The sequence below is a fragment of the Komagataeibacter melaceti genome (assembly GCF_003403295.1).
GTDB lineage: Bacteria > Pseudomonadota > Alphaproteobacteria > Acetobacterales > Acetobacteraceae > Komagataeibacter > Komagataeibacter melaceti.
Map to the genome: position 1 here is coordinate 1 of NZ_QUWV01000036.1, position 57,390 is coordinate 57,390.

The 57,390-nt window shown below is 63.0% G+C and carries 55 protein-coding genes (1 of these 55 only partly in view); 48 read left to right on the forward strand and 7 right to left on the reverse strand.

The window, feature by feature from the left end; all coding sequences use genetic code 11:
• Positions 1-112: 112 nt before the first annotated feature.
• Both DY926_RS04450 and DY926_RS04455 read right to left on the reverse strand, forming a co-directional pair.
• Positions 113-622, reverse strand: a complete 510-nt coding sequence (locus tag DY926_RS04450; RefSeq protein ID WP_116702276.1) for a peroxiredoxin — start codon at positions 620-622, stop codon at positions 113-115.
• A gap of 73 nt (positions 623-695) precedes the next feature.
• A complete protein-coding gene (locus DY926_RS04455; protein WP_186336083.1) occupies positions 696-3,761 on the reverse strand; it encodes a bifunctional [glutamine synthetase] adenylyltransferase/[glutamine synthetase]-adenylyl-L-tyrosine phosphorylase in 3,066 nt (1,021 codons plus the stop codon).
• 65 nt (positions 3,762-3,826) lie between these two features.
• On the opposite strand from DY926_RS04455, the gene DY926_RS04460 reads away from it, so the two are divergent.
• The gene (locus tag DY926_RS04460) at positions 3,827-7,141 is read left to right on the forward strand and encodes an AsmA-like C-terminal region-containing protein (protein WP_116702277.1); all 3,315 of its coding nucleotides are present in this window, start codon (positions 3,827-3,829) and stop codon (positions 7,139-7,141) included.
• A gap of 48 nt (positions 7,142-7,189) precedes the next feature.
• Here DY926_RS04460 and DY926_RS04465 read toward each other — a convergent pair whose 3' ends face one another.
• Together DY926_RS04465 and DY926_RS04470 are read right to left on the reverse strand one after the other, a co-directional pair.
• Complete coding sequence (locus tag DY926_RS04465; protein WP_116702278.1) at positions 7,190-8,491, reverse strand: MFS transporter; 1,302 nt, start codon at positions 8,489-8,491, stop codon at positions 7,190-7,192.
• A gap of 54 nt (positions 8,492-8,545) precedes the next feature.
• Positions 8,546-9,913, reverse strand: a complete 1,368-nt coding sequence (locus DY926_RS04470; protein WP_116702279.1) for a dicarboxylate/amino acid:cation symporter — start codon at positions 9,911-9,913, stop codon at positions 8,546-8,548.
• A gap of 234 nt (positions 9,914-10,147) precedes the next feature.
• Between DY926_RS04470 and DY926_RS04475 the strand changes: the two genes are divergently transcribed.
• From DY926_RS04475 to DY926_RS04705, 47 genes are all read left to right on the forward strand, one after another.
• A complete protein-coding gene (locus DY926_RS04475; RefSeq protein WP_241503061.1) occupies positions 10,148-11,467 on the forward strand; it encodes a DNA recombination protein RmuC in 1,320 nt (439 codons plus the stop codon).
• A 52-nt stretch (positions 11,468-11,519) separates the two neighbouring features.
• Positions 11,520-12,260, forward strand: a complete 741-nt coding sequence (locus DY926_RS04480; protein ID WP_116702314.1) for a response regulator transcription factor — start codon at positions 11,520-11,522, stop codon at positions 12,258-12,260.
• A complete protein-coding gene (locus DY926_RS04485; RefSeq protein ID WP_116702280.1) occupies positions 12,250-13,647 on the forward strand; it encodes a sensor histidine kinase in 1,398 nt (465 codons plus the stop codon). The genes DY926_RS04480 and DY926_RS04485 overlap by 11 nt, the downstream gene beginning before the upstream one ends.
• Positions 13,648-13,809: 162 nt before the next feature.
• Positions 13,810-16,998 carry an efflux RND transporter permease subunit gene (locus tag DY926_RS04490; protein ID WP_116702281.1) on the forward strand — a complete coding sequence of 1,063 codons (3,189 nt, stop codon included), beginning with the start codon at positions 13,810-13,812 and terminating at the stop codon, positions 16,996-16,998.
• A complete protein-coding gene (locus DY926_RS04495; protein WP_116702282.1) occupies positions 16,995-18,281 on the forward strand; it encodes an efflux RND transporter periplasmic adaptor subunit in 1,287 nt (428 codons plus the stop codon). The genes DY926_RS04490 and DY926_RS04495 overlap by 4 nt, the downstream gene beginning before the upstream one ends.
• Positions 18,282-18,325: 44 nt before the next feature.
• Complete coding sequence (locus tag DY926_RS04500; protein ID WP_241503062.1) at positions 18,326-19,900, forward strand: efflux transporter outer membrane subunit; 1,575 nt, start codon at positions 18,326-18,328, stop codon at positions 19,898-19,900.
• 112 nt (positions 19,901-20,012) lie between these two features.
• On the forward strand, positions 20,013-20,447 hold the full coding sequence (rplK, locus tag DY926_RS04505) for a 50S ribosomal protein L11 (RefSeq protein ID WP_102323156.1): 435 nt from the start codon (positions 20,013-20,015) through the stop codon (positions 20,445-20,447).
• Positions 20,448-20,452: 5 nt separating this feature from the next.
• A complete protein-coding gene (rplA, locus tag DY926_RS04510) occupies positions 20,453-21,148 on the forward strand; it encodes a 50S ribosomal protein L1 (protein ID WP_116702284.1) in 696 nt (231 codons plus the stop codon).
• Positions 21,149-21,426: 278 nt separating this feature from the next.
• Positions 21,427-21,945: a 50S ribosomal protein L10 gene (gene rplJ, locus DY926_RS04515; RefSeq protein WP_116702285.1), complete on the forward strand. Its 519-nt coding sequence runs from the start codon at positions 21,427-21,429 to the stop codon at positions 21,943-21,945.
• A 102-nt stretch (positions 21,946-22,047) separates the two neighbouring features.
• Positions 22,048-22,422: a 50S ribosomal protein L7/L12 gene (gene rplL / locus DY926_RS04520; protein WP_116702286.1), complete on the forward strand. Its 375-nt coding sequence runs from the start codon at positions 22,048-22,050 to the stop codon at positions 22,420-22,422.
• Between the two features lie 254 nt (positions 22,423-22,676).
• Positions 22,677-26,849, forward strand: a complete 4,173-nt coding sequence (gene rpoB, locus DY926_RS04525; protein ID WP_116702287.1) for a DNA-directed RNA polymerase subunit beta — start codon at positions 22,677-22,679, stop codon at positions 26,847-26,849.
• Between the two features lie 102 nt (positions 26,850-26,951).
• Positions 26,952-31,148, forward strand: coding sequence for a DNA-directed RNA polymerase subunit beta' (gene rpoC, locus DY926_RS04530; RefSeq protein ID WP_116702288.1), 4,197 nt, complete (start codon positions 26,952-26,954; stop codon positions 31,146-31,148).
• Positions 31,149-31,562: 414 nt separating this feature from the next.
• Positions 31,563-31,934: a 30S ribosomal protein S12 gene (rpsL, locus tag DY926_RS04535; protein ID WP_003621118.1), complete on the forward strand. Its 372-nt coding sequence runs from the start codon at positions 31,563-31,565 to the stop codon at positions 31,932-31,934.
• 15 nt (positions 31,935-31,949) lie between these two features.
• A complete protein-coding gene (gene rpsG / locus DY926_RS04540; RefSeq protein WP_116702289.1) occupies positions 31,950-32,426 on the forward strand; it encodes a 30S ribosomal protein S7 in 477 nt (158 codons plus the stop codon).
• A gap of 93 nt (positions 32,427-32,519) precedes the next feature.
• On the forward strand, positions 32,520-33,710 hold the full coding sequence (gene tuf, locus DY926_RS04545; protein WP_116702290.1) for an elongation factor Tu: 1,191 nt from the start codon (positions 32,520-32,522) through the stop codon (positions 33,708-33,710).
• 104 nt (positions 33,711-33,814) lie between these two features.
• Positions 33,815-34,123 (forward strand): 30S ribosomal protein S10, encoded by a 309-nt coding sequence (gene rpsJ / locus DY926_RS04550; protein WP_007282720.1) that lies wholly within the window; start codon positions 33,815-33,817, stop codon positions 34,121-34,123.
• A 10-nt stretch (positions 34,124-34,133) separates the two neighbouring features.
• Complete coding sequence (gene rplC, locus DY926_RS04555; RefSeq protein ID WP_116702291.1) at positions 34,134-34,817, forward strand: 50S ribosomal protein L3; 684 nt, start codon at positions 34,134-34,136, stop codon at positions 34,815-34,817.
• Positions 34,818-34,829: 12 nt separating this feature from the next.
• Entirely contained in the window at positions 34,830-35,444 is a 615-nt protein-coding gene (gene rplD / locus DY926_RS04560; RefSeq protein WP_116702292.1) for a 50S ribosomal protein L4, read from the forward strand.
• A 35-nt stretch (positions 35,445-35,479) separates the two neighbouring features.
• Positions 35,480-35,776 (forward strand): 50S ribosomal protein L23, encoded by a 297-nt coding sequence (locus tag DY926_RS04565; RefSeq protein WP_186336084.1) that lies wholly within the window; start codon positions 35,480-35,482, stop codon positions 35,774-35,776.
• Between the two features lie 16 nt (positions 35,777-35,792).
• A complete protein-coding gene (gene rplB, locus DY926_RS04570) occupies positions 35,793-36,623 on the forward strand; it encodes a 50S ribosomal protein L2 (protein WP_116702294.1) in 831 nt (276 codons plus the stop codon).
• Between the two features lie 12 nt (positions 36,624-36,635).
• A complete protein-coding gene (rpsS, locus tag DY926_RS04575; protein ID WP_007399623.1) occupies positions 36,636-36,914 on the forward strand; it encodes a 30S ribosomal protein S19 in 279 nt (92 codons plus the stop codon).
• Positions 36,915-36,916: 2 nt separating this feature from the next.
• Positions 36,917-37,318 (forward strand): 50S ribosomal protein L22, encoded by a 402-nt coding sequence (gene rplV, locus DY926_RS04580; protein WP_025811622.1) that lies wholly within the window; start codon positions 36,917-36,919, stop codon positions 37,316-37,318.
• Between the two features lie 3 nt (positions 37,319-37,321).
• Entirely contained in the window at positions 37,322-37,999 is a 678-nt protein-coding gene (rpsC, locus tag DY926_RS04585) for a 30S ribosomal protein S3 (RefSeq protein ID WP_007399625.1), read from the forward strand.
• 54 nt (positions 38,000-38,053) lie between these two features.
• Entirely contained in the window at positions 38,054-38,470 is a 417-nt protein-coding gene (gene rplP / locus DY926_RS04590; RefSeq protein WP_007399626.1) for a 50S ribosomal protein L16, read from the forward strand.
• 1 nt (position 38,471) lies between these two features.
• Positions 38,472-38,708, forward strand: a complete 237-nt coding sequence (rpmC, locus tag DY926_RS04595) for a 50S ribosomal protein L29 (protein WP_025811620.1) — start codon at positions 38,472-38,474, stop codon at positions 38,706-38,708.
• 13 nt (positions 38,709-38,721) lie between these two features.
• Entirely contained in the window at positions 38,722-39,003 is a 282-nt protein-coding gene (gene rpsQ / locus DY926_RS04600) for a 30S ribosomal protein S17 (protein ID WP_116702295.1), read from the forward strand.
• Positions 39,004-39,018: 15 nt separating this feature from the next.
• On the forward strand, positions 39,019-39,387 hold the full coding sequence (gene rplN, locus DY926_RS04605; RefSeq protein ID WP_007399629.1) for a 50S ribosomal protein L14: 369 nt from the start codon (positions 39,019-39,021) through the stop codon (positions 39,385-39,387).
• Complete coding sequence (rplX, locus tag DY926_RS04610; RefSeq protein WP_116702296.1) at positions 39,387-39,707, forward strand: 50S ribosomal protein L24; 321 nt, start codon at positions 39,387-39,389, stop codon at positions 39,705-39,707. The genes rplN and rplX overlap by 1 nt, the downstream gene beginning before the upstream one ends.
• A gap of 10 nt (positions 39,708-39,717) precedes the next feature.
• Complete coding sequence (rplE, locus tag DY926_RS04615; protein WP_116702297.1) at positions 39,718-40,287, forward strand: 50S ribosomal protein L5; 570 nt, start codon at positions 39,718-39,720, stop codon at positions 40,285-40,287.
• Between the two features lie 105 nt (positions 40,288-40,392).
• A complete protein-coding gene (rpsN, locus tag DY926_RS04620) occupies positions 40,393-40,698 on the forward strand; it encodes a 30S ribosomal protein S14 (RefSeq protein ID WP_048856916.1) in 306 nt (101 codons plus the stop codon).
• 12 nt (positions 40,699-40,710) lie between these two features.
• Positions 40,711-41,109 carry a 30S ribosomal protein S8 gene (gene rpsH / locus DY926_RS04625; RefSeq protein WP_010506719.1) on the forward strand — a complete coding sequence of 133 codons (399 nt, stop codon included), beginning with the start codon at positions 40,711-40,713 and terminating at the stop codon, positions 41,107-41,109.
• A gap of 10 nt (positions 41,110-41,119) precedes the next feature.
• The gene (gene rplF / locus DY926_RS04630; protein WP_116702298.1) at positions 41,120-41,653 is read left to right on the forward strand and encodes a 50S ribosomal protein L6; all 534 of its coding nucleotides are present in this window, start codon (positions 41,120-41,122) and stop codon (positions 41,651-41,653) included.
• The gene (rplR, locus tag DY926_RS04635) at positions 41,653-42,015 is read left to right on the forward strand and encodes a 50S ribosomal protein L18 (RefSeq protein WP_116702299.1); all 363 of its coding nucleotides are present in this window, start codon (positions 41,653-41,655) and stop codon (positions 42,013-42,015) included. Before rplF ends, rplR begins: the two co-directional genes overlap by 1 nt.
• A gap of 17 nt (positions 42,016-42,032) precedes the next feature.
• Complete coding sequence (rpsE, locus tag DY926_RS04640; protein WP_116702300.1) at positions 42,033-42,611, forward strand: 30S ribosomal protein S5; 579 nt, start codon at positions 42,033-42,035, stop codon at positions 42,609-42,611.
• Positions 42,604-42,792 carry a 50S ribosomal protein L30 gene (gene rpmD, locus DY926_RS04645; RefSeq protein ID WP_025811603.1) on the forward strand — a complete coding sequence of 63 codons (189 nt, stop codon included), beginning with the start codon at positions 42,604-42,606 and terminating at the stop codon, positions 42,790-42,792. Before rpsE ends, rpmD begins: the two co-directional genes overlap by 8 nt.
• Before the next feature lies 1 nt (position 42,793).
• A complete protein-coding gene (gene rplO / locus DY926_RS04650) occupies positions 42,794-43,282 on the forward strand; it encodes a 50S ribosomal protein L15 (protein WP_116702301.1) in 489 nt (162 codons plus the stop codon).
• 158 nt (positions 43,283-43,440) lie between these two features.
• Positions 43,441-44,790: a preprotein translocase subunit SecY gene (gene secY / locus DY926_RS04655; protein WP_116702302.1), complete on the forward strand. Its 1,350-nt coding sequence runs from the start codon at positions 43,441-43,443 to the stop codon at positions 44,788-44,790.
• Positions 44,787-45,446, forward strand: coding sequence for an adenylate kinase (locus tag DY926_RS04660; protein WP_116702303.1), 660 nt, complete (start codon positions 44,787-44,789; stop codon positions 45,444-45,446). The genes secY and DY926_RS04660 overlap by 4 nt, the downstream gene beginning before the upstream one ends.
• A gap of 230 nt (positions 45,447-45,676) precedes the next feature.
• A complete protein-coding gene (gene rpsM / locus DY926_RS04665; protein ID WP_025811600.1) occupies positions 45,677-46,054 on the forward strand; it encodes a 30S ribosomal protein S13 in 378 nt (125 codons plus the stop codon).
• A 74-nt stretch (positions 46,055-46,128) separates the two neighbouring features.
• A complete protein-coding gene (rpsK, locus tag DY926_RS04670) occupies positions 46,129-46,521 on the forward strand; it encodes a 30S ribosomal protein S11 (RefSeq protein ID WP_003621069.1) in 393 nt (130 codons plus the stop codon).
• 120 nt (positions 46,522-46,641) lie between these two features.
• Positions 46,642-47,661, forward strand: a complete 1,020-nt coding sequence (locus DY926_RS04675; RefSeq protein ID WP_025811597.1) for a DNA-directed RNA polymerase subunit alpha — start codon at positions 46,642-46,644, stop codon at positions 47,659-47,661.
• 32 nt (positions 47,662-47,693) lie between these two features.
• Entirely contained in the window at positions 47,694-48,119 is a 426-nt protein-coding gene (gene rplQ, locus DY926_RS04680; protein WP_116702304.1) for a 50S ribosomal protein L17, read from the forward strand.
• 169 nt (positions 48,120-48,288) lie between these two features.
• Positions 48,289-49,338, forward strand: a complete 1,050-nt coding sequence (locus DY926_RS04685; RefSeq protein ID WP_116702305.1) for an ABC transporter substrate-binding protein — start codon at positions 48,289-48,291, stop codon at positions 49,336-49,338.
• A gap of 17 nt (positions 49,339-49,355) precedes the next feature.
• On the forward strand, positions 49,356-50,099 hold the full coding sequence (locus tag DY926_RS04690; protein WP_186336085.1) for an ABC transporter permease: 744 nt from the start codon (positions 49,356-49,358) through the stop codon (positions 50,097-50,099).
• Complete coding sequence (locus DY926_RS04695; protein ID WP_116702307.1) at positions 50,096-50,905, forward strand: ABC transporter ATP-binding protein; 810 nt, start codon at positions 50,096-50,098, stop codon at positions 50,903-50,905. Before DY926_RS04690 ends, DY926_RS04695 begins: the two co-directional genes overlap by 4 nt.
• Before the next feature lie 108 nt (positions 50,906-51,013).
• A complete protein-coding gene (locus tag DY926_RS04700; RefSeq protein WP_116702308.1) occupies positions 51,014-51,259 on the forward strand; it encodes a hypothetical protein in 246 nt (81 codons plus the stop codon).
• Positions 51,260-51,321: 62 nt separating this feature from the next.
• Positions 51,322-51,498 (forward strand): DUF1328 domain-containing protein, encoded by a 177-nt coding sequence (locus DY926_RS04705; RefSeq protein ID WP_116702309.1) that lies wholly within the window; start codon positions 51,322-51,324, stop codon positions 51,496-51,498.
• Between the two features lie 54 nt (positions 51,499-51,552).
• Here DY926_RS04705 and DY926_RS04710 read toward each other — a convergent pair whose 3' ends face one another.
• The 3 genes in view from DY926_RS04710 to DY926_RS04720 are tightly spaced (at most 5 nt apart) and all read right to left on the reverse strand, a layout consistent with a single transcriptional unit that may run on beyond the window.
• On the reverse strand, positions 51,553-53,121 hold the full coding sequence (locus DY926_RS04710) for an efflux transporter outer membrane subunit (RefSeq protein WP_116702310.1): 1,569 nt from the start codon (positions 53,119-53,121) through the stop codon (positions 51,553-51,555).
• A 5-nt stretch (positions 53,122-53,126) separates the two neighbouring features.
• Entirely contained in the window at positions 53,127-56,423 is a 3,297-nt protein-coding gene (locus DY926_RS04715; RefSeq protein WP_116702311.1) for an efflux RND transporter permease subunit, read from the reverse strand.
• A protein-coding gene (locus DY926_RS04720) for an efflux RND transporter permease subunit (RefSeq protein ID WP_116702312.1) crosses the window boundary here: on the reverse strand, positions 56,420-57,390 show its end. Its footprint extends 2,209 nt past the window's final position; the window shows 971 of its 3,180 coding nt (coding positions 2,210-3,180); its start codon lies off the right edge, out of view — the gene reads right to left on this strand; it ends in the stop codon at positions 56,420-56,422. Before DY926_RS04720 ends, DY926_RS04715 begins: the two co-directional genes overlap by 4 nt.

Consider the following 57,390-nt stretch of genomic DNA (forward strand, 5'->3'; position numbering starts at 1 on the left):
GTCTATTATCGTCCCCCGCCGCCGGTGGCCTATTACGCCCCGCCGCCGCCACCCCCGCCGGTTGTGGTTTACGGGCCTTACGGTGGTCCGGGACGGCCCTATTACTGATGGGTCAGGCCGCCGGGCCTGCCTCCTTCAGCTTCATGGTGGCGATCGCCTTGCGCACGGCGGCGACATGGTTGGTGACCTTGACCTTGCGCCATGATTCCACCAGTCGGCCCGATGCGTCGATAAGGAAGGTGGCGCGTTCGATACCCATGTATTTGCGGCCGTACATGGATTTTTCCACCCATACGCCATAGGCCTCCGTCACCCTGCCGTCACTGTCCGAGGCAAGGGGGAAGGTCAGGCCGTGGTCGGCGGCGAATTTCTCGATCGCGGGCATGTCATCGCGCGAGACGCCGATGACACTGACGCCGTCCTTTTGCAGGTCAGTCAGGGCGGCCTGAAATTCACATGCCTCCTTGGTGCAGCCCGATGTGTTGGCCTTGGGGTAGAAATACAGCACGAAGGGCTGGCCACGCAGCGCGCCGAGGCTGACCGTGCGCCCATTGCTCGCGGGCATGGTGAAATCGGGAACGCTGCTGCCGGGTTCGGGGAAAGGGGGATTGGCCTGACTCATGACCTGCCTTGCTGATCTGTCCGCATGCGGTGTGTGGCCCATGGCCCCGCATGCGTGGTTACGGGGTGCGCGATCATGCAATGCTTTGGGGTGGTGGGGAACTCCCCTGCGGCGGCGGTGGCGCGGATGTGTCCGTAATGGGCGGGATCAGGCGGTCGAACACGGCGGTGACGCGCGTGGCCATGTGCTCCATGCGCCTGAGCAGGCTGGCGGCGTCGGGTGCCCTGAACTCCCCGGTCAGGATTTCAAGGCTGGCGGCGGGCATGGTGTCGGGCACCGTGCTGCCACATATGATGCGGATCAGCCCCTGCAACGAACGCCAGAACAGGTCGGCCCGGCGCAGCAGCCGGGCATCGGCCATGTCAAGCGCGCCAGCGCGCGCCATGCGCAGCAGCGCAAGCCGGGTGGACTGGCTGCGGGTTGCGGTCGTGGCGGATGTCAGTTGCAGCCCCTGGGCTATGAACTCCACATCCATGAGTCCGCCCCGGCGGCGCTTGATGTCCCACGGGCTGGAAGCCGGGTATTCACGGGCCAGGCGTTCGCGCATGTGGCGCACGTCATACAGGATGCGCGCGCGCTCATCTTCCGTCAGCGGGCCGTGGTCGAGCGCGGTGGCGATGGCCTGCCGCAGTTCGGCGGCAAGCGGCGGCGGCCCCGCCACCACGCGGGCGCGGGTCAGGGCCATGCGCTCCCATGTCCATGCGGATTCCGCATGGTAGCGGCGGAAGGCGGAGAGCGAGACCGCCACCGGCCCCTTGGACCCCGACGGGCGCAGCCGCATGTCCACCTCATACAGCGGGCCTTCGCGCCCCGGCGCGGTCAGGGCCGCGATGAAGGCATGCGCCAGCCGCACGAAATAGGTGCCCGCCGCAAGGGGCCGGGCGCGCAGCCCATCGGCGGAGGTGGTGGCGGAGACCACGCTTTCCCCCGCTTCGGGCGGGTGGTCGAACACCAGCATGAGGTCAAGGTCCGAGCCGGGCATCATTTCATGCGACCCGACCTTGCCCAGCGCCATCACCGCCATCGCCCCGCCGGGCACGACGCCATGGCGGCGTTTGTGTTCGGCGCTGACCACGCGCAGCAGCCCGCGCATGACCGTCTCGGCCATGGCGCTGCGGGCGCGGGCGGCGGTGTCCTCGTTCATGCGGTGTTCGAGGCGGGCGATGGACAGGCGGAATTCCTCGCCACATACCAGACCGCGCAGCACGGGCAGCGCCTGTTCGGCCGAGCGCGCGGCCATGACATGCCGCCGCACCAGCGCGGTTGTCGTGCCCAGCGTGCCGGGGCCGCCATCCATGTCCAGCAGCCCGTCCAGCGCCGATGGGGTCTGCGCCAGATGGTCGGCCAGGAACGGCGCGCAGTCCAGCACGGTCACGATGCGGTGGATCAGCGCGGGGTTGCGCTCCAGCAGCGACAGGAACTGTACCCCCGCCCACTGGCGTTCCAGCAGGGCGTCAAACCGGCGCAGCACGGCCATCGGCTGCTGGCGGGCGCCGATTTCGGTCATGATGGTGGGCAACAGCCTGCGCAGCAGCTTGCGCGCCCTGTCCGAGCGCAGCGCGCGCAGGCGGTTGCCCTCCCACCGGTTCAGGATCTGCAGGGCGTCGGCAATGTCGGCGGGGGGGAAGCCATGTTCGCGCAGCCGGTCGGCGGCATCGGCATCCTCGGGGGCGATGGTGATGTCCTCGGGGCCGTTTTCGGCAAACTGCTGCTCGAAAATGCGGCGCGACTGCTGCATGACCGACAGCATGCCACAGGCCAGTTCGCCCGGGTTGGTGGCGAGCATGAAGGTGGCGAACCGTGCGAATCCGTCCTCGCTGTCGGGCAGGGTGTGGGTCTGGTGATCCAGCCGCATCTGCAGCCGGTGCTCGGCCTGGCGCAGCATGCGGTAGTTGCGGGCCAGTATTGCGGTCTGGGCACGTTCCAGCAGCCCGGCGCGGCGCAGCCTGCGCAGCGCGCCGATGGTGGTGGGGTCACGCAGTTCGGGCCGCCTGCCGCCCCATACGAGCTGCAGCGCCTGCACGACGAATTCCACCTCCCGTATCCCGCCCTGTCCCAGCTTGACATTCTGGCCCAGCAGCCAGCGTGTCGCGGTTTCGGGGTCGTTGACATGCTCGGGCGGCAGGCTGTCCAGATTGGCATGGCCCGCGTTACGGTGGCGGTCGATTCGTGCTTTCATGTCATGGAGATCGTCAATGACCGCGAAATCAAGGTGGCGCCGCCATATGAACGGATGAATGCTTTTGAGGAACCGCCGCCCCGCCGTGATGTCCCCCGCCACGGGGCGCGCCTTGGTCATGGCGGCGCGTTCCCATGTGCGGCCCATGCTTTCATAGTACTGGATGGCGGCGGGAAAGGACACGGCGGCGGGGGTGGCCGCCGGGTCGGGCCGCAGCCGCAGGTCCATGCGGAAAACGTAGCCATTCGCATCCCGCGCTTCCATCAGGGTGACAAGATCGCTAGTCATGCGCACAAAGATATGTCGCAGTTCCGTGTTCGCGGGGTGGCGGTCCGGGTCATACAGGATGATCAGGTCTATATCCGAGGAGTAGTTCAGTTCCCGCGCGCCCAGCTTCCCCATTGCCAGGACCACGAAGCCGCTGCCACGGCACGGGGTTTCGGGATAACGCAGGCGCAGCCGCCCGGTCTCATGCGCATGCGCCAGCAGATGCCTGACCGCGGCCCCCAGTGCGTTCTCGGCCAGCAGGCTCAGCCCCAGCGTGACTTGGTCCAGCGTCCATATGCCACCAATGTCAGCCAGCGCGATGGTCAGCGCGGCCTGCCGCTTGGCTACACGCAACGCAGCCATGATTTCAGTGCGGGGCATATCGGCAGGCAGGGCCTCAAGCTCCGCCAGGATCGCGCGCAGGTGGCTGTCCGCCCCGTTGGACAGGAGCGCGAGGAAGGCCTCCGTATCACGCAGCGCCAGATCGGACAGATAGGGGCTGTTCCCCCCCAGCGCGTCGATCAGCCCCGCCACGTCCGGCCGGGCCGTGACATCGGGCAGCCCGTCGCGCGCGCAGGCATCATGCAGGTTTTCGCGCAGGATGCGGGCCGCGCGCGTATCCGCCGGGTGCGGCCATGTGCCGCCCCGCCAGGACGGATGCAGCGTAAAGGTGGGTGTCGCGGGCATATCCATGGTCAGGGGTCCGGCAAGGTTCTGGGAAGTCACGCATATCCATGCGATGGTGTAGCGTGGACGGTATGACGGAAACAGGTCAACCCACCCCCGCAGGGGGGGCATCCGGCCCCCGCGCGACCCGCGTGCGTCGCGCGGTGGTGGCGGCGGGTCGGGTCGTGGTCTGGCTGGTGCTGCTGTGTATCACATTGCCCGCGCTCATGCTGCTGGTGCTGACGCTGCGCCTTTCCGCCGGTCCGCTTGACGTGACGCCAGCCGTCCGGCTGCTCATGCCCATACCCGTGGCGCACGGGCTGAAGCATGATGACATTCTGGGCGGGCTGTCGGCGGGGCATGTGCTGGTGGGCTGGAACGCCCTGCACGAAGGGGTGCGTGCGCCGCTGGTCATCTGGGTTGAGGATGTGCGCATCCAGCGCACCGATGGCACTCAGGCCGATACGCTGCGGCGTGGGCGCATCGTGCTGGACAGCGCGGCGCTGGTCCATGGCGATGTCCGTATCATCGAACTTTCCGTGGCCCATGGGCGGCTCAGGCTGGCGCGGGGAATGGATGGCAAATTCGGCCTCGATCTCGGGCCGGGCACGCCCTATCCCTCGACCGGGCAGCAGGAATCCTCCCCCGTGGACCTGACCGACATCCGGCAGGCCGTCATATCGGATACGCACGTCACCCTGACCGACCGTATGAGCGGGCGTGTCTGGCGGCTGGGGGAAGCGGACGCCCACCTGAAGATCCTGACCGAGGCCGGGCAGAAAGGGGTGACGGGTGATATCCGCCTCGGGCTGGAAGGCAATGGGGAACGGCTCGTCCTGCACGGATCGGGCACGCGGACCGGGCCGGAGCAGGTGGACTGGACCATGCTTCTCGACCCGATCAGCCCCGCCGCCTTCGCGCCGGGGCAGAAGGAGGTCGCACCCCTTGGCCTGCCGGTGGGCGGCAGGCTGCATGTGACCTTCCGCGACGGGGGGCATGACTGGCCGTTCCTCATGCCGCGCGAGTTTTCCCTCCATCTCGACGCGGGCAACGGGCAGGTCACGACGCGCAAGGCCGGGCAGTTCCTGGTGGGAGAGGGTGAGGCCGACCTGACCGGCACGCTCGGCCCCGGCCCGGCGGACGCTCCCTATGACGGGCCGCTGCACGTGGCGCTGCATGATCTGGACCTGCACCTGCGCGCGCCGGGACACCCGACCGATGATGGCAGCGGGCCGACGCTGAAGGCCACGGCCGACCTGACCGCCGCATCCCTGCTGCGCCCCGGCCCGGTGGCGCTGAATGTGGGCGCGCGGGCGCAGTCGCTCGATTTCGCATCGCTGGGTGATTTCTGGCCCCCCCGCGCCATGAAGGGCGCGCGCCGCTGGGTTACGCAGAACATACCGCAGGGCCATGTGGCGCTGCTGCAGGTCAATATGGGGCTTGCCAGCCATGCGGGCTGGAAGGGGCTGGACCTTGTCTCGCTGGGCGGGACGATTGACGCCGACCAGATGGAACTGCACTGGCTGCGGCCCATCCCGCCCATGCACGACATGGATGCGCACCTGACCTTCGACGGCCCGAACGAGATGATGATCCGCTTCGGTCATGCCTATCAGCTTGTCGATCTGGCTGACCGGCATGTCGATGCGACGGGCACGGGGCGGATCGAGGTCGGGCCGGGCTCCATGCGCATTACCGGCCTGAATGAAAAGGTACAGCAGGGGGATATCAACGTCACCCTGCTGGGTAATGTCCGTGATGTGCTGGCGCTGCTGGCCGAACCCCGGCTGAACGTGCTCTCCCGCCACCCCATGGCGTTCACGCACCCGTCGGGCCGGGCCAATGTATCGCTGCACATCGCGCTGCCGCTTGATGCCCGTGTAAAGCCCGACCAGATCGACCTGCGCAGCCATGCCGACCTGGGGGAGGTGCATCTGGGCAATGTGGTCGTGGGCAGGCCGCTGGATAATGGCAGCCTTGGCATAGATGCCACCATGAACGGCCTGCTGCTGCAGGGCAGGGGCGTGCTGGCGGGCATCCCCTCCAACGTGATCTACACCATGGATTTCCGTAGCGGGCCGATGGTCCATGCGGTGGAAAGCGCCAGCCTGCAGGGCCGCGTCACGCCGGAGGGGGTCAGGCGCGCGGGCTTCGAGATGGGTGAGCATTTCGCGGGCAGCGCGCTGCTGGAGGTCGATTACGACCGCTATGTGGGCGGCAAGGCGCAGGTTGATATTGATCTGGACCTGGCCCGCGCGGCGCTGGCCATTCCCATCTGGTCCAAGAAGCCGGGGCAGCCGGCCAATGCCTCGGTCGAGCTGGATCTGGACCACGGCAGGATCACCGGTATCGAGAACATCCGCGCCATCGGCCCCGACCTGCTGATTGATGGCCATGCCGAAACGGCGGACGGCGTGGCGCGCAGGCTGATCCTGCGTGGCTTCCGGGTCGGGCGTTCGGTGGGCAATGCCTCGGTCCTGCTGCCGCAGCGCGAGAAGGACCCGATTGGCGTGAATGTCGCAGCGCGGGTGCTGGATCTCTCACCGCTGGTGTCGTTCCAGACCTCGCAGAACAGTGCTGCCACCCATGCGGCGAGCGGTTACCATGTGCCTGAAATGGCGAGTGGCCGCATAAACGGCGCGCCGGGACGGAACTGGAACCTCAATATTGATGCCCGCACCCTGTATTACGGCCCGACCGATACGCTGACCGGCGTGCACAGCCATCTGGAAACCAGTGGCGGGCGCCTGATGCGTGGCGTGCTGACGGTTGAAGGCCCGGTTGCCGCCAGCGCGCATATCACGCCGCAGGGCAACACCCGCCTGCTGGATGTGCATGTGGCCAGCCTGGGTGAGCTGTTGCGGAACATGAAGGTAACGGACGAGATGCAGGGTGGCACGACCGACATCAAGGGCAGCTTTGATGACAGCGTGGCCACAGCCCCCTTCTCCGGCACGGTGAACATGGGGGCCTTCACCCTGCGTGACGTACCCGCCGTGGTCAGGCTGGCCAATAATGCATCCATCTATGGCTGGCTGCGCGCACCGCATGCGCCCAGCATGCAGATCGAGCAGTTGAGCGCGCCGGTCAAAATGGATGAGGGCAATATCCATATCTCCGACGGGCTGGTCAGCAATGCCTCCCTCGGGGCTACCGTGTCAGGTGATGTGAATCTGGAAAAGAAGACGCTCAACCTTGATGGCACGGTCATCCCGGCATTCGCGGTCAATGCCGCGCCGGGCCATCTGCCTGGCCTGCTGGGCTGGCTGTTCAGCCCCGAAAAGAATGGTGGCGTCGTCTCGGCCACCTATCAGGTCAAGGGACCGATGGATAACCCGGCCGTGCATGTAAACCCCTATGCCCTGCTGCTGCCGGGGTTCCTGCGCAATCTTATGCACGTGCACTGACGGGGCGGGGTCAGGTGGCCCCGGCTGCCAATCCGTGCGGCAGGGGTCTCATTTCCCCTGCGTGATGCGGTCGTGGGCGGGCAGCACGAACAGCACGGTCAGCAGCGAGCACGCGATGCAGCCGGTCACGTACCAGTAGAACAGATCTTCATGCCCGATCTGTCGGAACCAGAGCGCCACGTATTCCGCCGTGCCGCCAAAGACGGATACGGTCAGCGCATAGGGCAGGGCGACCCCCAGCGCACGCACGCGGGTGGGGAACAGTTCGGCCTTCACCACCGCGTTGATGGATGTGTAGCCGGAGATGCCCAGCAGCGCGACCGTAACCAGCATGAAGGCCACCAGCGGTGACTGCGCGGTGGAGATGGCGCGCATGAGTGGCACGGTGAACAGGCAGCCCAGCACGCCGAATGACAGCAGCAGCCGCCTGCGCCCCACCCGGTCGGACAGTGCGCCAAAGGCGGGCTGGACCAGCGCGAAGACCACAAGCGACGCGGTGGAGATGAGGGTGGACTGCTCCCGGCTCAGTCCCACGGTATTGACCAGATATTTCTGCATGTAGATCGTGAAGGTATAGAACGCGACCGTTCCCCCCAGTGTCAGCCCGCATACGCCCAGTACCTCGCGCGGGTGGTGCAGCAGCACGCGCAGCCCGCCATGGGCCGAGCGGTCACGCGCGGCCGTGCTGAACTGCTCGCTTTCCGCCATGCCCCGGCGGAACCACAGGATGGACAGCGCCAGCAGCGCCCCGATGCCAAACGGAATCCGCCACCCCCATGCCCCAAGCTGCGCCGGGCTGAGCAGCACGAACTGCAGCACCAGCAGCACGACCAGGGCCAGCAACTGCCCCATCACCAGCGTTACGTACTGGAAGCTGGCATAGAACCCGCGCTGCGCGGGCGGCGCGATTTCCGACAGGTAGGTGGCGCTGGCCCCGTATTCACCGCCAAGGCTCAGCCCCTGCAGCAGCCGGGCGACCAGCAGCACGCTGGGGGCGATTACGCCAATGCGTTCGTAACTCGGGCACAGGGCAATGGCCAGCGAACCCGTGCACATGGCCATGATCGACAGGCTCAGCGCCGCCCGCCTGCCATGCCGGTCCGCCATCAGCCCCATGAGCCAGCCCCCCACCGGGCGCATCAGGAACCCGATGGCAAAGACCGCCGCACTGCGCAGCAGTTCCGTCGTGGCGTTGCCCGGTGGAAAGAAGGAATGGGCAAAATACATGGAAAATGCCGCATAGACGTACCAGTCGTAATATTCGATCAGATTTCCGGCTGAACCCGCAATAATGCTTCGTATTCTCTGGGCGGTTGTCAGTGCGCCGATCTGCGGCTGGAAAACAGGCATGGAAGAAACCTATGGACGCAAAAGGAATATCGGGAAGGGAGGGCGCAGGCCCCGTTATCCTGCCGAGCGGGTGCGGGTGGATGTGTCGATGGGGGTAAGGACCGGCGTGTCCGCTTCCGCGTCACTGATGCGGCCGGACAGGGCGGCGGCCAGCCGTTCCGTATCCAGCGCGCCCTCCCACCGCGCCAGGACGATGGTGGCCACGGCGTTGCCGATGATGTTGGTCAGTGACCGACATTCGGACATGAAACGGTCAATGCCCAGAATCAGCGCCATGCCCGCAACCGGCACGTCAGGCACCACCGCCAGCGTGGCCGCCAGCGTGACAAAGCCCGCGCCGGTCACGCCCGCCGCGCCCTTGGAACTGATCATGGCCACCAGCAGCAGGCTGATCTGCTGGCCCAGCCCCAGATGCACATCCGTGGCCTGCGCGATGAACAGCGCCGAGAGCGACATGTAGATGTTCGTGCCGTCAAGGTTGAAGGAATAGCCCATCGGCACCACAAGCCCCACGACCGAAGGCGCGCAGCCCGCGTTTTCCAGCCGGGTCATGAGGCTGGGCAGCGCTGATTCGGATGAACTGGTGCCCAGCACGATCAGCAGTTCCTCACGCAGGTAGGCCAGCAGCGGCAGGATGCGAAAGCCGTTCCACCGCGCGACGGCCCCGAGGATGACCAGCACGAACAGCGCGGCCGTGGCGTAGAACGTGGCGACAAGGAAGGCGAGGTGCAGCACCGAGCCGATGCCGAACCGCCCGATGGTGAAGGCCATGGCCCCCAGCGCGCCAAGGGGGGCGGCATACATGACCAGCCGCACCACGCCGAAGACAAGCTGCGTAAGCTGGCGCAGCAGCACGAGTATCGCCTGCCCGCGCGCGCCCATGTGCGACAGGCTGATGCTGAACAGGATGGCCACCAGCAGAACCTGCAGTATGTCACCCGTGACAAAGGCGCTGACCACCGTGTCAGGGATGATGTTGAGCAGGAAATCACTGAAGGAATGGGCCTGCGCCTTCGCCGTATAGGCGGCAACGGCATGGGCATCCAGCGTGGCGGGGCTGGCGTGGATATGCGCGCCGGGCCGGACGATGTTGGCCATGACCATGCCCACCACCAGCGCCAGTGACGAGAAGGTCAGGAAATACACCATGGACTTGGCCGCAAGCCGCCCCGCCTGCCCCAGGTCGGACAGGCTGGCCACGCCGGTCACCACCGTCAGGAATATGACGGGCGGGATCACCATCTTGACCAGCCGGATGAACGCATCCCCCAGCGGCTTGAGCGCCACTGCCGCGTGCGGGCAGAAATACCCCAGCGCGATGCCGACAACCACCGCGACGACAACCTGCACGTACAGGCTGCGAAACAGGGAACCACCCCGCGCGCGCTGGCCCTGCGGGCGGCTCTGTGTTTCCTGTGGCATGGTGGAGGGTCCTCAAGAACGGTTCGTTTGCACGCGCCACGGGCGGGACGCGGCCACAGCCTGCGTGGTAATCGGTTTTGACGCCGCGCGAACCTGAAAATCAGGTGAGATGCGCATATTTCGTTCCGTGCATATCACGGTTGCCATATATTCCAAAAAAACATGAAGGCTTTACATTGTCGGTATGACAGGGCACGGACCTGATTTGTTCTTTCTTTTGGGAAGTGCCCGCCCATGTCCGATATGCCCGCATCCGCCGTGATCTGGATCGCCATGCTGTGCGCGGGGGTATCGTGTCTGGTTTCGCTGCTCGTGCTGCGGCGTGTCATGCAGCTTTCGGACCAGCAGGCGGATGGGGATGCGCTGGCGCGGCTGTGCGTCATGACCGAGCGCGAGACCGCCGCCCGCGTGGCGGAAAATGACGTGCAGCGCGCCCGCATGGCGGAAATGGAGCGCGTGCTTTCCACCCGGCTGGACCAGCGCCATCAGGAAATGACGGAAACCTTCAACCGCATCGCGCGCATGATGGGCCGCGACCTTGCGGAAATGCGGGTGACACAGTCCGAATCCCTGCGCGAAATGGCGGAGGAGGGCAGGCGGCAGAGCGATGAACTGCGCGCCGCCGTGAATGAGCGCCTGCACCAGGCGGTGGAAAAGCAGATGCAGACATCGTTCCAGCGCGTGCTGGAACAGATCGGGGCGATGCAGAAGGCCATGGGCGAGGTCTCGGCCATGACCGCGCAGATTGGCGACCTCAAGCGCCTGTTCGCCAACGTCAAGACCCGGGGCGGGTGGGGCGAGGCCCAGCTACGCACCATCCTTGACGACGTGCTGCCGCAGGGCGCGTATGAAACCAACCGCCGCCTGCGCGATGATAGTCGCGAGGTGGTCGAATTCGCCGTTCGCATGCCGGTGCGCGCCACTGTCCCGCCGGTGCTGGCCATTGATTCCAAATTCCCGACCGAGGCGTACGAGCGGCTCCTGCAGGCGGTAGAGGACTGCAACCCTGATGCCGAGCGCGCCGCCCGCCGGGCGCTGGAAACCACGCTGCGGATCGAGGCACGCAAGATCGCGACCAAGTATATCGTCCCGCCTGTCACGGTGGAATTCGCGGTGCTGTACCTGCCTACCGACGGGCTGTATGCGGAGGTCGCGCGGATTCCCGGCCTGCTGGACGAGATCGGCCGTGCCTATCGCGTCATCGTGATGGGGCCGGGGCTGATGCCCGCCATGCTGCGCACCATCCATCTGGGCTACGTGACGCTGGCGCTGGAAAAGCGCACCGATGACATCGCCCGCCTGCTGGGGGCCACGCGGCAGGAGATGCTGCGCATGGATGGCGTACTGGAAAAACTGGCCCGCAATGCCTCCGCCATGACCTCTTCCATCGAGGAGGCGCGCAGGCGCACCGGGCAGGTCACGCGCAGGCTGCGTGAACTGGACGTGGATACCCGGCCCGACGACATCCCCGATGGGGATGCGGCACCCGCCCGCCCGGCGGAAATGACGCCGCCATGGGCCGATGATGCCCGGCAGGACGCGGAACATGGCTGAAAACGATTTTAATTGGCCCGTTTCCGCCCCGCACGGCATAAGTGGTGGGGTCATGAACGCGCCACCAGAAATTCCCCCGCCTGACTCCGTGCCCTCGGTCGCACCCGGCGCCGTTGCCGCGCCGCGCATCCTGCTGGTCGAGGATGACAGCAAGATCGCGCAGGAAGTGGCCGAGGAACTGGAAAGCCGTGGCTTCCATGTCCAGCATGAGGATTCGGGGGCGGCGGGCCTGTCCATGGCGCTGGGCATGCATTTTGACGCCATGATCGTGGACCGCATGCTGCCCGAGCTTGACGGGCTGACGCTGATCGAGACCCTGCGTGAGCGCAAGGTACATGTGCCGGTGCTGGTGCTGTCCGCCCTTTCGGCGGTGGATGACCGGGTCAGCGGGCTGAAGGCGGGCGGGGATGACTACCTGACCAAGCCCTTCGCCATGGAGGAACTGGCTGCCCGGCTGGAGGCCCTGCTACGCCGGCCGGACAATTCACGCCAGACCATGCTGCGTGCCGGCCCGCTGGAAATGGACCTGATCGAGCGCACGGTCACGCGCGCGGGCGTGCCGATCGACCTGCTGCCACGCGAATTCCGGCTGCTGGAATATCTCATGCGCCGCCCCAACCAGGTACTGACGCGCAACATGCTGCTGGAGGATGTGTGGAATTACCGCTTCATTCCCCAGACCAACCTTGTGGACGTGCATATCGGCAAGCTGCGCCGCAAGATTGATGAAAGCGGCAGGCCCGCCCTGATCCAGAGCATCCGCGGGGCGGGGTTCATGCTGCGTGTTTCGTAACGAGCTGTTCCGCACCGCCACCTTCCGCCTGACGCTGGCGGTGGTGGCGGCCATGATCGGATCAGCGGCGTTGCAGTTCTTTTTCGGCTACAGTCAGGCCAATGTGTTCGAGGCCCGGCGCTCGGACATGCTGCTGCTGCGTGAGGCCACCATCCTGCAGCACCAGACCCCGCAGGAGCTGGAGCAGCAGGTGCGCGATCGCGCGACCGATGACCTGCGCATCCTGCTCAACGTCACGACGCTGTTCGATGCGTCCCGCCATTATATCGTGGGCGACCTGCATAGCTGGCCCGCCGGGCTGGTGGCCGACGGGCGGGTCCATGTGATCGAACCCGAGGCGATGGATGGCGGCTCCACCACCGCATTGCGCATGGTGGCCGTATCCGTGCCGGGCGACCGCTTTCTCGTGCTGGGCCGCAGCCGGCACATGCGGACCGAGCTGCGCCTCATGATGCGGCATTCCATGCTGGTCTCGATCGTGCCGACCGTGCTGTTCGCGCTCATGACCGGCATCATCCTCAGCCACCGTGCCCTCTCACGCGTCAAGGACATGCATGAGGCGATCGACCGCATCATGGAGGGGGACCTGCACGAGCGCCTGCCGGCTGGCAGGCAGAACGATGACCTCCAGCGGCTGGCGGGCAGCGTCAACCGCATGCTCGACCGGCTGGAGCAGCTCCTTGATGAAATACGCGACGTAGGCAACGACATCGCGCACGACCTGCGCACGCCGCTGGCCCGGGTGCGCGCGCGCCTTGACCGTGCGCTGAACGCCGACCATTCGGCCCAGGCGCTGCGCAATGTCATGGCCCACACCATTGACGATCTTGACCAGTCCTTCGCCATCATCACCGCGCTGCTGCGCATAGGCGAGATCGAGAACGGGCGGCGGCGCGCGGGGTTTGGCGTGGTCGATCTTGATGCGCTGGTGGCGGATATCGTGGATCTGTATGAACCCATAGCCGAGACAAAGGGTATCGTCCTGTCCCACGCCCCCGGCGGGGAGCGGATACAGGTGCAGGGCGATCGTGACCTGCTGATCGAGGTGCTGGCAAATATCGTGGACAACGCCATCAAGTTCACGCCCGAGCGCGGGCGGGTGGACATCCGCACATGCATGAATGGCAACTGCGCCCTGATCCGCATAGCCGATACCGGCATCGGTATTCCCGCAAGCGAGCGCAAGGCCGTGATGGGGCGCTTCTACCGTTCGGACAAGAGCCGCCACATTCCCGGCAGCGGGCTTGGGCTCAGTCTCGTTTCGGCCATTCTGGCGCTGCACCACGCGCGGCTCGAGATCACCCAGTCGCGTGTGCATGACACGCTGCCGGGCGCCACCATGAGCATTATTTTCCCGCCGGGAAGTGTGGTGACGCCGGGAAACTAAATTGAAATTTCATTTGCCACCCGTTGCACCGTCATTAACACCAAAAGGACAGACGGGGAGATGAGACATGCGAGAAGACCACCGGTTCCGGGCGCAGCCAGCCTGCGGCATGCCGCCCGCAACGTGGGGTAAGCCGCACCAGCGGAGGGTAATGGCCCGCGCATGAACGGTATTGTCGTTACCGCGCTCAAGCGGCCCTACACTTTCGTTGTTCTTTCAATCCTGATTGTCGTGTTTGGTGTGCGGGGCCTGCTGCGCACGCCAACGGACGTGTTCCCCAGCATCAACATTCCCGTGGTTGCGATCTGCTGGACCTATACCGGCCTCATGCCCGAGGACATGTCCGGCCGCGTGGTCTATTATTACGAACGCGCGCTCACCGCCACGGTCAACAATATCGAACATATCGAGAGCCAGTCCTATTACGGGCGCGGTATCGTGAAGGTGTTCTTCCAGCCCGGCACCGATACGGCCGTGGCGCAGACACAGATCACCTCCGTCTCCCAGACCGTCATCAAGCAGATGCCTGCGGGCATGACGCCACCGCTGGTGCTGACGTACAACGCCTCCTCCGTGCCGGTCCTGACGTTGCAGGTTTCCTCCGATTCCATGACGGCATCGGAAATCTATGACATGTCCTCCAACCTGATCCGCCCGGCGCTGGTATCGGTTGCGGGGGCGGCCATTCCCAACCCGTATGGCGGGCAGCCGGGTAACATCATGGTCGATCTGGACCAGAGCAAGCTGCTGGCGCACGGGCTCTCGGCAACGGATATCGGCAACGCGCTGGGCAAGCAGAACATCGTGCTACCCGCGGGTGACCAGCAGATCGGCGCGTTCGACTGGATGGTCCAGACGAACGCCTCGCCCGATGAGATCGATACCTTCAACAACATGCCCATCAAGCAGGAAGGCAATTCCGTCGTCTATCTGCGTGACGTGGCGTGGGTGCACGCGGGCGGCCCGCCACAGACCAACATGGTGCTGGTCAAGGGGCATCAGGCCGTCCTGATCGTGATCATGAAAAGCGGTGACGCCTCGACGCTGTCGGTGGTCAGCGGGATCAAGGGGCTGCTGCCTTCCATCGTCAGGACGCTGCCGCCGGGGGTCGATATCACCGTGCTGGGTGATGCCTCGACCTTCGTGAAGGAGGCGGTGCGCGACGTGGTGCAGGAAATGGGCACCGCCGCCATGCTGACCAGCCTTGTGGTGCTGCTGTTCCTCGGCTCGTGGCGATCGACCGTCATCATCGCCACCTCCATCCCGCTGGCCATGCTGTGCTCGGTCATCGGGCTGGGGGCTGCGGGTCAGACCATCAACGTCATGACACTGGGCGGGCTGGCGCTGGCGGTGGGTATCCTGGTCGATGACGCCACCGTCATGATCGAGAACATCGACGCGCATCTGGAAATGGAAAAGGATCTGGAAACGGCCATTATCGACGCCGCCAACCAGATCGTCATTCCCACATTCGTCTCCACGCTGTGCATCTGTATCGTATGGATGCCGCTGTTCCAGCTGACCGGCGTTGCGGGCTGGCTGTTCATGCCCATGGCGGAAGCGATCATCTTCGCCATGATCGCGTCCTTCATCCTGTCGCGCACGCTGGTGCCGACCATGGCGAAATACATGCTTGCCGCCCAGGTGGCGGCCCATGCCCGTGAAAAGGCGGAAGGCGGGCACCACGTCCCGCGCACCATCTTCGGGCGTTTCCAGCAGGGGTTCGAGCGCAGGTTCACCACCTTCCGTGACCGCTACCGCGGCCTGCTTGAGCATCTGCTGTCCATCCGCAACCGTTTCGTGCCGATTTTCGCGGCAGCGGCGTTCTGCTCGCTCGGGCTGCTGGTCTTCGCCGGGCAGGACTTCTTCCCCGAGATCAATTCCAACGCGCTGGCCATCCATCTGCGCGCGCCCATGGGCACCAAGATTGCCGAGGCGGGCAAGATTTCCATGCTGGTGAATGACGAGATCGAACGCCTGCTGCCCAATCAGGTCGAGGGGATCGTCAATAACTGCGGCCTGCCGTTCAGCCCGCTCAATCAGGCCTTCATTCCCACGCCCACCGTTGGCGCGCAGGATTGCGACCTGACGGTCACGCTGAAGAATGACGAAGCCCCGGTGGCCGAGTTCCGTGGCATCCTGCGCAAGGGGCTGGCCGAGAAATTCCCCGGCACCGAAATCACCTTCATGCCGGCCGACCTGACGGCGAAGATCCTGAATTTCGGCCTGCCCGCACCGATTGACGTGCAGGTGTCCGGGCGCAACCTGTACGCCAATTTCGACTTCGCGCAGAAACTGGCGGAAAAGCTGCGCCACGTGACCGGCATTGCCGATGTCTCGGTGCAGGAACCGCTGAACACGCCCACCCTGCGCGTCAATGCCCGGCGAACCTATGCACTGGGCACGGGCCTGACCGAGGCGGACGTGGCGAACAACGCGCTGGCCGTCCTGTCCGGTAGCGGGCAGGTGGCGCCAACCTACTGGCTGGACCCCAAGACGGGCGTTTCACATCTGGTGGATATCCAGACTCCGCTCCAGTTCCTCCAGACCATGAACGATCTGGAAACCATTCCCATCGACAAGGGGGATGGCAACCCGTCCGACCAGCCGCCGCAGATTCTGGGCGGGCTGAGCCAGATCGTGCAGACCGGTACGCCGGGCGAGGTGTCGCATTACAACATCATGCCGGTATTCAACATCTATGCCTCGAACGAGGGGCTGGACCTTGGCGCGGTCTCGCGTGAGGTCGCGCGCGTGGTCGAGGCGGCCAGCAAGGACCTGCCGGCAGGCTCCAGCCTGTACGTGCGCGGGCAGGCGGAGACCATGAACGGGGCCTATACGCAGCTTATCGGCGGCCTCGCCATGTCGATCCTGCTGGTGTACCTGATCATCGTGGTCAACTTCCAGTCGTGGCTTGACCCCTTCATCATCATCACCGCGCTGCCCGGCGCGCTGGCCGGGATCGCATGGAGCCTGTTCCTGACGCACACTGCCCTGTCGGTGCCCGCGCTGACGGGGGCGATCATGTGCATGGGCACGGCGACGGCCAACTCCATCCTGGTCGTGTCCTTTGCGCGTGAACGGATGGATGTGCATGGCGACGCCATCCGCGCGGCGATGGAGGCGGGCTTTGAGCGTATCCGCCCGGTGCTGATGACGGCCTCGGCCATGATCATCGGCATGCTGCCCATGTCCCTGAGCAATTCGCAGAACGCGCCGCTGGGCCGGGCCGTGATGGGCGGCCTGCTGGTGGCGACCTGCGCCACGCTGTTGTTCGTGCCCTGCGTGTTCGCGCTGATCCATTCCAGAAAATCCAAGAAGACCGCCATCCGTGAAGGAGAGCATGCATGACCGCCTCAGGGGAAAACCAGACGCCGCGCCGGTCCGGGCGTGGGCGGCTGTACGTCACTCTTGGCGGGATCGTGCTGGCCGCTGTCGTGGTGGGGGGAATTGTGGAGCGCCGGGTTCACGTCGCCCACCTGAAGTCCGCGGCACAGGACGCGGCCATACCCCGCGTGCAGGTCATCCTGCCGCAGCAGGGGCCGAAAACCCGCACGCTGGACCTGCCGGGCAATATCTCGGCCTGGTACCAGGCACCCATTTACGCGCAGGTCTCGGGCTATGTGCAGATGTGGTACAAGGACATCGGGGCGAAGGTGAAGGCGGGCGAAATCCTCGCCACCATCGACACGCCGGGTCTGGACGCGCAGTACGCGGCGTCAAAGGCGAATTTTGACGTGGCCATGGCCCGCTACCGGCTGGCCCAGATCACCGCCCGCCGCTGGCGCGCGCTGCAGGGCACGCAGGCCGTGTCCCAGCAGGAAGTGGACGTGCAGGTGGCGGATGCCGAGGTCAGGCAGGCGGAGGTCGAGGCCGCCCGGCACGAGGTCTCGCGCTATGCCGCGCTGATCGGGTTCAAGCAGCTTGTCGCCCCCTTTGATGGCGTGGTGACATCCCGCCGCGCCGATGTGGGTGATTACGTGAACGCGGGCGGGGGGGACCTGTCCTCACGCGGGACCGCGACGGAACTGTTCAGCGTGGCCGATGTGCACCGCATGCGCATTTTCGTGTCCATACCGCAGGATTACGCGGACATCATAAGCCCCAAGCTGACGGGTGACGTGTCGGTGCCGCAGTATCCGGGCCGGATATTCAAGGCCAAGTTCCTGGCCACCGCCCGCGCGTTCAACGCGGGCACCCGCACCGTGACCACCGAACTGGTGGTGGATAACGACAAACATGAACTCTGGCCGGATTCCTACGCCAATATACATTTTGTCGCACCCGGAGACCCGGATATCCTGATAATTCCCGAAGGTGCCCTGGTGTTCCGTGCGCAGGGCATGCAGGTCGCGGTTGTGGACGAGGACAACCGCATCCGCCTGCGCAATGTAACGGTGGGCACCAACCTGGGTACCAAGGTGCAGGTCCTGGCCGGGATCGGGCCAAAGGACCGGATTGTGAACAACCCCTCGGCAGGGCTGCTGGAAGGCCAGAAGGTCTATCTGGTCGGGGCCACGCCGGGGTATAACGACGCCGGGGCCACGGCCTCCCCCGCTGTCGATAAGGGAGATGACGTGCGGGCCATGCCAGCGGGAGACAGTAATGCGAATGACGCGGGGGTGCGTCAATGAATGCAGCACCGCCTGGCCGGTTCTTGCCTCCGTTGTCCCGTTGCATGGCCCTGCTGGGCGGTTGCGCCGTTCTGGCTGGCAGCCTTGGCGGGTGCGTGGACCTTGCCCCCAAATATCGCCATGAGCACTACCTCCTGTCCGATGACTGGAAGGGCGATGGCCTCATGCAGTACGGCCACCCCAGCGACGCTGCGCCGCGCGGGGACTGGTGGACGGTGTTCAACGACTCCACCCTCAATGAACTGGAGGAGCGCGCAAGCCGCCTGAACCCCAACCTGCAGGCGGATGCGGAACTGTTTACTCAGGCGCGTGACATCGCGGCGGAGGCACAGTCCAACCTCTACCCGCAGATCACCGGCGGGGCAGGGGCATCGCAGAACCAGGCGTCCCAGCATAGGCTGTGGCGTGGTGCCGGTTCGCAGGGGCCGACCTATATGTCATCCGAGCAGTACAGCGCCACGGCGCGCTGGGAGCCGGATTTCTGGTCTTCCATCCGCAACCGCAGGCGCGTGCAGCAGCGCATGGCGCAGGCGGCGGCGGCTGATTTCGCGACCGCGCGGCTGAGCATCCAGTCCGAACTGGCCAATGACTACATGCAGTTGCGCGGCATGGACGCGCAGCATGCCGTGTACCTCGACTCGATCCATTATTATGAGACCGCCGTACAGATCACGAAAATGCGGCAGGCGGGGGCCATCGCGGCGGGAATCGATGTCTCGCGCGCGCAGACGCAGCTTTTCTCCACCCAGGCGGCGGATACGGACCTGCAGGCCCGGCGCGCGGTGATGGAGCACGCCATCGCCATTCTGGTCAATGTCACCCCGGCGGACTTTCATATTACGCCCCGCTCCCAGATTACTTTCCCCAAGGTCGCGATTCCGGTGGGGATTCCCTCCACCCTGCTTGAGCGCCGCCCCGATATCGCCAGCGCGGAGCGGCACATGGCGGCGGCCAACCGGGCCATCGGCGTTTCGCGCGCGGCCTTCTATCCGCATGTAACCTTCAGCGCGACGGCCGGTTTCATGGATAACGGCTTCACGCTCGATAAAATTGCGAATGGCATGTACAACTATGCCGCGCAGGCGGTCCTGCCCCTGTTCCAGGGCGGGTTGCGGCGTGCGGAACTGCAGCGCAACTGGTCGCAGTACCGCCAGTCGGAAGACCAGTACCGCGCCACGGTGCTCGACGCCTTCAAGGACGTGGAGGACGGGCTGAGCATGACGCATGGCCTTGATGTGGAAGCGGCACAGCAGGCCGAGGCGGTGCAGGCCTCCATGCGCACGCAGAACATGACCATGCAGCTCTATACCGGCGGGTTGACCAATTATCTGGATGTGGTGGTGGCGCAGGTGGCTGCCCTGCAGGCCCGCATTGCCGAGGTGCAGGTGGAGACCCGCTACATGCAGGCGCAGGTCGAGCTGATCCGCTCGCTTGGCGGGGGGTGGAGCACGGCCGAACTGCCGAACAACAAGCAGCTCCGTCCGTTCTCGCCGCTGCAGTACACCCACCTGGGCATGCCCACGCCGGTCAAGGGTGTCAGCGTGGATAACGGCCCCGAATCCCGTGACCTGTCAGGCAAGGGATTTCATGACAGGGACTTGACAGCCTCCCCTAAATAGCGGTAGGTGCGCGCCTCTTATCGGAACGCGGGAGGCCGCGCTTCGCGCCCCACCGGGGCGTGGGCCGGCCACCAGAACCGCGGTCCGGGTGAAACAGTCAGGAGCCCCGGATATGGCCAAAAAAATCGTTGGCTACATCAAGCTGCAAATCCCCGCCGGCAAGGCGAATCCGTCCCCGCCGGTTGGTCCGGCACTGGGTCAGCGCGGCCTGAACATCATGCAGTTCTGCAAGGAGTTCAACGCAAAGACGCAGGGTCTCGAACCCGGTATGCCGATTCCCGTCGTCATCACCGCGTATGCCGACCGTACGTTCAGCTTCATCACCAAGACCCCGCCGAACACCTACTTCCTGATGAAGGCTGCCAAGATCTCCAAGGGCAGCTCGACCGTAGGCAAGGCCGCGACCGTTGGTAAGGTCACGATCGCGCAGCTGCGCGAGATCGCGGAGACGAAGCAGAAAGACATGAACGCCAACGATATCGACGGCGCCGTGCGCATGCTGGCGGGCTCCGCCCGCTCCATGGGCATCGACGTGGTGGAGGGCTGATTACCATGGCAAAGAACAAGCGTCTGACCGCAGCCCGCGCCGCAGTCGATACCACCAAGCAGTACGGCCTTGATGAGGCCATCGCCCTGGTCAAGAACAACGCCAAGGCGAAGTTCGACGAGACGGTCGAAATCTCCATGAACCTGGGCATTGACCCGCGTCATGCCGACCAGATGGTCCGTGGCCTGCTGTCCCTGCCCAACGGCACGGGCAAGACCCTGCGCGTTGGCGTGTTCGCCCGCGGCCCCAAGGCCGAGGAAGCGAAGGCCGCCGGTGCCGATGTGGTTGGTGCCGAAGACCTGGCCGAAAAGGTGCAGGCTGGCGAGATCGCCTTTGACCGCTGCATCGCGACGCCGGACATGATGGCGCTGGTGGGTCGTCTGGGCAAGATCCTTGGCCCGCGTGGCCTGATGCCCAACCCGAAGCTCGGCACCGTGACCATGGACGTGAAGGGTGCGGTTTCCGCCGCCAAGTCCGGTCAGGTCGAATACCGCGCCGAAAAGGCCGGTATCGTGCATGCTGGCGTTGGCAAGGCCTCGTTCGACGGTGCCAAGCTGGCCGAGAACATCCGCGCGTTCGTGGATGCGGTCCAGAAGGCGCGTCCCACGGGTGCCAAGGGCACGTACGTGAAGAAGATCGCCCTGTCCTCCACCATGGGGCCGGGTGTTGCTGTTGATGTCTCCGCTTTCACGGCGGCCTGATATCGACTGAAGAATGACCCCACTCCGCAAGGGGAGGGGGACAGGGGGTGGGACATGTTCCCACCTTCCGAACCTGTCCATGACCGGATGTGGCGAAAGCCTTAATTGCCCGTGCGGGCTGCAACCGGGAGACGGGGATTGCCGGATCGGGGCGAAAGCCCACACTGGTTGTTCCGTTTGAAAGGACAGGCGAACCGGGACGTTATCGGCCTGCCGTGGCGTCCCTAGGGTAAACCCTATCCACCGGTCCTGCCGGTGGATGATGATGGAGACGGGATTTGGACCGTACGGAGAAGCGGGAGTTTGTTGCCTCCCTCGCAGCCGTGTTCGCGAAGACGTCCATGGTCATTGTCACCCGTAATGACGGGCTGAGCGTGGCCGATGTGACTGATCTTCGGCGTCGCGTGCGTGCGGCTGGAGCTACACACAAGGTCGCGAAGAACCGGCTGGCCTCTCTCGCCCTGGCAGGGACCCAGTTCGAAGGCATCAAGCCGCTGCTGAAGGGGCCGACCGCGTTGTCGTGGGCGGATGAACCCGTGGCTGTGGCGAAGGTGCTGGTCGAGTTCGCCAAAACCAATGACAAGCTTGTTCTGCTCGGTGGATCGCTTGGTTCCCAGACGCTCGATGTCGAGAGCGTCAAGGCCCTTGCCGAACTGCCGTCCCTGGATGCCCTGCGGGCGAAGCTGGTGGGGCTTATCTCCACGCCGGCAACGCGCGTCGCGGGTGTGCTCCAGGCACCGGCCGGACAGCTTGCGCGGGTTTTTGGTGCCTATGCCAAGACGGGCGAAGCCGCCTGAGACCCCATGGCCCGGCCCGCCGGGTTATCAACAAAACGGCATTTTTCCGAAAAAACGGGATTGTGCTGTGCCAACCAGTGTATAAATTAGGAAGACTGAATTATGGCCGATCTGAACAAGATTGTCGAAGACCTGTCCGCTCTGACCGTTCTGGAAGCTGCTGAACTGTCCAAGCTGCTGGAAGAGAAGTGGGGCGTTTCCGCTGCCGCTCCGGTTGCCGTTGCTGCTGCTCCGGGTGCCGCTGCTGCTGCTCCGGCTGAAGAGAAGACCGAATTCGATGTTGTCCTGACCAAGGCGGGCGACAAGAAGATCAACGTGATCAAGGAAATCCGTGCGATCACCGGTCTGGGCCTGAAGGAAGCCAAGGATCTGGTCGAGGGTGCGCCCAAGACCATCAAGGAAGGCGCCAGCAAGGATGAAGCCGAGAAGATCAAGAAGACCCTTGAAGACAACGGTGCTTCTGTCGATATCAAATAAATCGGCCCATCTGGATGCGTCCATGGTGGCGTAGCCGGGTTGAGATATTCAGGTGAGGGTGGAAACCATCAGGTTTCCGCCCCCTTGGCCGTTACAGGCGCCCTGGCCGCGAGGCTTCGGGCGCCTTCGGTGGTAGATGGGGTTGGTCCGGTCGCAAGCCGGGTTGATCCGCAAGAATTTTCAAGGGCCGCGCAGTCCGCATGACATTCGTGTCATGACCGTGCGGGCCTGTGTGGATGGGGGCAGGATAGGCGATGAACGCGGTTACAAAATCGTTCACGGGACGCAAACGCATCCGCAAGAGCTTCGGGCATATACCCGAGGTCGCTCCGATGCCCAATCTGATCGACGTGCAGCGGGCCAGCTACGAAACATTCCTGCAGATGAATGTGGCGCCCGACAGCCGGACGTCAACGGGCCTGCAGGAAGTGTTCCGTTCCGTCTTTCCGATCAATGATTTTGCCGGGCGCGGGCGGCTGGAATTTGTCAGCTACGAACTGGAAGAACCGAAATACGACGTTGAGGAATGCATCCAGCGTGGCCTGACCTTTGCCGCGCCGCTGAAGGTGATCCTGCGCCTGATCGTGTGGGACGTGGATGAGGATACCGGGTCACGCTCGATCCGCGACATCAAGGAACAGCCGGTCTACATGGGCGACATGCCGCTCATGACCGATAACGGCACCTTCGTCATCAACGGCACCGAGCGCGTCATCGTCAGCCAGATGCACCGCAGCCCGGGCGTGTTCTTCGATCACGACAAGGGCAAGACCCATTCCTCGGGCAAGTTCCTGTTCGCCGCGCGCGTCATTCCCTATCGCGGTTCCTGGCTCGACTTCGAATTCGACAGCAAGGACCTGATCTACGTCCGAATCGACCGCAAGCGCAAGCTGCCGGTCACCACGCTGCTGTACGCGCTGGAAGGTGCCGCATCCGAAGCCGCGCGCGCCGCCAAGGCCGCCGAGGGCGGGGATGTGGAAGCCATGGAAATCCATGGCATGGACCCTGACGAGATCCTTAGCTACTTCTACGGCAAGGTCGAGTTCAACAAGACCCCCAAGGGCTGGGCCCGCCGCTTCGATGCGGAAGCCTTCCGTGGCCAGAAGCTGCTTGAGCCGCTGATCGACGCCCAGACCGGTGAGGAAGTCGCGCCCGCCGATGCGAAGCTGACCGCCCGCATGGTGCGCAAGATCGCTGAAACCACCAAGGAAGTCCTGGTTGGCCCCGCTGGCCTGATCGGGCGCTTCATCGCGTCCGACATGGTCAACGAACATACCGGTGAGATCTATGCCGAAGCTGGCGATGAGCTGACCGAGCAGAAGCTCGAGGAACTCGACGGCCTCGGCCTCACCACGCTGACCACGCTGGCGATCGACGCGACGAATGGCCCGTGGATCCGCAACACGCTGGCCGTAGACAAGAACACCTCCCGCGATGACGCGCTGACCGACATCTATCGTGTCATGCGCCCCGGTGAGCCGCCGACGCCCGAAACGGCTGAAGCCATGTTCTCCGGCCTGTTCTTTGACCCGGACCGCTACGACCTGTCCGCCGTGGGCCGCGTGAAGATGAACATGCGCCTTGGCGTGGACGTGCCCGATACGGTGCGTGTCCTGCGCAAGGAAGACATCCTGCGCACCGTCAAGATCATGTGCGAGCTGAAGGACGGCCGCGGCACGATCGACGACATCGACAACCTTGGTAACCGTCGTGTCCGCTCGGTTGGCGAACTGATGGAAAACCAGTACCGCGTCGGCCTGCTGCGCATGGAGCGCGCCATCCGTGAGCGCATGGGTTCGGTGGATATCGACACGGTCATGCCGCATGACCTGATCAACGCCAAGCCGGCCGCTGCCGCGGTGCGTGAGTTCTTCGGTTCCTCGCAGCTCAGCCAGTTCATGGACCAGACCAACCCGCTTTCGGAAGTGACGCATAAGCGTCGCCTCTCGGCGCTTGGTCCGGGTGGCCTGACGCGTGAGCGCGCGGGCTTCGAAGTCCGTGACGTGCATCCGACGCATTATGGCCGTATCTGCCCGATCGAAACGCCGGAAGGCCCGAACATCGGTCTGATCAACTCGCTGGCCACCTACGCCAAGGTGAACAAGTACGGGTTCATCGAAACCCCGTACCGCATGGTCGAGGACGGCGTCCTGCAGGATGGCTGGAAATACCTCTCCGCCATGGAAGAGGAAAAGCTGGTCGTCGCACAGGCCGACGCCAAGCAGGATGCGCAGGGCCATCTTACGGATGAACTGGTCTCGGTGCGCCGTGGCGGTGACTTCCGTCAGGTTCCGCCCACCGAGGTCACGGCCTGTGACGTGTCGCCCAAGCAGCTTGTCTCCGTTGCGGCAGCCCTCATCCCGTTCCTTGAGAACGATGACGCGAACCGCGCGCTCATGGGCTCGAACATGCAGCGTCAGGCCGTGCCGCTGGTGCGTTCCGACGCGCCGCTGGTCGGCACCGGCATGGAAGCCGCCGTTGCGCATGATTCGGGTGCCGCGATCGTGGCACGCCGCCATGGCGTGGTGGACCAGATCGACGGTGCGCGTATCGTTGTCCGTGCAACGGATGAAGGTGGCGCCACGCAGGGTGTGGATATCTACCGCCTGCGCAAGTACATGCGCTCCAACCAGTCCACCTGCATCAACCAGCGGCCTCTGGTCCGCGTAGGGGATCAGGTCCGTGCGGGTGAGATCATCGCCGATGGTCCGTCCACCGAGCTGGGTGAACTGGCGCTGGGCCGCAACGTGCTCGTCGCGTTCATGCCCTGGAACGGTTACAACTTCGAAGACTCCATCCTGATTTCCGAGCGCATCGCGCGTGATGACGTCTTCACCTCGATCCATATCGAGGAATTCGAGGTCATGGCCCGCGACACCAAGCTGGGTCAGGAAGAAATCACGCGTGACATCCCCAATGTCGGCGAGGAAGCCCTGCGCAACCTTGACGAAGCGGGCATTGTCTATGTCGGCGCGGAAGTGAACCCCGGTGACATCCTGATCGGCAAGGTCACGCCGAAGGGTGAAAGCCCGATGACGCCGGAAGAAAAGCTCCTGCGCGCCATCTTCGGTGAAAAGGCGTCCGACGTGCGTGACACGTCGCTCAAGCTGCCGCCGGGCACCTCGGGCACCATCGTGGACGTGCGCGTGTTCTCCCGCCGTGGCGTGGACAAGGACGAGCGCGCAATGGCCATCGAGCGCGCCGAGATCGAACGCCTTGCCAAGGACCGTGATGATGAGCGCGCCATTCAGGAACGCTCCTTCTACAACCGCCTGCGCGAACACCTGATCGGGCAGACGGCTGGCACGGGCTTCAAGGGCATTCGTTCCGGCACGGTCATTACCGATGAAGTGCTGTCTGAGCATCCGCGCGGTGCATGGCGCAACATAACGGTCGCGTCCGATGAGGTCATGGCCGAGCTTGAAACCCTGCGTCGTGAATTCGATGCGGCTGTTGCCAAGATTCAGGCCCGTTTCGACAACAAGGTCGAGAAGCTCCAGCGCGGTGATGAACTGCCGCCGGGCGTGATGAAGATGGTCAAGGTGTTCGTCGCGGTGAAGCGCAAGCTGCAGCCAGGCGACAAGATGGCCGGCCGCCATGGCAACAAGGGTGTCGTCTCCCGCGTCGTGCCGGTCGAGGACATGCCGTTCCTTGAGGATGGCACATCCGTTGACCTGGTTCTGAACCCGCTGGGCGTGCCGTCGCGCATGAACGTGGGGCAGATCTTGGAAACGCATCTGGGCTGGGCCTGCGCCAATATCGGGCGGCAGATCGGCCAGCTTGCCGATGAATACCAGCGCAATGGCGAGAAGCGGCAGGAACTGCTTGAGGAACTGAAGTCCGTTTATGGCGACAAGGTCTATGAAGACCAGATCGGTGACATGACGGATGCGCAGCTTCTTGAACTGTGCGGTAACCTGCGCAAGGGCGTGCCGATCGCAACCCCGGTGTTTGATGGCGCATCCATCCCCGATATCGAGGCGATGCTGACCAAGGCTGGCGTGAACAAGTCGGGCCAGTCCCAGCTGATCGACGGCCGGACGGGCGAGCCCTTCGAGCGCAAGACCACGGTCGGTTACATCTACATGCTCAAGCTGCATCACCTTGTCGATGACAAGATCCATGCACGCTCCATCGGCCCGTATTCGCTGGTGACCCAGCAGCCGCTGGGCGGTAAGGCGCAGTTCGGTGGGCAGCGCTTTGGTGAGATGGAAGTGTGGGCGCTGGAAGCTTACGGCGCCGCCTACACACTGCAGGAGATGCTGACCGTCAAATCGGATGACGTCTCCGGTCGTACCAAGGTGTATGAGGCGATCGTGCGCGAGCAGGACGACTTTGAAGCCGGTATTCCGGAAAGCTTCAACGTCCTGATCAAGGAACTGAAGTCCCTTGGGCTGAATGTTGACCTTGAGCAGAGCGGTTCCTGATCCGGGCCCCATGTTGCACATCGGTCCATACGTTTTTCTTTCAGGAGTGGAGGCAGGTGACGCGCCTGCTTCCGCTTCATTCCCTCAGGGGGTTTGCGGCGCATGAATGAACTCATGAAGATCCTTGGTCAGGGCGGCCAGGCCATGACCTTTGACCAGATCAAGATCCAGCTGGCCTCGGCCGAGCAGATCCGTTCATGGTCATATGGCGAGATCAAGAAGCCCGAGACCATCAACTACCGGACCTTCAAGCCGGAACGTGATGGCCTGTTCTGCGCGCGGATATTTGGTCCGATCAAGGACTACGAATGTCTGTGCGGCAAGTACAAGCGGATGAAGTTCCGCGGTATCATCTGCGAGAAGTGCGGCGTTGAAGTCACGCTGGCCAAGGTCCGCCGTGAGCGGATGGGTCATATCGAGCTTGCCAGCCCCGTCGCCCATATCTGGTTCCTGAAGTCGCTGCCCAGCCGTATCGGGCTGATGGTGGACATGACGCTGAAGGATCTGGAAAAGATCCTGTATTTCGAAAGCTATGTGGTTCTTGAGCCCGGCACCTCGCCGCTCAAGCAGTACAGCCTGCTGACGGAAGACCAGTACCTCGATGTCATGGATGAGCATGGCGACGAGGGGATTGAAGTCGGCATCGGCGCCGAGGCGATCAAGAAGATCCTTGAGCGCATCGACTGCAAGCAGGAAAAGGAAGAACTGCGGCAGGAGCTGAAGGAATCCACGTCCGAAGCCAAGCGCAAGAAGCTGGTCAAGCGCCTGAAGCTGGTCGAGGCCTTCGCGGACAGTGAATCCCGTCCCGAATGGATGATCCTGGACCTGGTGCCGGTCATCCCGCCGGAACTGCGCCCGCTCGTGCCGCTGGATGGCGGTCGCTTCGCCACGTCCGATCTGAACGACCTGTACCGCCGCGTCATCAACCGTAACAACCGCCTCAAGCGGCTGATCGAACTGCGCGCGCCGGACATCATCGTCCGCAACGAAAAGCGCATGCTGCAGGAATCGGTCGATGCGCTGTTCGATAACGGCCGCCGTGGCCGCGCCATCACGGGTGCCAACAAGCGCCCGCTGAAGTCGCTGTCCGACATGCTCAAGGGCAAGCAGGGCCGCTTCCGTCAGAACCTGCTGGGCAAGCGCGTCGATTACTCCGGCCGTTCGGTCATCGTGGTCGGCCCGGAACTGAAGCTGCACCAGTGCGGCCTGCCCAAGAAGATGGCGCTCGAGCTGTTCAAGCCGTTCATCTATTCCAAGCTGGAAAAATACGGTCACGCCACCACCATCAAGGCCGCCAAGCGGATGGTGGAAAAGGAACGCCCCGAGGTCTGGGACATCCTTGAAGAGGTGATCCGTGAGCATCCGGTCATGCTCAACCGCGCGCCGACGCTGCATCGCCTTGGTATCCAGGCGTTCGAGCCGGTCCTGATCGAAGGCAAGGCCATTCAGCTTCACCCGCTGGTCTGCACCGCGTTCAACGCTGACTTCGATGGCGACCAGATGGCCGTGCACGTGCCGCTGAGCCTTGAAGCCCAGCTTGAGGCCCGCGTGCTGATGATGTCCACCAACAACATCCTCAGCCCGGCCAACGGCAAGCCGATCATCGTGCCGTCACAGGACATCGTGCTGGGGCTGTACTATCTCAGCCTTGAAACGCCGGAATTCCGCGCAACACCTGACCAGAACAGCTATGACGACAAGGGTCAGGTCACGGTTGCGGGCGCGCCGTCCTTCGCCAGTGTCGGCGAAGTGGAATACGCGCTCAGCACCGGCGCGGTTAAGCTGCATGACAAGATCCGTGCGCGCATCGAAAACCTCGATGCCGATGGCAAGGTCTCGCGTGAGACGGTGGTGACGACCCCGGGCCGTATGCTCGTGGCGCAGATCCTGCCGCGCAATGCGGCACTGCCGTTCTCGCTCATCAACCGCCAGCTGACCAAGAAGATCGTGTCCGACGTGATCGACGCGGTTTACCGTCACTGCGGGCAGAAGGAATGCGTTATCTTCTGTGACCGCCTGATGGGGCTTGGTTTCCGCCACGCCGCGAAGTCGGGCATTTCCTTCGGCAAGGACGACATGATCGTTCCCGTCGAGAAAAAGGAACTGGTCGATCGTACCGCGGCCGAGGTGAAGGAGTTCGAGCAGCAGTATCAGGACGGCCTGATCACCGCGGGCGAACGCTACAACAAGGTGGTCGATGCCTGGTCACGCTGCACGGACGAAGTCCAGGCCGCGATGATGAAGGAGATTTCCAAGCAGGAAATCGGCAAGCCGACCAACTCGGTGTGGATGATGAGCCATTCCGGTGCCCGTGGGTCGCCGGCGCAGATGAAGCAGCTTGCCGGTATGCGTGGCCTGATGGCCAAGCCGTCGGGTGAGATCATCGAACAGCCGATCATCGCCAACTTTAAGGAAGGCCTGTCGGTTCTCGATTACTTCACCTCCAGCCACGGCGCGCGTAAGGGCCTGGCCGATACCGCGCTGAAGACGGCGAACTCGGGTTACCTGACCCGCCGTCTGGTGGACGTGGCACAGGACAGCATCATCGTCGAGGAAGATTGCGGCACCGAGCGCGGCCTGACCGTGCGTGCGGTCATGGACGGGGGTGAAGTCATTGCCTCGCTGTCCGAGCGTATGCTGGGCCGCACCCTGGCGGCTGATGTGCTCGATCCCGCTACCGGCAAGGTCCTGTTCCCGCGCAACACGCTGATCGAGGAAGCTCAGGCCGAGCAGATCGAGAAGGCGGGTGTCGAAAGCCTGCTGATCCGCTCCGTGCTGACCTGTGACAGCCGCGTGGGTGTGTGTGGCCACTGCTATGGCCGTGACCTTGCACGCGGCACGCCGGTCAACATCGGTGAGGCCGTGGGCGTCATCGCCGCGCAGTCCATTGGTGAGCCGGGCACGCAGCTGACCATGCGTACCTTCCATATCGGCGGTGCGGCGCAGCGTGGCGCCGAGCAGTCGATGGTCGAGGCCTCGCGTGATGGCAAGGTGACGATCCGCAACAAGAACGTGGTGCACAACAGTCAGAACGTGCCCATCGTCATGTCGCGTAACTGCGAAATCCTGCTGACGGATGACCGTGGTACCGAACGCGCCCGCTTCCGTGTGCCGTATGGTGCGCGCCTGCTGGTCGAGGACGGCGCCGAGGTCACGCGTGGCCAGAAAATGGCCGAGTGGGATCCGTACACCCTGCCGATCATCACCGAGCAGCCCGGTAAGGTCGAATATCTTGACCTGATCGACTCCATCACGCTGGTGGAGCGGATGGATGAGGTGACCGGCCTTACGTCCAAGGTGGTCGTGGACTACAAGCAGGCCTCCAAGGGGATCGACCTGCGTCCGCGCCTGCAGCTCAAGGACGCCAAGGGCGATGTGGTGAAGCTGGCCAACGGGAATGACGCCCGTTACTTCCTGTCGCCGGATTCGCTGCTGTCGGTGGAAAATGGGGCGCAGGTCAACGCAGGTGACGTGCTGGCCCGTATCCCGCGCGAAGGTTCCAAGACGCGTGACATTACCGGTGGTCTGCCGCGTGTGGCCGAACTGTTCGAGGCCCGTCGTCCGAAGGATCACGCCATCATCTCGGAAACCGAGGGACGTGTGGAATTCGGCAAGGACTACAAGTCCAAGCGCCGCATTATCGTGAAGAACGATGAGACGGGCGAGGAGACGGATTACCTGATCCCCAAGGGCAAGCATGTTTCCGTGCAGGAAGGTGACTTTGTCCAGGTCGGTGATCCGCTGGTCGATGGTCCCCGCGTGCCGCATGACATCCTGAAGGTTCTCGGGGTCGAGGCGCTGTCCGACTATCTCGTCAACGAGATTCAGGACGTGTACCGACTGCAGGGCGTGAAGATCAATGACAAGCACATCGAGGTCATTGTTCGGCAGATGCTGCAGAAGGTGGAGATCCTTGAACCCGGTGATACGACCTACCTGATCGGTGAGACGGTGGATCGCATCGAGTATGAGGAAGAGAACACCAAGCGGCTGAACATGGGTGAACGTCCGGCCGTGGCCATGCCGGTGCTCCAGGGCATCACCAAGGCCTCGCTCCAGACCCAGTCCTTCATCTCCGCCGCATCCTTCCAGGAGACTACACGTGTCCTGACGGAGGCCGCGACGGCAGGCAAGAAGGATACCCTGAACGGCCTGAAGGAGAACGTGATTGTCGGCCGCCTGATCCCGGCAGGGACGGGCAGCGTCATGAACAAGCTCCGTGCGGTCGCCGCCGGGGAAGACAAGCAGCGTCTGGCTCAGGCCCGTGCTGCCGTCACCCCGACCAAGGCCGCCGAGTAACCATACGAACCACATTTCCGGATACCGGGCAGCTGGTATCCGGAATGATTCGGTGCTGCACTATTGTCACCATCCGATTCCGGCGCTATCTGCTGCGGACCGGAACGGTGTTCCAGGCTGGCGTAACGGATTCGTTGCGTCAGACCATAGCGAATCCTGCGCAAGGCTTGACTTTTGGTCATTATGCCCGTAGGTTCCGCGCCCTCGGCTAGCCCTGTCTGAAAGACGTTGTTGGCCGTCGAATGCAGCATGCAGACATGCGGTACCGCAGTCCGGGAATCGGGCTGCCCAGGCCGGATGTAAATATGATGCCCGAACGGATGGTTGTCATTCGTTGGGGTTTTGTTGTGAACGACAGTCGGCAGCCGGACATGCGGTTGGCCGGCCGAATTTTGTAAGGATCGGGAAAGGCGTATGCCGACCATCAACCAGTTGATCGCGAAAGGTCGCGAGCCCGCAGCCAAACGCAACAAGGTGCCTGCCCTGCAGGGCTGTCCGCAGAAGCGTGGCGTTTGTACTCGTGTTTACACAACCACACCGAAGAAGCCGAACTCGGCTCTGCGTAAGGTGGCAAAGGTACGCCTGACAAACGGTTATGAGGTTGTGAGCTATATTCCGGGTGAGGGGCATAACCTCCAGGAACATAGTGTTGTCCTGATCCGTGGTGGTCGCGTTAAGGATCTTCCTGGCGTGCGTTATCACATCCTGCGCGGCGTTCTGGACACCCAGGGTATCGCCAAGCGTCGTCAGCGTCGCTCGCTCTATGGCGCGAAGCGTCCTAAGTAAAAGGAATAACGAGGCATGAGTCGCCGTCATCGCGCAGTCAAGCGCGAGATTCTTCCCGATCCGAAATTTGGTGACGTCGTCATTACGCGTTTCATGAACGCCCTGATGTACGACGGCAAGAAGTCCACCGCTGAAGGGATCGTCTATGGCGCCCTTGAGGTGCTGCGTCGCCGTGGTGGTGCAGCTGCGGACCCTGTGGTGATGTTCCACAGTGCGCTGGACAACGTTAAGCCGGCTGTCGAGGTGCGTTCCCGCCGCGTTGGCGGTGCGACATACCAGGTTCCGGTCGAAGTCCGGGCCGAGCGCCGCCAGGCGCTGGCCATCCGCTGGCTGATCGACGCTTCGCGCAAGCGGGGCGAGAACACCATGCAGGAGCGTCTGTCCAACGAACTTCTTGACGCCGTCAACAACCGTGGCGCCGCAGTCAAGAAGCGCGAAGACACGCACCGCATGGCGGAAGCCAACAAGGCATTCAGTCATTACCGCTGGTAAAGGCGGTCTGGCCGGTCTATCTACCGGCTCGACTTCCGAAACGGAACTTTCCAACCCGACTCTCGGCACGAGGCTGAGTTAACGGAGAAAACGATGGCAAAGGCTAAATTTGAGCGGAACAAGCCGCATTGTAACATTGGCACGATCGGCCACGTCGATCATGGCAAGACATCGCTGACCGCTGCTATCACCAAGACGCTGGCCAAGGCCGGCGGCGCCGAGTTCAAGGCGTACGACATGATCGACGCGGCGCCGGAAGAGCGCGCCCGTGGCATCACCATCTCGACCGCCCACGTCGAGTACGAGACCGCGAAGCGTCACTACGCGCATGTCGACTGCCCCGGCCATGCTGACTATGTGAAGAACATGATCACCGGTGCGGCGCAGATGGACGGCGCGATCCTGGTCGTGTCTGCTGCTGACGGCCCGATGCCCCAGACCCGTGAGCACATCCTGCTCGCCCGTCAGGTTGGCGTGCCGGCCCTGGTCGTGTTCCTGAACAAGGTTGACCAGGTTGACGATCCGGAACTGCTGGAACTCGTCGAGATGGAAGTGCGTGAGCTTCTGTCCGCTTACCAGTTCCCCGGCGACGATATCCCCATCATCAAGGGTTCCGCCCTGGTGACGCTGGAAGATGGTGACCCGGAAGTTGGCGAAAACCGCGTTCTCGACCTGATGAACGCTGTTGACGAATACATCCCGCAGCCGGAACGCCCGATCGACCGTCCGTTCCTGATGCCGATCGAAGACGTGTTCTCGATCTCCGGTCGTGGCACCGTGGTGACGGGCCGTGTCGAGCGTGGCGCGGTGAACGTTGGCGACGAAATCGAGATCGTTGGTCTGCGCCCGACGCAGAAGACGACCGTGACCGGCGTTGAAATGTTCCGCAAGCTGCTTGACCGCGGTGAAGCTGGTGACAACATCGGTGCGCTGCTGCGTGGCACGAAGCGTGAAGACGTTGAGCGTGGCCAGGTGCTGGCGAAGCCGGGTTCGATCACCCCGCACACCAAGTTCAAGGCCGAAGCCTACATCCTGACGAAGGAAGAAGGCGGTCGTCACACCCCGTTCTTCACCAACTATCGTCCGCAGTTCTATTTCCGCACGACCGACGTGACGGGTGTTGTGCACCTGCCCGAAGGCACGGAAATGGTCATGCCTGGCGATAACGTCGCCATGGATGTGGAGCTGATCGCTCCGATCGCCATGGACGAAGGCCTGCGCTTCGCTATCCGCGAAGGTGGCCGTACCGTTGGTGCAGGTGTTGTTGCTTCCATCACGGCGTGATCGGACGTAGCTGAACTGTGGCATCCCGGTCGGAGCAATCCGGCCGGGTTTCCATTGCGGATCGGGTTCCCCCGAATCAGGTAAAGTTGGACTGAAATAGAAAGATGGACAACCAGAACATCCGCATTCGCCTGAAGGCGTACGATCATCGGGTGCTAGACAACAGCACGAAGGAGATCGTCAACACGGCGAAGCGTACGGGTGCGCGGGTTCGGGGTCCTATCCCGCTGCCGACGCATATTGAACGGTTTACCGTAAACCGCTCCCCCCACGTGGACAAGAAAAGCCGCGAGCAGTTCGAAATTCGGACCCATCGCCGGCTGCTCGACATTGTCGAGCCGACCCCGCAGACCGTGGACGCTCTCATGAAACTCGACCTCGCCGCTGGCGTGGATGTCGAGATTAAACTCTAAGGTCCAGACGATGCGCACCGGATTGATCGCAAAAAAGCTGGGTATGACCCGGCTGTTCAAGGAAGATGGCACACATGTGCCGGTGACTGTCCTGCAGGTTGATGATCTGCAGGTGGTTGATGTCCGCACCACCGAGCGCGACGGCTATGCCGCCGTGCAGCTGGGTGCAGGCAAGGCCAAGGTCAAGAATGTGTCGAAGCCGAACCGCGGCCATTTTGCCAAGGCCAAGGTCGAGCCCAAGAAGAAGCTGGCTGAATTCCGCGTTGCGGATGATGCCGTCCTGGAAGTCGGGGCTTCTCTGTCCGCCGCCCATTTCGTGGCGGGGCAGAAGGTGGACGTTACCGGCACCAGCAAAGGTAAGGGTTTCGCTGGCGCGATGAAGCGCTGGAACTTTGCCGGTCTCGAAGCCACCCACGGTGTCTCGATCAGTCACCGTTCACACGGTTCGACGGGTAACCGTCAGGATCCGGGTAAGGTCTTCAAGAACAAGAAGATGGCTGGCCATCTCGGTTCCGAGCGTGTCACCACGCTGAACCTCGAGGTAGCGGCTGTCGATGCCGAAAAGAACCTCATCATGATCCGCGGCTCCGTGCCGGGCGGAAAGAATGAAGTGGTTCTGGTTCGTGATGCGATCAAGAAGGCCCGTCATGCCGAGGCGCCGTATCCGGCGGCCCTGGTTGAGGCTGCGGGCTGAGGATAGAGGGCAATGGATTACGAGATCAAAACCCTCGATAACGGGAGCGCAGGTACCGCCAGCCTTCCGGACGAGATTTTCGCCGCAACGCCGCGCACCGATATCATGGCGCGCGTGGTGCACTGGCAGCTGGCCAAGCGCCGGGCAGGGACTCACAAGGTCAAGGGCATGGGGGAAGTCTCCGGCACGACCAAGAAGCCCTACCGGCAGAAGGGCACGGGTAGCGCCCGCCAGGGTTCGCTGCGTTCGCCGCAGTATCGTACCGGTGGTGCGGTCCATGGTCCGGTCGTGCGCGACCATGGCTATGACCTGCCCAAGAAGGTGCGTCGCCTGGGCCTGATTTCCGCCCTGTCGCAGAAGGCGGCGGAAGGCAAGCTGGTCGTGCTCGATGCAGCGACTGCCTCCGGCAAATCCGCCGAGCTGGCCCGCAAGCTGAAGGCCCTGGGCTGGACGTCCGCGCTGATCGTGGACGCGGCTGTTGAAGAGAACTTCGGCCGCGCCGCGCGCAACCTGCCGAAGATCGACATTCTTCCGACTGTGGGTGCGAATGTCTATGACATCCTGAACCACGAGGTGCTGGCGATCACCCGCGCCGGGGTTGAGGGCCTGAAGGAGCGTCTGGCATGACCAACATCCTGGCAATCCGCAAGAAGGCGGAACGTATGTCCCGGGAAGCGATGTACGACATCATCCGCTCCCCCCTGATCACGGAAAAGGCGACAGCCCTGTCCGAGAAGAATCAGGTCGGTTTCAAGGTCGCGATCACCGCGACGAAGCCGGAGATCAAGGTAGCGGTCGAGACGCTGTTCGGTGTGAAGGTTCTGGGTGTGAACACACTCATCCAGAAGGGGAAGACCAAGCGCTTCAAGGGACGTCCCGGCCAGCGTTCGGATGTGAAGAAGGCGTTTGTCCAGCTTGCCGAGGGTCAGTCCATTGACCTGACCGCGAAGCTGGTCTGACGCGGGGTGACAAGAAATGGCATTGAAGCACTTTAATCCAGTTACCCCCAGCCTGCGCGGAACGGTTCTGATCGACCGCAAGGAGCTGTGGAAAGGCAAGCCCGTCAAGGGCCTGACCGAGGGGAAGAACAAGAGCGGCGGTCGTAACAACCACGGCCGCACCACCTCGCGTTTCATCGGTGGCGGACACAAGCAGTCCTACCGCTATGTTGACTTCAAGCGTCGCAAGTTCGACGTGGTCGGCACGGTGGAGCGTCTGGAATACGATCCGAACCGCACGGCGTTCATCGCGCTCATCAAGTACGAAGATGGCGAGCTGGCGTACATCATCGCGCCGCAGCGCCTGAAGGCTGGTGACCAGGTCATCGCCGGTGCGCGGGCCGACATCAAGCCGGGCAATGCGATGCCGCTGTCCGCCGTTCCGGTGGGCACGATCATCCACAACATCGAGCTCAAGGCCGGTGCTGGTGGTAAGATCGCACGTTCTGCCGGCACATATGCACAGCTGGTCGGCAAGGATATGGGCTACGCCCAGATCAAGCTGCAGTCCGGCGAACTGCGCGTTGTCCGCGCGGAATGCATGGCGACCATTGGCGCCGTGTCCAACCCGGACAACATGAACCAGCACATGGGCAAGGCAGGTCGCAGCCGCTGGCTGGGTCGCCGTCCGCACAACCGTGGTGTCGTCATGAACCCGGTTGACCATCCGCATGGTGGTGGTGAAGGACGTACCTCGGGCGGTCGTCATCCGGTTACGCCATGGGGCAAGCCGACTAAGGGTTACAAGACCAGGGTCAACAAGCGTACGGACAGTCTGATCATCCGTCGCCGGAAGACCGGCAAGTAAGGGGCATTTAAGATGGCACGTTCCGTCTGGAAGGGCCCGTTCGTGGACGGGTATCTGCTGAACAAAGCCGATGCATCGCGCGCATCGGGCCGTAACGAAGTGATCAAGATCTGGTCGCGTCGATCCACCATCCTGCCGCAGTTCGTCGGACTGACGTTCGGCGTCTATAACGGGCATAAATTCCTGCCCGTGCAGGTCTCCGAGAACATGGTGGGGCACAAGTTCGGTGAATTTTCGCCGACCCGTACCTTCACGGGTCATTCTTCGGACAAGAAAGCGAAGCGGGGCTGATCATGAGCAAGCCTAAGCATCCGCGCACGCTCGCGGAAACCGAAGCGCAGGCCATGACGCGGAACATCCGCATCAGCCCGCGCAAGCTGAACCTTGTTGCGGGTCTGATCCGCAACAAGCCGGCCGGGCAGGCGATTGCCACGCTCACGTTCTCCAAGCGTCGCATTGCCCAGCAGGTCAAGAAGACCCTGGAAAGCGCGATCGCCAACGCCGAGAACAACCATCAGCTGGACGTTGACCAGCTGGTTGTTGCCCGCGCAGAAGTGGGCAAGTCGATCGTGATGCGTCGTTTCCACGCACGTGGTCGTGGCCGTTCGGCCCGCATCGAGAAGTTTTTCAGCCACCTGACCATCGTTGTGGCTGAAAAGAAGTCCGAAGCTGAAACCGAAAAAAAGGCAGCCTGATCCATGGGACATAAAGTTAATCCGATCGGGCTGCGGCTCGGTATTAACCGGACATGGGACAGCCGCTGGTACGCCGATGCCGATTATGCGCGCCTGCTGCATGATGACCTGAAGCTGCGCGCCTACCTGCGCCGCAAGCTGTCTGGCGCGGGTGTCTCCCGCGTGGTCATCGAGCGTCCGGCCAAGAAGCCCCGCGTCACCATCTACGCGGCTCGTCCGGGTGTGGTGATCGGTAAGAAGGGGCAGGATATCGACGTGCTGCGCAAGGACCTGGCCCGCATGGCCAAGACCGATGTCGCGCTGAACATCGTCGAGATCCGCAAGCCGGAAATCGATGCGACCCTCGTGGCCGAAAACATCGCGCAGCAGCTTGAACGCCGCGTTGCCTTCCGTCGCGCCATGAAGCGCGCCGTGCAGTCCGCCATGCGCCTTGGGGCGCAGGGTATCCGGATCAACTGCTCGGGCCGTCTGGGTGGCGCGGAAATCGCGCGTATCGAGTGGTATCGCGAAGGCCGGGTGCCGCTGCACACGCTGCGTGCGGATATCGATTATGGTGTGGCGACCGCCAAGACGACCTATGGCACCTGTGGTGTGAAGGTCTGGATCTTCAAGGGTGAGATTCTTGCCCACGATCCGCTGGCGCAGGACCGTCGCGCCGCCGAACAGGCCCCGCAGCGCTAATTTGCGGGGTCAAATGGACCTAGATGCGCCAGGCGGCGCGTGAGGATTTAGAAAATGCTTTCTCCCAAGCGGACAAAGTACCGCAAGGCCCACAAAGGGCGCATTCACGGGTTGGCCAAGGGCGGCACAACCCTGAATTTCGGGGCTTTTGGCCTGAAGGCTCTCCAGCCTGAACGGATCACGGCCCGCCAGATCGAAGCTGCCCGTCGTGCCATTACCCGCGCCATGAAACGTGCCGGTCGTGTCTGGATTCGGATTTTCCCTGATCTTCCGGTCTCGACAAAGCCCGCAGAAGTGCGTATGGGGTCCGGCAAGGGGTCGCCTGAATATTGGGTGGCTCGTGTGAAGCCGGGTCGAATTCTGTTCGAGATCGAAGGTGTGCCGCCGGAAGTCGCGCGTGAAGCGCTGGCTCTGGGCGCGGCGAAGCTGCCGATCAAGACAAAGTTCGTGACCCGTATCGGAGAGGCGTGAGATGGCAAAGGCAACAAAGCCGGCCGATCTGCGTGCCAAGACTGTTGAAGAACTGGATACGCTTCTCGTCGATCTGAAGCGCGAGCAGTTCAATCTTCGGTTTCAGCATGCGACCGGCCAGACCGAGGGGCAGTCCCGCATGCGTGAGGTCCGCCGTGACATCGCGCGTGTGAAGACGATTGCGACCGAGGTTGTGAAGAAGAGTTCCGCTGGCCAGGCGCCGGCAGTAAAGTCCTGAAGGGAGACGGGCGATGCCAAGGCGCGTCCTGACCGGAAGGGTAACCAGCGACAAGATGGACAAGACCGTAACGGTTCTTGTCGATCGTCGCGTTATCCATCCGTTGTATAAGAAGTTCATCCGCCGCTCGAAGAAGTATGCGGCGCATGACGGCTTGAATGAATGCAAGGTGGGGGACATGGTGCGCATTGAAGAATGCAAGCCAATTTCCCGCCGCAAGACCTGGACTGTCGTTGTCCGGAACGGTCAGCCGCTCGCGGCCGCCGCCGGTGCCACGTCCGGTACGCAGGCGTAAAGAAGGGCATAGACCATGATCCATCCCGAGACCAACCTTGACGTGGCCGACAATTCCGGTGCCCGTCAGGTGCAGTGCATCAAGGTGCTGGGCGGTTCCAAGCGGAAGACTGCCTCGGTCGGCGACGTGATTGTCGTGTCCGTCAAAGAGGCCATTCCCCGCGGGAAGGTAAAGAAGGGCGACGTTCACCAGGCGGTGATCGTGCGCACTTCCTATCCCGTGCGTCGTGCCGATGGCAGCGCCATCCGGTTTGACCGCAATGCGGCCGTGCTGATCAACAAGCAGCAGGAGCCCATTGGCACGCGTATCTTTGGCCCGGTCGTGCGCGAACTGCGTGCGCGCAAGTTCATGAAGATCATCTCGCTGGCACCGGAGGTGCTGTAATGGCTGCTCGTATCAAGAAGGGTGACCAGGTTCTGGTCACCACTGGTGGTTCCAAGGGAATCCGTGGCGAGGTTGTTACAGTCCTGCCGGCGGCCAACAAGGCTGTCGTCCGTGGCGTGGCAATCGCCAAGCGGCATACCCGTCCGTCCCGCATGGGTGAGCAGGGGGGCATTATCCAGAAGGAAATGCCTGTGCACCTGTCCAACCTGAAGCTGATTGACCCCAAGAGCGGTGACCCGACCAAGGTTGGTTTCCGTATTCTGGAAGATGGTCGCAAGGTTCGCGTCGCCAAGGCGACTGGCGAAGTTATCGAAGGCTGAGGAGGCGGGTATGTCTGAAGTGAAAGAGGCCCGCCCTGCGCCGCGTATGCAGCAGCGTTACATCAACGAGCTGCGCGCGAAGCTGCGCGAGGAATTCGGGTACAAGAACGAGATGCAGATTCCGCGTCTCGAGAAGATCGTCCTGAACATGGGCGTTGGCGAAGCCGCCGGCGACCAGAAGAAGCTTGACGCCGCCGTTCGGGAAATGACCCTGATCGCCGGTCAGAAGCCGGTCAAGACGGTTGCCAAGAAGGCGATCGCGGGCTTCAAGATCCGTGAAGGTCTGCCGATCGGCTGCAAGGTGACGCTGCGTCGCCAGCAGATGTTCGAATTCCTGGACCGTTTTGTCACGATCGCCCTGCCGCGCGTGCGTGATTTCCGTGGACTGCCGGCGAACAAGGGTTTCGATGGCCGTGGCAACTTCGCCATGGGCCTGAAGGAACAGATCGTCTTTCCGGAAATCGAATACGACAAGGTAGACGAGATCCGGGGCATGGACATCATCTTCGTGACCACCGCGAAGACGGATGCGGAAGCAAAGGCTCTGCTCAAGGCGTTTGATCTGCCCTTCGCTGCATAAAATGTAGCGAAAGGGCTTCCGTCTGAAGTCCAGAAGACCTAATAGACACGTTGTTTGGAAAACCGTTGGGAATGGCCCGACAGGTTCCGGAGGGTAAAACAAGGTATGGCCAAAATTTCCGCCGTTAACCGGAATGCCAAGCGCGAGCGCATGGCAAACCGGGACCGGGCTAAGCGGACAGCATTGAAGAACATCATCATGGACCGGTCTCTGCCGGTTGAGGATCGTTTCGATGCTTCGCTTAAGCTTGCTGAACTTCCTCGCAATGGTTCGCGCGTTCGCGTGCGCCTGCGCTGCAAGTTGACGGGGCGTCCGCGCGCCAATTACAGAAAGTTCGAACTCTGCCGTATCGCCCTGCGCGACCTGGCCTCCAATGGTCAGATCCCGGGTATGGTCAAATCGAGCTGGTAAGGGCAGGGAACGATGTCACTTTCTGATCCGTTGGGTGATCTGCTCACCCGGATCCGCAATGCGCAGCGTGCACGGCATGCCGCATGCGTCGCGCCGGCTTCCAAGCTGCGCGCCAGTGTCCTGGAGGCCCTGCGCCGCGAAGGATATATCCGTGGTTTCTCCCGTGAGGAACTGCGCAAGGGCGTGGCCCAGCTGCGTATCGAGCTGAAGTATCTCGATGGCGAGCCGGTCATCAAAGAAATCCACCGTGTGTCCAAGCCCGGGCGCCGTGTCTATTCCAAGATCAAGGAACTGCCGCGTGTCTATGCCGGGCTGGGTGTGTCGATCCTGTCGACCCCCCGCGGTGTCCTGTCCGATGCGGAGGCCCGCGCTGCCAATGTTGGCGGTGAAGTCCTCTGCCGTGTGTTCTGAGGAGGGATAAATGTCGCGAGTGGGCAAATATCCCGTCGAGGTTCCGTCGGGTGTGCAGGTTTCCATTGCTGATGGCGTGCTGACGGCAAAGGGCAAGCTGGGCGAACTCAAGCTGCCGCTGTCCCGTCATGTTGCGGTTGACGTCGCGGATGGCAAGGTTGCGGTCAAGCCGACCGATACGGCGGCCCAGGCCCGGATGATGTGGGGGACGACCCGTTCCCTGATCGCGGGAATGGTCAAGGGCGTGTCCGAAGGTTTTTCCAAGACGCTGGAAATTACCGGAACGGGTTACCGCGCTGCGGTGCAGGGCAAGAACCTGGTCATGAACCTCGGTTATTCGCATGACATCGTCTATGCGATTCCCGACGGGATCAAGATCACGACGCCGCGTCCGACCGCTGTAACCGTCGAGGGTATCGACAAGCAGCGTGTTGGTCAGGTTGCGCTTGACATCCGTAGTTTCCGCAAGCCCGAGCCCTACAAGGGCAAGGGTGTCCGTTATGAAACGGAAACCATCCGTCGCAAGGAAGGCAAGAAGAAATAATGAGCACGCAGAAGGATCTGCGGGAACGGCGGCGTCAGCGCCTCCGTTTCCAGCTTCGCCGCAAGAGCGGTGGCCGTCCGCGTCTGTCGGTGTTCCGTTCGGGCAAGAACATCTACGCCCAGGTGATCGACGACGCCGCCGGCCGTACACTGGCCGCGGCATCGTCGCTGGACAAGGATCTGCGTTCCACCCTGTCGGGTGGCACGGACGTCAAGGCGGCGGGTGCGGTTGGCAAGCTTCTGGCGGAACGCGCGGTGGCTGCCGGTGTGTCGAAGGTCGTTTTCGACCGCGGCGCTTATCTCTATCATGGGCGTATCAAGGCCCTGGCGGAGGCTGCCCGTGAGGGCGGTCTCTCGTTCTGACGAAAGGGTCACGCATAATGGCACGTGAACCGAGAGAAGGCGGCCGGGGTGGTCGCGATCGCGACCGCGAGGGCGACGATCTGGTCGACAAGCTGGTCACGATCAATCGTGTTGCGAAGGTTGTAAAGGGCGGTCGCCGCTTTGCATTCGCTGCACTGGTTGTGGTTGGTGACCAGAAGGGGCGCGTCGGGTTCGGTGCGGGCAAGGCCCGTGAAGTTCCCGAGGCGATCCGCAAGGCAACCGATCGCGCCAAGCGCGCGATGATCCGCGTTCCGATGAAGGAAGGCCGTACGCTGCATCATGATGTGGCCGGTCATTTCGGTGCGGGCAAGGTGGTGCTGCGGTCTGCTGATGCAGGCACGGGCATCATTGCCGGTGGTCCGATGCGCGCAGTGTTCGAAAGCCTCGGGATCAATGACGTGGTGGCCAAGTCCCTTGGCACCCGTAACCCGCACAACATGGTCAAGGCGACATTCGCCGCGCTGGAGCGTTGCGCCAGCCCGCGTTCAGTCGCCAACCGCCGTGGCAAGAAGGTTTCGGACATTCTGGGACGTCGCGAAGCGGCGGTAGCGACGGAGGCCACGGCTGATGTCTGATACCAAGGCTACCGTTCGCGTCACCCAGGTGCATTCCGGGAACGGACGCAAGCCGGGCCAGCAGGCAACGCTGGTTGGTCTGGGCCTGAACAAGATCGGTCGGACCCGCGAACTGGAGGATACCCCTTCGGTTCGTGGCATGATCCGCAAGGTGTCCCACCTGATCAAGGTGGAGGATTGAGATGAACCTGAACGAACTCCGTGACAACGAAGGCGCACGTTATCGCAAGAAGCGCCTTGGTCGTGGTATCGGCTCCGGCAAGGGCAAGACATCCGGTAAGGGTGTGAAGGGCCAGAAGGCGCGCTCCGGTGTGTCGCTCAACGGTTTTGAAGGCGGTCAGCTGCCGATCTACCGTCGCCTGCCCAAGCGTGGATTCAAGAACATCTTCCGCAAGGAATATGCTGTCGTGAATCTGGGCGCGCTGGACAAGGCGATTGCCGCAGGCAAGGTCGACGCCAAGGCCGTGGTGACCGAGGAAGTCCTGACCACGGCCGGTCTGGTCGGGTCCGGGCGTTTCGCCGGTATCCGCCTGCTGGCTGATGGCGAGCTGAACCACGCCGTGACGATCGAAGTGGCTGGAGCTTCGGCCGGTGCCATTGCAGCAGTCGAGAAGGCTGGCGGCAAGGTGCAGGTCAAGGCGCAGAAGCAGCAGGCTCCTGCCGCAGAATGACCGTTTCCGGGGACAGACCTGTTCTGTACCCGAGGCATAATAAAAGCGATGCTGCTTGCACTCGGCGGGCGCATCGCTTTATTACTTTTTGCGGTTTTTTTTATCATGACAGCGTCCCGTTTCCAGCGGTGGCGCTGTTCTTGTGAAAGGATGGGCGCATGGCCTCCGCGGCCGAACAGTTGGCTGCCAATCTGAATTTCAGCTCCTTTGCCAATGCGACGGAACTGAAGAAGCGCATCTGGTTCACGCTGGGTGCGCTGATCGTGTATCGGATCGGCACCTATATTCCCGTTCCTGGCGTCGATGCGACGGTCATGGGGCAGCTTCTGGCCCGGCACCAGGGCGGCATACTTGGCATGTTCGACATGTTCACGGGTGGTGCGCTGGGGCGCATGACCGTGTTCGCGTTGAATATCATGCCCTACATCAGCGCCTCGATCATCGTGCAGCTGATGTCGGCGGCGATTCCCTCGCTTGAGGCGCTGAAGAAGGAAGGTGAGGGCGGTCGGCGCAAGCTGAATGAATATACGCGCTACCTGACCGTGATCATCGCGCTGTTCCAGGCCTATGGTATCGCGATCGGCCTTGAGAACATGCATACGGAGGCCGGTTCGGCTGTCGTATCCCCCGGGCTGTTTTTCATCGTTTCGTGTGTGCTGACCCTTGTGGGCGGGACCATGTTCCTGATGTGGCTGGGTGAGCAGATCACGTCGCGCGGGGTGGGTAACGGCATCTCGCTGATCATCTTCGCCGGTATCGTGGCCAACCTGCCCAATGCAATGGCAAGTCTTTTCCAGCTTGGCTACACGGGGGCGCTTTCGCCGATTTTCGTGCTGGTCTTCCTTGTGCTGGCGGCGGTGACCATCGCGTTTATCGTGTTCATGGAACTGGCGCAGCGGCGTGTGGTCATCCAGTACCCCAAGCGCCAGGTCGGCCAGCGCATGTTCGGTGGCGATTCGACCCATATGCCGCTGAAGGTGAACACGGCGGGCTCGATTCCACCGATCTTCGCCTCTTCCGTTCTGCTGATTCCGGTCACGATTTCAGGTTTCGTGAACAACAGTTCAATGCCGGGATGGCTGTCCTTCCTGGGGCAGGAACTGGGGCAGGGGCAGCCGCTTTACATGCTGTTCTATGCGGGCATGATCGTGTTCTTCTCCTATTTCTACGCGGCGGTGACCTTCAACCCGCAGGAAACGGCGGAAAACCTGCGCAAGCAGGGCGGGTTCGTGCCTGGCATCCGTCCGGGGGCGAATACGGCCACGTTCTTTGACCGGATCCTGACGCGCATCACCACCATCGGCGCGCTGTATCTTGTTGCGGTCTGTCTGTTGCCGCAGGTGCTGATCAGCCATTACAACGTGCCTTTCTATTTTGGTGGCACCAGCCTGATCATTATCGTGACCGTAACGATCGATACGGTGACACAGGTGCAGTCTCACCTCGTCGCGCACCAGTATCAGGGACTCATGCGCAGGGGACGGGGCAGAAAGGGTAGAATGCGTTGAATATTATTTTTCTCGGACCGCCGGGTGCCGGAAAGGGCACCCAGTCCAAGCGGTTGGAAGAACGGTATGGAATCGCCCAGATTTCCACGGGCGACATGCTCCGGGCCGAAGTGGCGGCGGGAAGCCCGCTGGGGCAGAAGGTCAAGAGCATCATGGCGGCAGGCGGGCTGGTGCCCGATGACCTGATCATCGCCATGATCGAGAGCCGCATCCAGCAGCCGGACTGTGCGAAGGGCTTCATCCTGGATGGCTTCCCGCGCACGCGGGCGCAGGCAGAGGCACTGGACACCATGCTGGCGCGCAGCGGGCGGCATATCGACGCGGTGCTGCTGCTGGACGTGGATGAAAACGCCCTCGCTGACCGGATTGCGGGGCGCTATACCTGTGCCAAGTGTGGCGCCGGGTATAACGACCTGTTCAAGCGGCCCAAGGTGGCGGGCACCTGCGATGTATGCGGGGGCCACGAGTTCATCCGCCGTGAGGATGACCGGCGCGATACCGTAGCCGCGCGGCTGCGTAACTATCGCGAACAGACAGCACCGATCCTGCCCTATTACGAGGAGCAGAAGCGTCTGTACCGTGTTGATGGCATGGCGGATATTGATGCGGTAACCCGGGAAGTCTTTGGTGTTATCGACCGTATCACGAAAAAGTGATACAAAATAATTGACTCACATGGGGGCAGCAGTATATTGCGCGCCCTCAAGGTATGAGCGTCGCATGAGTCGGTCACGATGACACGGCTGGTGCGGCCTGAATGAATGATGATGGGGTTGGCCGGTTTCACACCGGCAGGTTCACGGCGCTCCTGCCAGAAGGGCAGGTGGTGTGACGCAGCCCTGCCTGAATGTTAGTGCCCCGAAAGGGCGGACGAGGAGTAAGTGGCGTGGCGCGTATTGCCGGCGTGAACATCCCAACCAACAAGCGGGTTACCATTGGCCTGCGTTATATCTATGGTATCGGGGCTACCAAGGCCCAGGCGATCTGCGATCAGCTGGCGATCCCGGCCGAGCGCCGCGTGAACGAGCTGTCGGACGACGAGATCGGCAAGATCCGTGAGCTGATCGACAGCGAGTATCGCGTTGAAGGTGATCTGCGCCGCGAAGTGGCGATGAACATCAAGCGTCTGATGGACCTGGGTTGCTACCGTGGTCTGCGCCACCGGCGCGGGCTGCCTGTCCATGGTCAGCGGACACATACCAACGCCCGTACCCGCAAGGGTAAGGCCGTGGCTATTGCGGGCAAGAAGAAGGCTACCCGCTAATCAGCGGATTGCCCGGTATGCATGGGGCGGTATGCGCTCCATGCACCGTTTGAACTGACAGGATCGAGAAAACTATGGCGAAAGCTGCGGCTCCGCGTATTCGGAAGAAAGAGCGGAAAAACATCATTTCCGGGGTGGCGCATGTGCTGTCCACCTTCAACAACACCATGATCACCATCTCGGATGCGCAGGGCAATGCGATTGCCTGGTCGTCCGCTGGTGCCCAGGGCTTCAAGGGTTCGCGCAAGTCCACGCCGTACGCGGCGCAGGTTGCGGCGGAAGACGCGGGCCGCAAGGCGCGTGAGCATGGCATGGAGACGCTGGAAATCGAGGTTTCCGGTCCGGGTTCGGGGCGTGAGAGCGCACTGCGCGCCCTGCAGGCGGTCGGTTTCTCGATCACGGCCATCCGTGACATGACGCCGGTCCCGCACAACGGCTGCCGCCCGCGCAAGCGCCGTCGCGTCTGATCCGCAATCTGTAAGTCGTATTCCCCCGCATGCGGGGGAAGATTGTCATTCCGGTATCTTTATATGGGTACCATCTGTCGCTCCCCGTGGGCGGCAGATCAGTCTTGAAAGGCCATTACCTTGGTCCTCCAGAAAAACTGGCAATCCCTGATCAAGCCGGAAAAGCTGGAAGTCGAACCGGGGGCGGAACCTTCACGCGTCGCCACCGTCGTGGCGGAACCGCTGGAACGCGGTTTTGGCATGACGCTGGGCAATGCGATCCGTCGGGTTCTGCTGTCGTCCCTGCAGGGGGCTGCGGTTACGGCAATCCAGATTGACGGCGTGCTGCATGAATTCTCGTCGGTGGCGGGCGTTCGTGAAGACGTGACCGATATCGTCCTGAACATCAAGCAGCTTGCCCTGCGCATGCATGGCGAAGGCCCCAAGCGCATGGTGCTGACGGCCACCGGGCCGGGTGAAGTGCGTGCCGGACAGATCCAGACCGGGCATGACATTGAAGTCATGAACCCCGATCTCGTGATCTGCACCCTTGATGAAGGGGTGAAGTTCGGCATGGAATTCACCGTGAACATGGGCAAGGGCTATGTTCCGGCAGCGGCGAACCGCCCGGAAGATGCGCCGATTGGCCTGATCCCGGTTGACGCCATCTATTCGCCCGTCCGCCGCGTGTCCTACAAGGTCGAGCAGACCCGCGTGGGTCAGGTGACGGATTATGACCGCCTGCTGCTGACGGTCGAGACGAATGGCGCCGTAACGCCTGAAGATGCCGTGGCGCTTGCCGCGCGTATCCTGCAGGATCAGCTCCAGCTCTTCATCAACTTTGATGAGCCGCGCACGGTCCGCACGGAAGAGCCGCAGGATGACCTGCCGTTCAACCGGAACCTGCTGCGCAAGGTCGATGAGCTTGAACTGTCGGTCCGTAGTGCGAACTGCCTGAAGAACGACAACATTGTCTATATCGGTGATCTGGTTCAGAAGACCGAGCAGGAGATGCTGCGCACCCCGAACTTCGGCCGCAAGTCGCTGAACGAGATCAAGGAAGTCCTGACTGCCATGGGACTTTCACTGGGTATGAATGTCCCGGCCTGGCCGCCGGAAAATATCGAAGATCTGGCAAAGAGGCTCGACGAGCCGTTCTGATCCTCTGAACCGGAAAAACAGGAAATTACATCATGCGTCACGGTGTTGCCGGCCGTAAGCTCGGCGTTACCTCGTCCCATCGACAGGCCATGTTTCGCAACATGGCTGTCGCCCTGATCAAGCACGAACAGATCACCACCACCCTGCCCAAGGCGAAGGAACTTCGCCCGGTTGTGGAAAAGCTGATCACGCTGGGCAAGCGTGGTGATCTGCATGCCCGCCGCCAGGCTTTCGCCCAGCTGCGTGACGACAAGATCGTGTCCAAGCTGTTCGCCGCCGTTGCGGATCGGTACAAGACTCGCTCGGGTGGTTACACCCGCGTGCTGCGTGCCGGCATGCGCCATGGTGACGCGGCCGACATGGCCGTGATCGAACTGGTGGACCGCGATGTCTCCGCCAAGGGTCAGGATAGCGGCCCGCGTCCGGAAACGGCGCAGGAAGCTGATCTGGCTGCCTGAGGGACATTGTAAGTCCCGGAAAAAGCCCGGCTTCGGCCGGGTTTTTTTGTGTCAATTTTTAATCTAACATTTTTCAATCGTTATATAGATATTCAATCAGCATCGTGTATATTTAAACAAGCGCATCAATACGCAGGGTGTACCCTGCATTTCCAACAGGGCATTATTCATGACAGGACCAAATTTCAGGCGTGCGTTCCGGCGCGGCTTTTATGCTCTTGCCGCCATGATTGGACTGGGCGGGGCACTGCAGGCGCAGGCCGCAACCGTGCGCGTGGGTTATATTCCGGTCATCGGTTCGGCACCGCTTTTTGTCATGCAGGGCAAGAACTGGGCGCATGATGCGGGTATTGACCTGCAGCTTGTGCGCTTCCAGTCCGGGCCGCAGGCGGTGCAGGCGCTGGTTGCGGGGCAGATTGACGCCTATGTGGCCGGTGTCTTGCCGCTTTTGCAGGCACGCGCGCATGGGGTGGATGTAAAGGTCGTGGCCACTGCCGCGATCGAGGAACTGGAAGTTGTCTCGCGCGGTGCACTGGCTTCCGGCCTGCCGGAGCAGCCCAAGCCACTGACACCGGACGCCCTGCGCCAGCGTTTTGCCGATTTTACCTCCGTGACCGACCGCATGCCCAAGATTGCCAGCCAGCCGCAGGGTTCGGTGCCCGATACCCTGCTGCGCTACTGGCTGAAGGAGCGCAACAAGCTGGAACCCGCACAGGTGGCCAATATTATTGGCATTGATATCGACGCGGCCCAGCAGGCGTTTCTGGCCGGGGCTGTGGATGGCGCCATTCTGCGCGAACCGGCGCTGACCATTATCCGCCACCGTATTCCCGGCATGCGGGTGCTGGCGACCGGCCATGACCTCATGCCCGGCCAGCCCGGATCGGTGCTGGCGATCGTGAATGAAAATGCGCCGGACCGGGCGGCGTGGAAATCCGCGTTCCTGGCCAGCTTCGTCAAGGCGACACACCTGCTGGCCACGGACCCCGAGCAGGTGGAACCGTACGTGCAGCAGGCGCTGGGCGGTGGCATGCTGCCCAAGGAAATCGTGATCGAGGCGCTGAAGGCATCGGCTTCGGGATATGTATCCGACCCCGCCGCCATTGAGACGGCAGTTGGCCAGTTGCAGGATTTCGAGGTGCAGACCGGTGTGCTGCACAAGGCGGAACCCGTGGCGGCCTTGTTTGATCTGGACAGTTACAGGCAGATCCAGCAGTGAAACTGAACCGCTCCGCCATGCTGCGTCCCATGCTGGGCGGACTTGGCCTGATACTTCTGTTCGGGGGGTGGGAGGCGGCGATCCGCTTCGGGCTGGTGCCGTTCGGGCTGCTGCCCGCACCGTCCTCGCTGGGGCCGGCGTGGCTTGATGAACTGCATAACGGGGCATGGCTGCAGGCCATCAGGGACAGCCTGACGCATTACCTGACCGGGCTGGTGATCGGTTCGGTGACCGGGGCAGTGATGGGCCTGCTCTGTGGCGCGGTGCCGGTTCTGGATGCGCTACTGTCCGGGGTGGTGCGGGTGCTGCGCCCGATCCCGGGGCTGGCGTGGGTGCCGTTTGCCATATTGTGGTTCGGGCTGAATACCGCGGGGGCCACGTTTGTCATCGCGATCTCGGTTTTCTGGATTAATTTCTATGCGGCCTATGGCGCCGTGCATGCCATCGACCCCGACCTGTACGAGGTTGCGGCCTCCTTCGGTCATGGCGGGTTCTGGGCGCGGATGCGCACGGTCGTCATTCCCGGTTCCGCCCCCGGCCTGCTGGCCGGGCTGCGCACGGGGCTGGGGCAGGCGTGGATGTCGGTCGTGGCGGCGGAACTGTTTGGCGTGCCCGGCATTGGCGCACGGATGATGCAGGCCTCCAGCCTGCTGGCGACCGATCTGGTGGTGGTCTATATGCTGACCATGGCCCTGCTGTATGCCCTGACCGACATGCTGTTCATGATGGTGCGCAGGCGGCTGATGGGCTGGCAGGGATGAACGCGATCATGACGGATCATGCGGCAGATGTGGTCGTGCGGCTGGACGGTATTGGCCTGTCGCATGACAGGGGGCGCAGCTTTATCCTGCGGCATGTCGATCTGGAAATAAGGCGGGGCGAATTCGTGGCCCTGCTTGGCCCGTCGGGCGTGGGCAAGTCCACGCTGCTGCGTGTCATCATGGGGCTTGTCCCCCCGAGCGAGGGGCAGGTGATCCTGCAATCCCCCGCGACCACCGCGCACCGGCCAACCGCCATGGTGTTTCAGGACGCCAAGCTCATGCCGTGGCGCAGCGTGGTGCGTAACGTGGAACTGGGGCTTGAGGGGCTGGGGCTGGACGCGGCCCGGCGGCGCGCGCGCGCCATGGCGGCGCTGGAGCTTGTCGGCCTGGCGGACATGGCGGACAGGTGGCCACGCCAGCTTTCGGGCGGGCAGCGCCAGCGCGTGGGTGTGGCCCGCGCCCTGACGGTGGAACCTGACCTGCTGCTGATGGATGAGCCCTTTGGCGCGCTGGATGCGATTACGCGCAATGCATTGCAGCTTGAACTGCTGCGCATTCACGAGCGCACGCATGCGACGGTGCTGTTTGTCACCCATGACCTTGAGGAAGCGCTGACGCTGGCTGACCGGATCATCGTCCTTGAGGGCCATCCGGCAGGGGTGCGGGGGGATTTTCTGGTTGGCCCCCGCCCGCGCGATCATGCTGCACCCCCCATGCGGGCCATGGCGGAACGGATGAAGCTGCTCATTGCGGGGGAAGAGGACCCCGGCGTGGTCGCGGCCTATTGGCAGGCATCGGAGATATGATAAGTCTGCTCTGGCGCCTGACCCGCCATGCGGGCCTGAAGGCACGGGAGTAGATAGGGGAAGGCTGGCTGTCTATCTTCCCCGCTGGCAAGCAAGGGAATACAGAGCATGACGAATCCCCCCAATCTTGAAGCGCACCTTGAATCCGGCATCGGCCGCCTTCAGGATGGTCTGGACGGCTTTGCGGGTGAACCCGGCGGCCGTATGCGCGGCGCTGGCGGCATGGCCCAGCAGGGCCTGGGCGAGATTTGCGATACCGTGCGCGATTTCACCGCCGACCGCCCGCTATGTGCGCTGCTCGGGGCCTCGTTCCTGGGCTTTATCGTAACGCTTATCACCCGCCGCCGCCGCTAAAGGCAACGTAACCGGTCCTGTTGCGTTGGTAATGTCATGAGTAATTTGCGGGGAAGTATGCCATGCTGAAACTGGCGCTGTTTTTTCTGATCGTTTCGCTGGTGGCCGGCCTGTTCGGTTTCACTGGTATTTCCGCCGCATCGGCCGGGATGGCAAAGATACTGTTCTTCATCGCCATTGTGGCGTTTGTCGTCGTGGCCCTGATTATCCTGTTTTCGGCCAAATCGCTTTTCAATTAGCGCCGCGCCATACCGGAACCCCCTGTGGTCACGCCACAGGGGGTTTTTTTATGCCTACTGGTTGGTGTCCTTCTGGATGAAGGAAGGCAGCAGGGGATTGTCCTTCTGGAGCGAGTTTTTCGATGGCAGGCGTGAAGCATCCCATCCGCCCCCCAGCGCCTGCACCAGGCTGACACTGTCCACCATGCGCTGCTGCTGGATGCCCAGCAGGGTTTCGGCATCGCTCAGGGCCGAATTTTCGTTGGTGATGACGGTTGTATAGATTTCGGTGCCCGCCATGTACTGGTTGAGCGAAACCTCGACCGTGCGGTTCGCGAAATCCAGCGCCTTCTGCTGCTGTGCCGACTGCTCGGCCAAGATGCGCAGGTTGGAAAGCTGGTCTTCCGTGTTCTGCAATGCCGTCAGCACCGTCTGGCGGTAGGCCGCGACGGCGCTGTCGTACTGGGCGTTGGCTTCATGCACGGCGGCGGTGCGCGAGCCGCCTTCAAACAGGATTTCGGTGGCGGATGCGCCCAGCGACCAGACACGGTTCATCGCCTGCATGAGCGAGGTCACCGGGTCGCCCCCGCTTTGTGAATAGCTGGCGTTGATGGTGATGTCCGGATAGAACGCCGCCATGTCCGCGCCGATCATGGCGTTGTATTGCTCCATCGTGCGTTCCGCCGCCGCAATATCCGGGCGGCGTTGCAGCAGGTCGGCCGGAATCGTGACCGGAATGGGCGGAATGGTGCGTGACAGTTCCGCCGGTGCGATCGAGACATTGGCGGGGGGCTTGCCAACCAGCACGGCAATCGCATGCTCGTACTGCGCGCGGTTGATGCCTGCCTGCACCAGTGATGCCCGGTTCTGCTCCAGCGTGGTGCGGGCCTGCAGCACGGCGGTCGGGTCCGCCGTTCCCGCATCAAACTGGTTCTGGGTTATTTCCAGCGCCTGTTCGTTGAAGTGGACGTAACGCCGCAGCAGGTCGGTCAGGCTGTCCTGATAGCGCATGTTGAAATAGGCCGTGGCCAGCTGCGCCTGATAGGACAGGGTGGCGTTGGCCAGATCCGCTGCACTGGCCTGGGCTGCCGTGACCTGCTCCTGTATCTGCCTGCGGATGCGGCCCCACACGTCAATATCCCAGCTTGCGCTCGGGCCGATGTCATAGGTGTTGTAGGTGGTGCCCGCCCGGGCATAGTTGCTGCCCGAAGACGATAGCGATCCCGTCCCGTGCCCGTTGCGGTTGAAGCCCATGCTGCCGCTTATGGTGGGGAAAAGCTGGGCGCGCACGCTGTCGATCATGGCGCGGGCGTTGCGGTAATTGGCTTCGTACTGCTTGACGTTCTGGTTGGAAATCGCGACCTGCGCCTCCAGCCCGTTGAGCACGGGATCGTTGTAGATGGTCCACCAGTCCTGCTTGGGCAGGGCGGCCATCTGCGGGTTCGCCTTTTCCCAGCCGGGTTCGGGGCGCAGTTCCTTGAAGCGGGGGGAAACGATCGCGGCAGGACGGTGGTATTTCGGGCCGACCATGCACCCCGCCAGCACCACGAGCGGCAGGGCCGCCAGGGCAAGGCGGCCTGATCTGTGCCGGGCGCGTGGCGGGTTGGTGCGGGCATGGCTGGGGGATGGCGTGGAGAGGGTCATCCGGTTCAGGAATCCTGCTGGGGGGAGAGACGATGGCGCCGGGACAGCCGCCCGTACAGCCGGTTGAAACGCGTGCGGCAGACAATCGCAAGACGGTCGAGGTACAGATACACGACAGGCGTTGTATAAAGCGTCAGCGCCTGACTGACGAGCAGCCCCCCCACGATGGCGATGCCCAGCGGGCGGCGCAGTTCCGAGCCGTAGCCATGGCCGAAAATGAGCGGCATCGCCCCAAGGGCTGCGGCAAACGTGGTCATCATGATCGGGCGGAAGCGCAGCAGGCAGGCCGCACGGATGGCGTCGAGCGGCGTATGCCCCTCGTCACGTTCGGCGGTCAGGGCGAAATCCACCAGCATGATGGCGTTTTTCTTGACGATGCCGATCAGCAGGATCACCCCGATCATGGCGATGAGCGAGAATTCCTCGCCAAAGACCTGTAGCGCCAGCAGCGCGCCAACCCCGGCCGAGGGCAGGGTGGACAGGATGGTCAGCGGATGGACATAGCTTTCGTACAGGATGCCCAGCGTCATGTACACCGCCGCCAGCGCCGCCAGGATCAGCAGCGGTTCATTATTGACCGATTTCTGGAACTGGGCGGCATTGCCCGCGAAGCTGCCCTGGATGTTGGCGGGCATGTGCAGGCGCACCGCCTCCTCGTTGATGATCTGCACCGCCTGGCTGAGGGAGACGCCATTGGCCAGGTTGAACGAAATGGTGGTGGCGACGGACTGGCCTGCATGGTTGACGCTGAGCGCCGTCAGCACGGGCTTGAGCACCGAGACCAGCGTAAGCGGCACCATCTGTTCCGAATTGGTGGAAACGGCGGAGCCGGTGGAGGTGCTGTTGCCGCCCGCCAGTGTGTTGGCGACCTGGTTACGGAATGACTGCGCGCTGAGCTGGGACGCGACGGTGCCCGTATCGGTCCGCACGCGGATGGTGTTGGACTGCGTGCCACCCCCGGCCGAGCCGCCCGCCACGCTGACCCAGACCTGCTTGAGCGTGTTCGGGTCCTGCCAGAAACGCGGCTCGACCTCCATCACCACGCGGTACTGGTTGAGCGGGTTGTAGATGACCGAGGCCGCGCGCTGGCCATAGGCATCGAACAGGGTGTTGGAAATGAGCTGCGGCGTGATGTTGAGGCGGCTGGAGGTATCACGGTCCACCATCACGTCCAGCGCCGATCCGCCCTGCAGCACATCCGATGAAATGTCCGAAAGCTCGCGGTGTTTCTGCAGCGCCGTGACGAGCTGCGGGGTCCATTTGTACAGGTCCTGCGATGAATCGGACTGGAGCGAATACTGGTAGGCCGCGTTGCTCTGCCGCCCCCCGATGCGCAACTGCCCCGGTGCTGAGGCATAGAACTGCGCGCCCACCATCTTGCGCAGCCGGTGCGAGATGCGCGCGATGGTCAGTGCTGGCGGGTCGTCACGCAGCGACTTGTCCTTGAGCACGACAAACAGGTTGGCCTGGTTGGACGTGCCGCGCCCGCCCATGAACCCCATCACGCGCGAGACATCCCGATCCGCCATGATGGCCTGCTGCACGGTCGCGATCTTGCCCTGCATGGCCTGGAAGGAGATGGACTGGTCCCCCTGCAGGTGCCCCATCAGCATGCCGGTATCTGATTCGGGGAACAGACCCTTGGGCATCTTGATGAACAGCCCCACCATGATGGCGATGGTCAGCGGCAGCGACAGGATGGTCAGCCGCCGGTGCGTGATCGCCCATTCAAGGGAGCGCGCGTAACCCTGCTGGGCGGAAAGCAGCGCGTGTTCCAGCGCATGCCCGACCCAGCCCATTACCCCCTTTGGCGGGGCAGGCTCGTGGCGGCGCAGCAGGTGCGCGGTCATCATCGGCGTCAGTGAGAGCGACAGCACCATGGAGATGACGATGGTGATTGACATCGTCATGGCGAATTCATGGAACAGCCGCCCCGCCACACCGCTGAGCAGCAGGATGGGCAGGAACACCGCGATCAGCGATACGGTAATGGACATGACCGTGAACGCGACTTCCTGCGCGCCCAGCAGCGTGGCCTGAAGGCGGTCCATCCCGGCCTCCATGTGGCGGCTGATGTTCTCGACCACCACGATGGCGTCATCCACCACGAAGCCCGTGGAAATGGTCAGCGCCATGAGCGAGAGGTTATCGAGCGAATACCCCATGAGCTTCATGACGCCAAAGGTGGTGATGATGGAGGTCGGCACCACGATGGCCGGGATGATGGTGATGCGTGGCGAACGCAGGAACACCAGCACCACCAGCACCACCAGGGCGACGGACAGCACGAGCGTGAATTGCGTATCGGCCAGTGCGGCGCGGATGGTCGTGGAACGGTCCATGAGGTCGCCAAGGTCAACATCCGCCGGCAGGGCCGCGCGCAGCGTGGGCAGCTTGGCGCGGATCTGGTCGTTGGTGCTGATGATGTTGGCCCCCGCCTGCGCGAAAATGATGGCCAGCACGGCGGGCCTGCCATCAACGTAACCGGCGTTGCGTACGTCCTCCACGCTGTCGCGCACATAGGCCACGTCGGCCAGCCGCACGGGGCGGCTGTCGTGATAGGCCACGATCAGGTCACGATAGGCCTGCGCGTTATGCACCTGGTCATTGGTGGCGAGCACGAACCGGCTGTCGCCCTGGTCGATGAAGCCCTTGGGCGTATGCGCGTTGGCCGAGGCAAGGGCGGCGCGGATATCCTCAAAGCCGATGCCGAATTTGTACAGCGCCAGCGGGTTCATTTCCACCCGCACCGCAGGCAGCGAACTGCCGCCGATTTCAACCTGTCCCACCCCCTGTATCTGCGAGAGATGCTGCTGGAGCACGTTTGACGCCAGGTCATAGAGCTGCGGGGCCGTGCGGGTCCGTGATGTCAGCGCGAGGATCATGACCGGCGCGCCGTTGGGGTTGGCCTTGAAGTAGCTGGGGTTCTGCCGCAGCGATGTGGGCAGGTCGGCATGTGCTGCCTGAAGGGCGGCCTCCACGTCACGGGCAGCACCGTTGATGTCCCGGTCGAGCGAAAACTGCAGCGTGATCCGCGCCTGGTTGGCGGAGGACTGGGATGTCATTTCCGTCAGCCCCGCGATGGCGCCCAGATGGCGCTCCAGCGGGGCGGCGACCGAGCTTGCAATTTCCTCGGGCGAGCCACCGGCCTGCCGCGCCTGCACCTGTATGACCGGAAAGTCCACATTGGGCAGGTCGGCCACCGGCAGCGTGACAAACCCGATCACGCCCCCCAGCAGCAGCGCCACGGTCAGCAGGATCGTGGCGACCGGCCTGCGTACGAACAGGGCGAGGGGATTCATGCGGAGGCCTGCGGGCCGGGCAGGCCGTCTTCGGGGCGGTCATGGTCCGTGCCGCCAAACCTTGCGCGCAGTTTCTGGCTGATCCCGTCCATCAGCAGGTAGATGACCGGCGTGGTGAACAGTGTCAGCAACTGGCTGACCAGCAGTCCCCCCACGATGGCGATGCCCAGCGGGCGGCGCAGTTCCGACCCGGTGCCCGTGCCAAGCACCATGGGCACCGCCGCCAGCATCGCGGCCAGCGTGGTCATGAGGATGGGGCGGAAACGCAGCAGGGCGGCATGGCGGATGGAAGCTATGGGCGACATCCCTTCCACCCGCTCGGCCTCCAGCGCGAAGTCGATCATCATGATGGCGTTTTTCTTGACAATGCCGATCAGCAGCACCAGCCCGATGATGCCCATGACATCCAGCCCCGCCCCGGTCACCCACAGCGCCAGCAACGCGCCAATCCCGGCGGAGGGCAGGGTGGACAGGATGGTGATGGGGTGGACGAAACTCTCATACAGGATGCCCAGCACGATATAGACCGCAACCAGCGCCGCCAGCACCAGCCATGCCTCGTTGGACAGTGAGCTGCGGAAGGCCGCCGCCGTGCCCTGGAACGCGGTCTGGAAACTGCCGGGCAGGTGGATGTCCGCCGCCGCCTGTTCGATCTCGTTGGTCGCATCGCCCAGCGCGTAGCCCGGCCTGACGTTGAACGAGACCGTGGTGGCGGGGAACTGCCCCACATGCGTAATCAGCAGCGGCGCGGTGCCGCGCGTGACGGTGGTGACGGCAGCCATCGGCACCAGCCCCGATGTGGGCGAGCGCGTCGGGCCGGAGGTGCTTTCCCCCGCATTGCCGCTGATGCCGGGCAGGTAGATCTGGTTGAGCGAGCCCATGTCGCGCTGGAAGGCGGGATCGGCCTCCAGAATCACGCGGTACTGGTTGGACTGCGTGAAGATGGTCGAGATCTGGCGCTGGCCGA

Bases quoted from the DNA above. Each gene is read 5' to 3' on its own strand.
- rpsH (WP_010506719.1), top strand. From the start codon at position 40,711: ATGTCACTTTCTGATCCGTTGGGTGATCTGCTCACCCGGATCCGCAAT.
- rplP (WP_007399626.1), top strand. From the start codon at position 38,054: ATGCTTTCTCCCAAGCGGACAAAGTACCGCAAGGCCCACAAAGGGCGC.
- rplN (WP_007399629.1), top strand. From the start codon at position 39,019: ATGATCCATCCCGAGACCAACCTTGACGTGGCCGACAATTCCGGTGCC.
- DY926_RS04495 (WP_116702282.1), top strand. From the start codon at position 16,995: ATGACCGCCTCAGGGGAAAACCAGACGCCGCGCCGGTCCGGGCGTGGG.
- rplD (WP_116702292.1), top strand. From the start codon at position 34,830: ATGGATTACGAGATCAAAACCCTCGATAACGGGAGCGCAGGTACCGCC.
- DY926_RS04465 (WP_116702278.1), bottom strand. From the start codon at position 8,491: ATGCCTGTTTTCCAGCCGCAGATCGGCGCACTGACAACCGCCCAGAGA.
- rpsE (WP_116702300.1), top strand. From the start codon at position 42,033: ATGGCACGTGAACCGAGAGAAGGCGGCCGGGGTGGTCGCGATCGCGAC.
- rpsS (WP_007399623.1), top strand. From the start codon at position 36,636: ATGGCACGTTCCGTCTGGAAGGGCCCGTTCGTGGACGGGTATCTGCTG.
- DY926_RS04715 (WP_116702311.1), bottom strand. From the start codon at position 56,423: ATGAATCCCCTCGCCCTGTTCGTACGCAGGCCGGTCGCCACGATCCTG.
- tuf (WP_116702290.1), top strand. From the start codon at position 32,520: ATGGCAAAGGCTAAATTTGAGCGGAACAAGCCGCATTGTAACATTGGC.
- rpoB (WP_116702287.1), top strand. From the start codon at position 22,677: ATGAACGCGGTTACAAAATCGTTCACGGGACGCAAACGCATCCGCAAG.
- rplE (WP_116702297.1), top strand. From the start codon at position 39,718: ATGTCTGAAGTGAAAGAGGCCCGCCCTGCGCCGCGTATGCAGCAGCGT.
- rpsK (WP_003621069.1), top strand. From the start codon at position 46,129: ATGGCGAAAGCTGCGGCTCCGCGTATTCGGAAGAAAGAGCGGAAAAAC.
- DY926_RS04475 (WP_241503061.1), top strand. From the start codon at position 10,148: ATGTCCGATATGCCCGCATCCGCCGTGATCTGGATCGCCATGCTGTGC.
- rplO (WP_116702301.1), top strand. From the start codon at position 42,794: ATGAACCTGAACGAACTCCGTGACAACGAAGGCGCACGTTATCGCAAG.
- rplC (WP_116702291.1), top strand. From the start codon at position 34,134: ATGCGCACCGGATTGATCGCAAAAAAGCTGGGTATGACCCGGCTGTTC.
- DY926_RS04500 (WP_241503062.1), top strand. From the start codon at position 18,326: ATGGCCCTGCTGGGCGGTTGCGCCGTTCTGGCTGGCAGCCTTGGCGGG.
- rplA (WP_116702284.1), top strand. From the start codon at position 20,453: ATGGCAAAGAACAAGCGTCTGACCGCAGCCCGCGCCGCAGTCGATACC.
- rpsG (WP_116702289.1), top strand. From the start codon at position 31,950: ATGAGTCGCCGTCATCGCGCAGTCAAGCGCGAGATTCTTCCCGATCCG.
- rplF (WP_116702298.1), top strand. From the start codon at position 41,120: ATGTCGCGAGTGGGCAAATATCCCGTCGAGGTTCCGTCGGGTGTGCAG.
- rpsN (WP_048856916.1), top strand. From the start codon at position 40,393: ATGGCCAAAATTTCCGCCGTTAACCGGAATGCCAAGCGCGAGCGCATG.
- DY926_RS04685 (WP_116702305.1), top strand. From the start codon at position 48,289: ATGACAGGACCAAATTTCAGGCGTGCGTTCCGGCGCGGCTTTTATGCT.
- rpmD (WP_025811603.1), top strand. From the start codon at position 42,604: ATGTCTGATACCAAGGCTACCGTTCGCGTCACCCAGGTGCATTCCGGG.
- DY926_RS04455 (WP_186336083.1), bottom strand. From the start codon at position 3,761: ATGGATATGCCCGCGACACCCACCTTTACGCTGCATCCGTCCTGGCGG.
- rpmC (WP_025811620.1), top strand. From the start codon at position 38,472: ATGGCAAAGGCAACAAAGCCGGCCGATCTGCGTGCCAAGACTGTTGAA.
- rplV (WP_025811622.1), top strand. From the start codon at position 36,917: ATGAGCAAGCCTAAGCATCCGCGCACGCTCGCGGAAACCGAAGCGCAG.
- rplK (WP_102323156.1), top strand. From the start codon at position 20,013: ATGGCCAAAAAAATCGTTGGCTACATCAAGCTGCAAATCCCCGCCGGC.
- rplQ (WP_116702304.1), top strand. From the start codon at position 47,694: ATGCGTCACGGTGTTGCCGGCCGTAAGCTCGGCGTTACCTCGTCCCAT.
- rpsL (WP_003621118.1), top strand. From the start codon at position 31,563: ATGCCGACCATCAACCAGTTGATCGCGAAAGGTCGCGAGCCCGCAGCC.
- rpoC (WP_116702288.1), top strand. From the start codon at position 26,952: ATGAATGAACTCATGAAGATCCTTGGTCAGGGCGGCCAGGCCATGACC.
- rpsC (WP_007399625.1), top strand. From the start codon at position 37,322: ATGGGACATAAAGTTAATCCGATCGGGCTGCGGCTCGGTATTAACCGG.
- rplR (WP_116702299.1), top strand. From the start codon at position 41,653: ATGAGCACGCAGAAGGATCTGCGGGAACGGCGGCGTCAGCGCCTCCGT.
- rplX (WP_116702296.1), top strand. From the start codon at position 39,387: ATGGCTGCTCGTATCAAGAAGGGTGACCAGGTTCTGGTCACCACTGGT.
- DY926_RS04710 (WP_116702310.1), bottom strand. From the start codon at position 53,121: ATGACCCTCTCCACGCCATCCCCCAGCCATGCCCGCACCAACCCGCCA.
- rpsQ (WP_116702295.1), top strand. From the start codon at position 38,722: ATGCCAAGGCGCGTCCTGACCGGAAGGGTAACCAGCGACAAGATGGAC.
- DY926_RS04705 (WP_116702309.1), top strand. From the start codon at position 51,322: ATGCTGAAACTGGCGCTGTTTTTTCTGATCGTTTCGCTGGTGGCCGGC.
- rplB (WP_116702294.1), top strand. From the start codon at position 35,793: ATGGCATTGAAGCACTTTAATCCAGTTACCCCCAGCCTGCGCGGAACG.
- DY926_RS04470 (WP_116702279.1), bottom strand. From the start codon at position 9,913: ATGCCACAGGAAACACAGAGCCGCCCGCAGGGCCAGCGCGCGCGGGGT.
- rpsJ (WP_007282720.1), top strand. From the start codon at position 33,815: ATGGACAACCAGAACATCCGCATTCGCCTGAAGGCGTACGATCATCGG.
- DY926_RS04450 (WP_116702276.1), bottom strand. From the start codon at position 622: ATGAGTCAGGCCAATCCCCCTTTCCCCGAACCCGGCAGCAGCGTTCCC.
- rplL (WP_116702286.1), top strand. From the start codon at position 22,048: ATGGCCGATCTGAACAAGATTGTCGAAGACCTGTCCGCTCTGACCGTT.
- DY926_RS04690 (WP_186336085.1), top strand. From the start codon at position 49,356: ATGCTGCGTCCCATGCTGGGCGGACTTGGCCTGATACTTCTGTTCGGG.
- DY926_RS04480 (WP_116702314.1), top strand. From the start codon at position 11,520: ATGAACGCGCCACCAGAAATTCCCCCGCCTGACTCCGTGCCCTCGGTC.
- DY926_RS04695 (WP_116702307.1), top strand. From the start codon at position 50,096: ATGAACGCGATCATGACGGATCATGCGGCAGATGTGGTCGTGCGGCTG.
- DY926_RS04565 (WP_186336084.1), top strand. From the start codon at position 35,480: ATGTCCCGGGAAGCGATGTACGACATCATCCGCTCCCCCCTGATCACG.
- DY926_RS04460 (WP_116702277.1), top strand. From the start codon at position 3,827: ATGACGGAAACAGGTCAACCCACCCCCGCAGGGGGGGCATCCGGCCCC.
- DY926_RS04700 (WP_116702308.1), top strand. From the start codon at position 51,014: ATGACGAATCCCCCCAATCTTGAAGCGCACCTTGAATCCGGCATCGGC.
- secY (WP_116702302.1), top strand. From the start codon at position 43,441: ATGGCCTCCGCGGCCGAACAGTTGGCTGCCAATCTGAATTTCAGCTCC.
- DY926_RS04490 (WP_116702281.1), top strand. From the start codon at position 13,810: ATGAACGGTATTGTCGTTACCGCGCTCAAGCGGCCCTACACTTTCGTT.